Below are 56,708 nucleotides of genomic sequence, written 5' to 3'. Positions count from 1 at the left end.
GGCCGCGCCGGCCCCGGCCGCCGCGCCCGCCGCCGCCCCGAAGGCCGCCGCCGTCGAGGCGTCGCCGCTGCGCGGCCAGACGGTCAAGATGACCCGCATGCGCAAGGTCATCGGCGAGAACATGATGAAGGCCCTGCACGGCCAGGCGCAGCTGACCTCCGTGGTCGAGGTGGACATCACCAAGATCATGCGGATGCGCAACAAGGCCAAGGACGCCTTCGCGGCGCGTGAGGGCGTCAAGCTCTCCCCGATGCCGTTCTTCGTCAAGGCCGCCGTCCAGGCGCTGAAGGCCCACCCGGTCGTCAACGCCCGGATCAACGACGAAGAGGGCACCATCACCTACTTCGACTCCGAGAACGTCGGCATCGCCGTCGACTCGGAGAAGGGCCTGATGACCCCGGTCATCAAGGGTGCGGGTGACCTCAACATCGCGGGCATCTCCAAGAAGACCGCGGAGCTCGCGGGCAAGGTCCGCTCGGGCAAGATCAGCCCGGACGACCTGGCCGGCGCGACCTTCACGATCAGCAACACCGGCTCGCGCGGTGCGCTGTTCGACACGGTCATCGTGCCCCCGAACCAGGTCGGCATCCTGGGCATCGGTGCGACCGTCAAGCGCCCGGTGGTCATCAACCACCCGGAGCTGGGCGAGACCATCGCGGTCCGCGACATGACGTACCTGGCGCTCTCCTACGACCACCGTCTGGTGGACGGCGCCGACGCGGCCCGCTACCTGACCACGGTCAAGCAGCTGCTGGAGGCCGCCGAGTTCGAGGCCGAGCTCGGTCTCTGAGCCTCTCCCTCGTGAGGCGGCACGCCTTCAAGGGCGCGGCCCCGGTCCCGTATCCGTACGGGCCGGGGCCGCGCCCTTTGCCCGTCCCCGCCGCGCCCCGCCCACCGTCCGCCGCACCGGGACGACGACGTCCCGGGCGCGCCCGCTAAGGAGCATCCATCCCATGGCCACACCCGTCGTGCACTCGCTGCGTGAGCAGATCCGCGAGCACATCCTCGAAGGGATCGTGGGCGGGCGCTGGCAGCCGGGCGAGCGGATCGTGGAGCGGCGGATCGCCACGGAGCTGGCGGTGAGCCAGACGCCGGTGCGCGAGGCGCTGCGCGAGCTGGAGTCGCTGCGGCTGATCGAGTCCTCGCCCAACAAGGGCGTACGGGTCCGCGAGCTGACCGCCACGGACCTCAAGGAGAGCTACCCCGTACGGGCCGGCCTGGAGCAGGTGGCCGCCGAGCTGGCCGCGCCCGCCCTCGCCGAGGACGTCTCGGCGCTGGAGCCGGAGGTGACCGCGCTGTACGCGGCCGACCGGGCCGGCGACGGGGAGGCGCAGGCCCGGCACACGGTGGCCTTCCACCGCGAGATCGTCAAGGCGGCCGGCAACGCGGTGCTGCTGCACACCTGGGAGTCGCTGGGCATCGAGGTGTGGACGGCGCTGTCGATCCGCTGGCTGAGCCCGGAACCCCGCGCCTACGCGGAGGACCACGCGGAGATCGTGGCGGCCTTCGCACGGCGCGATCCGCACATCGGCGAGCTGCTGAGGACCCACGTGCTGAGCTGCGCGCCAAGAGTGTGAGCCGGAAGGATTGATCGATCATCGATCAAAGGCGTATCGTCGGTGCGGAGCCGCGTCCGCACCGCCCTGTCCTGCGACCGGAAGCGGCTCACGGATGACAACAGGAGTCCGTGCGTCTTCCATGCCCTGGCCGGCGCACGGGTCCTGTCGTCGTCGCACCCTGACGCGCCCGCGGTGGTGTCCGTGCCTTCGGCCATGATGGACCCATGCGCGCGGCCCGGCTGATCACCCTGATGCTGCTGCTCCAGTCCCGGACGTCGATGACCGGCGCCGAACTGGCCCGGCGGCTGGAGGTCTCGGAGCGCACGGTCGCCCGGGACGTCCTCGCCCTGTCCGAAGCGGGCGTCCCCGTCTACGCCGACCGTGGCCGCTCCGGCGGTTACCGCCTCGTCGGCGGCTATCGCACCCGTCTTACGGGCCTCGGCCGTACGGAAGCCGAAGCGCTCTTCCTCTCCGGCGTCCCCTCCGCCCTGCGCGAGATGGGCCTGGCCGACGCCGCATCCGCCGCCCGCCTCAAGGTCTCCGCGGCCCTGCTGCCCGAGCTGAGCGACGCCTCCGCGAGCGCGGCCCAGCGCTTCCACCTCGACGCGCCCGGCTGGTGGCAGCCCGCCGACCCGCCCGCACTGCTGCCCGCCGTCGCCGCCGCGGTGTGGGACGACCTCCGGATCACGGCCCGCTACCGACGCCGCGACGCGGAGGCCGAGCGCGAGCTGGAACCGTACGGGCTCGTCCTGAAGGGCGGCGTCTGGTATCTGGCGGCCCGCACCGGCGGGCGGTTCCGCGTCTACCGCGTGGACCGCTTCGCGGCCGTGACCGCCGGGGAGGACCGCTTCGAACGGGAGGAGGCGTTCGACCTGCCGGCCTTCTGGGAGGAGCGGGCGGCCGAATTCGCCCGTTCGATCCTCCGCGAACGGGCCGAGCTGCGCCTCACTCCGGACGGCGTGCGCCGGCTGCCGCACGTGACGGACCGCGCGGCCGCCGCCGAGGCCCTGGCGGCCGCGCCGGACCCCGACGAGGCCGGCCGCGTCACCGTCACGCTGAACGTGGAGTCCCTGGAGGTGGCGTACGAGCAGTTGCTCGCGCTCGGCCCCGAGGCGGAGGTGCTCGGGCCGCCCGGGCTGCGCGAGCGGTTCGCGCGGGCGGCGGCGCGGGGCGCGGCGCTCTACGCGTAGCCGTGCCGGCGCGCTAGGTGGATCTTCGGCCGCCGGCCGCCGACTTTGCCGCCTGCGGCGGCGGGCGCCCTGCGGGCGCGTCCTCAAACTCCCCCAGCTACCGCTGGGAGGTGCCCCCAACGGGCTTGAGGACACCGCCGCGCAGCGGTGGTGCGCACGACACGGCCCGCACCCGCACCCGCACCCGCACCCGCACCCGCTCACATGATCCGCCGAACACCGCCTACCGGTAGTCGTCCGCCGTCGCCCGCTTGTCCCCGAAGACGACGTCCCGGAAGTAGCCGAAGCAGTCCGGGCGGGAGCCGTCGGTGTCCTCGAAGTGGTAGACCTTGGCCAGCTCGCCGCTGGAGAGGGACGTCCCCGTGAAGCGCGCCTTGTCCGGGTCGGCGGCCAGGTGCGCGACGCCCTGGCCGATGAAGGCCGGCGACTCCGCGATCGCGAAGTGCGGGCTCTTCTCGATCGCGTCCCGCCAGGTGGCCTCGGTGACCCCGAAGTGGTCGAGCATCGCCTCCGAGCGCAGGAAGCCGGGGGTGACCGACACGGCCGTCCCGCCGTACTCCTTCAGCTCCTCCGAGAGACCGAGCGCCATCCGGATCGGAGCGTTCTTGGCGAGGTCGAAGAAGAGGTTGCCGCGGTAGGTCCGGTTGAACTCGGCCGTCCCGTCGGTCACCTCCACCACCAGCCCCCCGGGCCGCTCGATCAGCAGCGGCAGCGCGTAGTGGCTGGTGATCGCGTGGGCGTCGACGGACAGCCGCAGCATGCGCAGGCCCTTGTCGAGGTCCACCTCCCACACCTTGGTGTCGAACTCGATCAGGTGGTCCCCGCCCCAGACGTCGTTGACGAGCACGTCGAGCCGGCCCTGTTCCGCCCTGATCCGCTCGACGAGCGCCTTCACCTGCTCCCGCTCCAGATGGTCGGTCGGGACGGCGATGCCCGTGCCGCCCGCCGCCGTCACCAGCTCGGCGGTCTCCTCGATCGTCTCCCCGCGCCCGACCTCGCTCCGGTGCGCCCGGGTGCTGCGGCCCGTCGCGTAGACGGTCGCGCCAGCGGACCCCAGCGCCACGGCCATGGCCCGGCCCGCGCCACGCGTCGCGCCCGCGACCAACGCCACCTTCCCCGACAGCCGCCCCGCCAGTGCGCTCCGTGTGTCACCCACGTCGTCGTCCCCTTCGCTCGTACACCTGCGGATCCGTCTCGCCGGCGGATCCGGTACCGGTGACCCTGCCACCCAAACCCGACACCTCCTGTCCGGTTTTACGGGCGTCGTGCCCCTTCTTTCCCCCTTCCCCGGGGTACCCCCGATCCGCCGGGATCCCTTTCCGGCGACGCACCGGTAACGAGACGGCCGCATCCGGTCCGCTCCGCGTGCGGGGCCAGGTGCTTGGCCTGATGCTGGTGCCGTGATGGACGAGACGGAGTTCTGGGACCTCATCGACAGCACGCGTGACGCGGCCGAGGGCGACGCCGAGGAGCAGGCGGACCTGCTGGTCGAGGCGCTGATGCAGCTCGACCCCGACAGCGTGGTGGACTTCGCCCGGCACTTCGAGGCGCGCTACAACCGCGCGTACCTCTGGGATCTCTGGGGCGCCGCCGCCGTGCTGCTCAACGGCGCGGGCGACGACACCTTCGACTACTTCCGCTGCTGGCTCATCGGACAGGGCCGGGAGGTCTTCGAGGGCGCGATGCACGACCCGGACCACCTCGCCGACCTCCTGGAGGACTTCGACGACGCGGTGGACGGCGACGGGGAGGACCTGGGCTTCGCGGCGGACGAGGCGTACGAGCAGATGACCGGCGCCGAGACGCCCGACCTCGGCCTGCCGAACCCGCCGCGCGAGCCGCAGGGCACGGTGGTCGACCTGGAGGACGAGGAGGCGCTGGCGGAGCGGTTCCCGAGACTGTGGGAGCGGTTCGGCCGGTGACCGCCGGACCGCCGGAGCCCTTCGGCCGGTGACCGTCCGGCCCGATTCCGCGTCGGGTGCGGGCCCGCGGGGCAGGATGGGTGCCATGCGGATCGCGATCACCGGTTCGACCGGGCTCATCGGCACGGCGCTCGTCCACTCCCTGCGGGCCGACGGGCACGAGGTGTACCGCCTCGTCCGGCGCACGCCCCGGGGCCCGCGCGAGGTGTTCTGGGACCCCGAGCGGCAGCGCGTGGACGCGGCCGGGATCGCCGGGTGCGAGGGCGTGGTGCACCTGGCGGGCGCCGGCGTGGGCGACCACCGCTGGACCGACGCCTACAAGAAGCGCATCCGCGACAGCCGGGTGCTCGGCACCGCCGCGCTCGCCGAGGCCCTGGCCTCCCTCGACACCCCGCCGCGCGTGCTCGTCAGCGGGAGCGGCATCGGCCTCTACGGGGACACCGGCGGCCGGGAGGTCGACGAGGGCGCCCCGCCCGGGGACGGCTTCCTCGGGGACCTGTGCCAGGAGTGGGAGGAGGCGACGGCTCCCGCGGCCGAGGCGGGCGTACGGACCGTCCTCGCGCGCACCGGCCTGGTCGTGGCCCGCGGCGGGGACTGGGGCAAGCTGTTGCGGCTCTTCCGGCTCGGACTCGGCGGGCGGATCGGCGACGGACGGCAGTACTGGAGCTTCATCGCCCTCGGCGACCATGTCGCGGCCCTGCGGCACCTCCTGGAAACCGACGGACCGTCCGGCCCGGTGAACCTCACGGCGCCCCATCCGGCCACCAACCGCGAGGTGACCGCGGCCATGGGGCGCGTACTGCACCGGCCGACGCTCCTGACCGTCCCCGCGCCCGCGCTCCGCCTCGCCGTGGGCGAGGTGGCCACCGATCTGCTGCGCAGCCAGCGCGTGGTGCCCCGGCGGCTGTTGGACTCCGGCTTCTCCTTCGCCCATCCGCACATCGAGAGCGCCGTACGCGCGGCGCTGACGGACCCGTGGTGAACGCCGTCCGTGCACCGGTCCGCCGCCCGTGCGACCGCCGTGCGACCGTGCTCTGTCCGTGCGCGACTGTTATTGACCGATTTTCTCTCTACGGTCGAGTCAATTCGCGCATCGCCGCTGCCCGTTGAGGGCATCAGGCCCCAGAGCGAGCGGACCGATCCCGGGAGGGCACGTGCTCAGCAGCGCACGCGAGACCGCACACGAGACCGACGTCGTCATCGTGGGAGCCGGCCTCGCCGGCCTCTCGGCGGCACACCGGCTCACCGCCGCCGGGGTAACGGTCACCGTCCTGGAGGCCGCCCCTTACGTCGGGGGCCGGATGACCACCGACCGGATCGACGGCTTCCGGCTCGACCGCACGGCACAGCTGCTCAACACCGCCTTCCCCGAGCTCCTGCGCACCCCGGGGCTGGGCGGGCTCACCCTGCGGCCCTTCTCCCCCGGGGTACTGGTCCACGCCGACGGCCGCAACCAGCGCGTGGGGGAGCCGCGCGGCACCAAGCGCGCGTTCACCACGGCACGCGCCTTCGCGACCGCCGCCCGCGCCCCACGGCCCGGCGGCCTCGACCAGGCACGCCTGGGCACGGCACTGGCCCGCCTGGCCGCCCTGCCGGCCCACCGGGTGCTCGCCCGGCCCGACCGGCCCACCGCCGACACCCTCACCGGGCGCGGCCTGCCCGCCCGTACGGTCGAGGGCTTCCTGCGCCCCCTGCTGGCGTCACTGCTGTGCGACCCGGACCTCACCACCTCCAGCCGCTGCGCCGACCTCGTCCTGCGCGGCTACGCCCGCGGCCGCCTCTGCCTGCCGGCCGGCGGCGCCGATACGGTCCCGGAGCTGCTGGCGGCCCTGCTGCCGCCCGGCACGGTCCGTACGGGCGTGCACGTCAAGGCGGCCTGCACGACGTCCGTCAGCACCGCCGGGCACGGTGAGATCCGCTGCCGGTCGGTGGTCGTGGCCACCGGTGCCCGCGCCGCCGCCGAACTGATCCCCGGGCTGCGGCTGCCGGACTTCCACCCGGTGACCGTCCTGCACCACACGGCGCCCGAGCCGCCGCTGTGCGACGCCTCGCTGATCATCGCCGCCGGCCGCCGGGGGCCCGTGGCCCACACGATGGTCGCCAGCGAGGTGGACCCCTCCCGGACCCCGGGCGGCCGGGCGCTGATCACCTCGACAGTGCTGGGCGCGGCGGCGGGACTGCCCACCGCCCAGCTCGACCGCGCGGCGCGCGCCCAGCTCGCCCGCGTCTACGGCACGCCCACGACCGGCTGGGACCTGCTGTCCGCCCACCACGACCCGGACGCGGTCCCGGCCATGCCCGCCCCGCACGACGTCCGCCGCCCGGTCCGCCTGCTGTCCGGCCTCTACGTCTGCGGTGACCACCGGGACACGAGCACGGTCCAGGGCGCCCTCTTCTCGGGCCGCCGCGCGGCCCTGGCGGTCCTACGGGACCTGGGCGTCCGCACACCCCAGGAGTCGGAGGAACTGCGGGCGGCCTGACGAGCCCTCAAACGCCGGACGGCCACCGATCAGCCCGTCGGGGGGCACCTCCCAGCGGTAGCGGGGGGAGTTTGAGGACCGGGGTCCGGGGCAGCGCCCCGGACCATGAACCCGCACCCGGCTACAACATCGCCACCTTCTCCCGATAAGCCCGTACGGCCGCGGCATCGCGATACGGCTCCAGCCGCCGCTCGAAGTCCCGCACATACTCCAGCGCCCGCACCGACCGCATCTCCGCGGCCTGCGCCGCCGCCTCCGCCCCCAGGGTGCACGCCTGTTCCAGCTCGCCCAGCCCCAGCCGCGCGGTGGCCAGCACCACCCGGCAGAAGAGCCGGCTGCGGGCGTACGCCTGGCTGCGCAGCTGCAAGGAGCGCTCCGCGTGCTGCGCGGCGGCCCGGTACTGCTGGAGGTCGCGGTGGCAGTGCCCGAACTCGTCCGCCAGCTGGGCCTCGTCGAAGAACCTGGCCCAGTGCGGCACGTCGTCGCCCGGCCGCGAGGTCTCCAGCGCCCGTTCGGCCCGCGCGAGCGACGCCGAGCAGGCGCGCACCTCGCCGAGCACGCCGTGCCCGCGCGCCTCGACCGCGTGGAGCAGCGACTGCACCACCGACGGCGCACCGGAGCCCACGCCCTGCTGGGCCACCCTGGCCAGCTGCACCGCCTCCCGGCCGTGCCCGAGGTACACCGCCTGGCGGCTCATGGTGACCAGGACGTAGCTGCCGTAGGAGCGGTCCCCCGCGGCCTGGGCCAGCCGCAGCGCCTGGACGAAGTAGCGCTGGGCCAGGCCGTGCGCCGTGATGTCGTACGACGTCCAGCCGGCGAGCCGGGTGAGGTCGGCGACGGCCGCGAAGAGCCGGCGTCCGGTGGACTCGCCGTAGGTGCCGCGCAGCATCGGCTCGGCCTCGTGCTCCAGATAGCGCACCAGGGCCTGCCGGGCGTGCCCGCCCCCGTACGCGTGGTCGAGCGTCCGGAACAGCTCCCCCACCGACCGCAGGGCCGCGATGTCGCCCATCGAGACCCGGCCGCCCGGTCCGCGCTCGGCGTGCCGCTGCCGCGGCGGGTGACCCCGCCCCTGCGTGGGCACACGGGTGCCGCCCTCGGCCGGTGGCGGCGCGGCGCCGCGGGCGACGCGCTCGTCGGCCCGGCCGATCAGCCAGTCGCGGCTCGGCACCACCAGCCCGGCCGGGGTGAAGGCGATCTTCCGCAGCTCGGTGTGGCTGCCGGAGTCCTTGCGCCAGAGCCCGCTGACGATGTCAATGGCCTCCTCCGGCGACGCGGCGAATTCCAGCCCGGCGTACACCGGGGCGCACGCGTCGAGCCCGAGGTCCTGCGCGGACAGCCGCCGGCCGAGCCGCCGGGTGAAGACCTCGGCGATCAGCGCCGGTGTCGTGCCGCGCGGCTGCTGCCCGCGCAGCCATCGGGTGACGGAGGTCTTGTCGTAGCGCAGGTCGAGGCCGTGCTCCAGCCCTAACTGATCGACGCGCCGAGCCAGCCCTGCGTTGGAGAAGCCCGCCTCCGCGATGAGCGCGGCTAGCTGACGGTTGGGGATGCGCTGCGGGGGTCGTTCCGTCATCAGCCTGCCGGTCTCCCTGATCGCGTTCTGGAACGGCGTGAATTTAGCGCCGGCCAACGCCCTGATCGCTCCCTTCGCCCCGCATTCATCCGATCGTGTGAGGACAGATCAAATACGCATGGAAGGCCAGAGGAGTCGACCGGCCGCCTGCGGGAACGTCAGTGCGCCGCCGTACAGTGGCAGAGGCGCGGCTCCTGGGTCGGGAATCGCGCGAGAAGCACCGGAATGTGCACCACATGGTTCGAATAGGTTCGAAGAGGAGCTGCCGTGAGTGAGCTGCGCTTTGTCCACCTGGGCTTCGGGACGGACGCCGTCGAGTATCAGGAGGCATGGCAGGAGCAGCGGCGGGTCCACGCGGACCGGTTCGCGGACGGGATCCCGGACACCTGCCTGCTGCTGGAGCACCCGGCGGTTTACACCGCCGGGCGGCGCACGGAGGACAGCGAGCGCCCCCTGGACGGCACCCCGGTCGTCGACGTGGACCGCGGCGGGAAGATCACCTGGCACGGCCCGGGCCAGCTGGTCGGCTATCCGATCCTCAAGCTGCCGCGCCCGGTCGACGTGATCGCGCACGTACGGCGCCTGGAGGAGGCCCTGATCCTCGCCTGCGCCGACTTCGGCCTGGAGACCACCCGCGTCGAGGGCCGCAGCGGCGTGTGGGTGCTGGGCGACCCCGTCGCGGACCGCCCGGCGGTCGGCGGACTGAACCTGGACTTCGACCCGCGGCTGACGGACGAGGAGTTCGACCCCCGGCTCAACGGCCCGGAGTACGCCCCGTCCAACGCCGGCCAGCGCCGCGAGGACCGCAAGCTCGCCGCCATCGGCATCCGGATCGCCAAGGGCGTGACCATGCACGGCTTCGCGCTGAACTGTGATCCGGACAACACCTGGTTCGACCGGATCGTGCCGTGCGGCATCCGCGACGCGGGGGTGACCTCCCTCTCCAACGAACTGGGCCGGCGGGTTCCGGTGACCGAGGTCGTACCGGTGCTGGAGAAGCGCCTGCGGGAGGTCCTGGAGTCGGCCGAACCGCTGCCGAGAGCGGTGTAGCCCGGGAATGGGCCCCACCCGGCGCGGGTTGTCCAACCCGTAACCACCGAACGTAAACACGTACGAATTAACGGGCGTACCCTGGTGTTCGCCGAAGAATCGAAGTCGAGGGAGCCGGACGTGTCCGCTGTCGCACCCGACGGACGCAAGATGTTGCGCTTGGAGGTCCGGAACGCCCAGACCCCCATCGAGCGCAAGCCCGAGTGGATCAAGACCCGGGCGAAGATGGGCCCCGAGTACACCGAGCTCCAGGGTTTGGTGAAGCGCGAGGGCCTGCACACCGTCTGTCAGGAGGCGGGCTGTCCCAACATCTACGAATGCTGGGAAGACCGCGAGGCGACGTTCCTCATCGGCGGCGACCAGTGCACCCGGCGCTGCGACTTCTGCCAGATCGACACCGGCAAGCCGCAGGCGCTGGACCGCGACGAGCCGCGCCGCGTGGGCGAGTCCGTTGTCACGATGGACCTGAACTACGCCACCATCACCGGCGTCGCCCGTGACGACCTGGAGGACGGCGGTGCCTGGCTGTACGCCGAGACCGTGCGCCAGATCCACCTCCAGACCGCCGGGCGCGAGGCCGGCCGCACCAAGGTGGAGCTGCTCGCCCCCGACTTCAACGCGGTCCCCGCGCTGCTCGACGAGGTCTTCGCCTCCCGCCCGGAGGTCTTCGCGCACAACGTCGAGACGGTCCCGCGGATCTTCAAGCGGATCCGCCCCGGCTTCCGCTACGAGCGTTCGCTGGAGGTCATCACCAAGGCCCGCGAGGCCGGCCTGGTGACCAAGTCCAACCTGATCCTCGGCATGGGCGAGACCCGCGAGGAGATCAGTGAGGCCCTGCGCGACCTGCACGGCGCCGGCTGCGACCTGATCACCATCACCCAGTACCTGCGCCCGTCCGTGCGGCACCACCCGGTGGAGCGCTGGGTGAAGCCGCAGGAGTTCGTGGAGCTGAAGCAGGAGGCGGACGAGATCGGCTACGCCGGCGTCATGTCCGGCCCGCTGGTCCGCTCCTCGTACCGCGCCGGCCGGCTGCACCAGCAGGCGATCGAGCGCCGCGAGGCGGCGGCCTCGGCCCAGGCGATCTGAGGCCCGGTCCCGGATTCCTACGACGCGGCCCGTACCGGCCCGCCTTCACGGCGGGCACGGTACGGGCCGCGTCAACGTTTCATAGGTGTTTGACCAAGAGGTCATCCATTGGTAACACCGTTCAGTGACGATGGAAGCACGCACCGCAGCAGTACATCGGTCACACCGCACCGCCAGCCCCCCGCTGTCCTGTCACCACTTCCGCTCCCGAGGGGACCACGACATGCAGGCCGCGCCGGTTCGCGCCTCTTCCGCTCCGCCCTCCGCCCTGCCCACCACGCTCTCCGTACGGCCTCCGTCCGTCACGGGTGCCCTGCGGGCCCTGGAGGGGCTCATCATGCGCGGTGGCCAGCGCACCGCCCGCCGGAACGCCTGGACGGCGGTGCTGGAGGACCGGCGCCGGGCGAAGGACCGGCGCGAGGCGCAGCACGTGCTGGAGGCCGTGGCCGCCCCCGGTCCGCGGGCGACGTAAACTTCGCCCTATGGCGAGGAAGGAAACATCCGAGAACCCCGGGCGACTGAAGCAGATCGCCCTGACCTACAAGATGACCAAGAAGGTCGACTCGAAGGTCGGTCTTGTCGTCGCGACTGTGGGAATCGTCACCTTCGGTGTCCTCCTCGCGATCGGCTTCTGGATCGACCACCCGGTCTACCTGGGCATCCTGGGCTTCCTGCTGGCCTTCCTCGCGATGGCGATCGTGTTCGGCAAGCGCGCCGAGCGGGCCGCCTTCGGGCAGCTCGAAGGCCAGCCGGGAGCCGCCGCGGCGGTCCTTGACCAGGTCGGCCGCGGCTGGACGACGACACCGGCGGTGGCGATGAACCGCAGCCAGGACGTCGTGCACCGGGCTGTCGGCAAGGCCGGCATCGTGCTCGTCGGCGAGGGCAACCCCAACCGGGTCAAGGCCCTGCTCGCGGCCGAGAAGAAGCGCATGGCGCGCATCGTCGCGGACGTGCCGGTGCACGACATCGTCGTGGGCGACGGCGAGGGCCAGGTGCCGGTCAGGAAGCTGCGCACGACCCTGCTCAAGCTCCCGCGCGTGCTGCCGGGCGCCCAGGTGACGGCGGCCAACGACCGACTGCGGGCGCTGGGCGACCTGATGAGCAATATGCCCATCCCTAAGGGGCCAGTTCCCGGGCGTGGTCTTCGCGGTCAGAGGCCGCGAGGATGACACCCGGCCTCACCTCTCCCGTCATGTGCATGGGCGGGAGAGGGTGAAGCCGGGCCGCCGGAGTACCCCCACGACCCTCCAGAACACCCAACACGCGGTCCCAGCGCCCTGATGCACTCCAGCGCTTCCAGTGCCCGGTAAGGCCCGCAGAGCCGTACTCGGCATCCAACGCCGGCCACGCGGCTCCAGTACGGGCCTTCTTCAAGAAGGCTTCAAGCACAGTTCTGGGCGCCAGCCCTCCCTGCTGCCGGGGCACGACTCCCCCGCCGGGGAACTTCTCCACCTCCATCACGAGATCCCATGCGTGGTCGCAGAGCTCCGGGACCAGCCGCTCATTAGCGCGGAACCAGTTCCCGATCGGGCACGCCAGTCAACGGTGCATGGGGGGCGGTGGCCCGGTCAGCTCGATCTTGATGTTGAGAAGCCCAAGGAACTCTTCCCGCTGCTCAGCAGATAGATCTTCGAGCCGCTTGTGGGCCATCTGTGCCAGAGCCTGAAGGTCCTTGGCCCGCTGGTCCGCCCGCTCTACCTCTTGCTGCCATGCCTCAACTTCCGACCGGGCCTTCTCCAACTCGTCGAGCTCATCCTCTAGCGGCTTGATCGCCTTGGCGACGGCGGCCTCCGCGTCCTTCGGGGAGAGCCCTCGACGCGTTGCCTTCTTCGCAGCGACAGCCATCATGATGTCGACCGTGTCGTTCTGCTCGGCGATCTTCTGGTCGAGCTCGGCCAGCCGGGACGCGTAGTCCACCTTCTGCCCGCCCGCGTGGCCTACCCACTCGGCCGCCATGGCCTTGAGCTTCGCGGTGTCTCCCAAGAGGTCGCAGACGTTTTCCCAGGCCCATGCTTCGACGCCCTTGGCGTCGAGCTGCGAGCAGGAGCAGGTGGGTGCTCCCGCGTAGGCTTCTCTCTTGCCCGTACACACGTAGTGGGGTGCTTCCTTGGCCGGCCCGCTTCCGACGTAGTGCTTGCCGCAGAGGCTCTTGATGCGGCCAGACAGCGTGTAGATGCGTCCCGCTGAAGCAGGGCCACGGCCGGCCTTCACCGTGGCACGTCGTAGCTCTGCGACCTCTTCTACGGTGAAGATCGGGTCCAGCTTGATGATCGTGGATTCGCCCCAGACGGGGGTTCCGTCAGGCCGTAGCTGCGCGTTCTTGGGGTTGCGGAAGATGTACTGGGCGCTCAGCAGGTTCTCGTCCGTCAGGCGGGAACGGATGTTGGCCATGCTCCAGGGCCTGCCGGACCGGGTGACGAAGCTTTCAGCATTGAGGTGGAGGGCAACTTTGCGCCAGTTGCCCTTCACCCGGACGGCGATGTTTCGGGCCGCGCGAAGGACCGGCGCTTCGTGCATGGTGGTGCACGGGTCGGTGCGAGTGCAGGTCTCGCCGCCGTCGCAGTCGTCGATGACGAGGCGCTGCTCGCCCTTCTTCCCTCGGTTCTCAATGCGGTAGCCATAGCGGGCCTGCCCTCCGGGGAAGCCGCCCATCTCTGCCTTCTCCTGGATCCCGCCCTGGGTCCGCTTGCGGATGCGAGCAAGCTCCTTGAAGGCTTCATTGGCCTTCTCGCGCATCCGGGCTTCGCCGTCTTCGGTCGTGTTGTCGATGTCTTCATCAACGACGGCGACGAAGATCTTGAGGTCTTGCAGCTTCCAGACCCATTCCCAGAACACTCGGTTCTTGCGACCGATGGCTCGGGTCTCGTAGACCACGACGACGTCGAACGGGCGTGGGGTCTGTACGGCAAGGGCCATGATCTTGGTGGCGCCTTCGCGCTCCTGCCAGGGGAGCGTGCCGGATTCGCCCTCGTCCTTGAAGGTGTCGACGTGGGTCCAGCCCTTGCCGGTGATGTGCGCCGCAGTCCTCTTGCCGGTGTACGCGATGCCGTAGCCCTTGGTCTGATCCTCGGTGGATACCCGCAGGTAATCCACTGCCCTCAGCGTGAGGGTCAGGGTCAGAGCCCGAGCTGTGATGTCGATCGCGGATGTGACAGGCTTACTCATGTCAGTCCTCCAAGACTGGCCAGACCCCGGGGTGTTGGCGCACCGCCGGGGTCACCCATGCGATCATGCGACATTACGCCGTCGAGGCGGGGCGCAAACAGAATCTCCAGCATTCGACGGTGTGCGGCTAGGCGGCCCGGTAGCATTCCAAGTCACACGTGGTTGGGTGCCAACTTGGGCTGGCGCTTTCCCTGTTGGGTTCATGCCAGCAACCGACCGAGGTCCCATCGGCTTTCCGCCGTCCGGGTTCAATGCGTTGGGCTGCTTAGAGTCGGTCAGCACTTCGGTCTTCAGGCTCGGCATCGCCTTCCAAGGCGAACCCGCCCGGCCGCATTTCCTTCACCGCGAGTTCGCGAGGACGCGCGGGCACCCGGAGAAACACTCCACGAGGTACAGCCCCACAGTGGCTGACCTGAACGCGTCATCGGCGGGATGAATAGAACCAGTGTGCGGCTTTATGGGGCATCATCGCCCTGCGCCGCTTGCCTCCGGGTGCAGGTGCTTGAGCCCGGGATCACGGCGTTGATCGCAGGCTCCTTGATCACGGACCGAGAGGCAGTACAGCGCGCGAGGCTCCGCCCCGAAGGGTGAGGGCCTCGTTTTCTTCCACACTCACTCGGCCGCGCGGTGCTGCGTGTGCAGCCGCACGAGAGGGGTCGGCTCGGCCATACACATCCCAAGTTTTATGTTTCCGCAGGTCAGCGAACTGTAGGAGCAAGGGCCCGATACCCAAGGACATGCCGGTGCCGAAGGGGCGCTGAGGCGCGTACGACCACACGAGGGCGGGGCGGAACCGAGAGGTTCCGCCCCGCCCTCTTACGTGCTTACGTCGCGGGGCTCAGATCCGCACCTGAACGGCGCGGGCGAGCTTGTCGTGGAGCCCTCGGGTGTCGCGGTCCCAGATGACGGCGGGGATGACGACCACCAGGAGTACGCTGCGCAGTAGGACGCGCGGCAGCGTGAGCCGCCTGCCGCCCTCACCGACGACCCGCAGGCCGAGGAGGCGCTTCCCGGGCGTGCAGCCGACCGTACCGACGGTGATCACACTGAGTACGAAGAAGATCAGCAGGGCCCAGTTGCCCGCCTGCTGGGGCTTGCCGTCCGCCAGAAGGGCGTAGGCGATGAGCATGCACAGCGCCCAGTCGATGAAGACCGCACCGAAGCGCCGCCCGAGCGGCGCGACCGAGCCCGGCCCGCTCTCCGGCAGCCCGAGGCGCTCACCCCGGTACCCGAAGTCGACGCCCATCTCCTCGGCGGCCGCGCGCGGGCCGGAGAGCCATGAGCCGATTGCTTGCCTGTTGTCCACCCGTCCACGGTACTGCGACCGCATACGTTCCCTATGGCCCGGGTCGGGCCCACGGCGTTTCGGCCCGATGCGGGCCGCGCCCCGGTTAACCTCGGCGAAACAAATGGGTCATGCTTGGGAAATCCCGTCTCTCTAGGGTCGGCCCCAGCGCCCCACAGCGTATGGATCCCATATGGACCCGCATATGGCCCCGCACATGGACAGCGCCACCGAAGCAACCCCGACCGCTCACGGCCGGGCTAGGAGGAGTTGGATGTTCCAGAACGGCGACGACGCCAAGAAGTTCATCGCGGACGAGGACGTCAAGTTCGTCGATGTCCGCTTCTGCGACCTGCCTGGCGTGATGCAGCACTTCACGATTCCGGCGGCGGCGTTCGACCCGGCCGAGGAGCTCGCGTTCGACGGCTCGTCGATCCGCGGTTTCCAGGCCATCCACGAGTCCGACATGGCGCTGCGCGCGGACCTGTCGACGGCACGCGTCGACCCGTTCCGCAAGGACAAGACGCTCAACATCAACTTCTTTATCCACGACCCGATCACGGGCGAGCAGTACAGCCGCGACCCGCGCAACATCGCCAAGAAGGCCGAGGCGTACCTCGCCTCCACCGGCATCGCGGACACCGCGTACTTCGGCCCCGAGGCCGAGTTCTACGTCTTCGACAACGTGCGCTTCAACACCGCCGCGAACGAGTCCTTCTACCACATCGACTCCGAGGCCGGCGCCTGGAACACCGGTGCGGTCGAGAACAACCGCGGCTACAAGGTCCGCTACAAGGGCGGTTACTTCCCGGCCCCGCCGGTCGACCACTTCGCCGACCTGCGTGCCGAGATCTCCCTGGAGCTGGACGCCGCCGGTCTCCAGGTCGAGCGCCAGCACCACGAGGTCGGCACGGCCGGCCAGGCGGAGATCAACTACAAGTTCAACACGCTGCTGGCCGCGGCCGACGACCTGATGCTCTTCAAGTACATCGTGAAGAACGTCGCCTGGCGCAACGGCAAGACCGCGACCTTCATGCCGAAGCCGATCTTCGGCGACAACGGCTCGGGCATGCACGTCCACCAGTCCCTGTGGACCGGCGGCGAGCCCCTCTTCTACGACGAGCAGGGCTACGCGGGCCTCTCCGACACCGCCCGCTACTACATCGGCGGCATCCTCAAGCACGCCCCGTCGCTGCTGGCCTTCACCAACCCGACGGTGAACTCCTACCACCGCCTGGTCCCCGGCTTCGAGGCCCCGGTCAACCTGGTCTACTCCCAGCGCAACCGCTCCGCCGCGATGCGCATCCCGATCACGGGCTCCAACCCGAAGGCCAAGCGCGTCGAGTTCCGCGCCCCGGACCCGTCCTCGAACCCCTACCTCGCCTTCTCGGCCCTCCTCCTGGCCGGCCTCGACGGCGTCAAGAACAAGATCGAGCCGGCCGAGCCGATCGACAAGGACCTCTACGAGCTCGCCCCCGACGAGCACGCGGGCGTCCCCCAGGTCCCCACCTCCCTCCCGGCGGTCCTCGAAGCCCTTGAGGCCGACAACGAGTACCTCCAGGCGGGCGGCGTCTTCACGTCCGACCTGATCGAGACCTGGATCGACTACAAGCGCACCCAGGAAATCGCCCCGATCCAGCTGCGGCCGCACCCGCACGAGTTCGAGATGTACTTCGACATCTAAGAACATCGCAGGTCAGAGCGGGTTTCTGCTCGCTTGGGCCGTCTGTGGGCCGTCGGCCGTGTTCTTCCCTCGCGGAAGGCACGGCCGACGTTCCGTTTCTCGACCTTTGATCGCCACACGGCCGCGCTCGTCTGGGCTAGCAAGGCGTGCTGTGCAGGGGCCTATTGCCCAGGATTGACCTATGAGCAGCCCTGGAGAGGACGGACCAGAGCCTCCGCACGCAGAGAACCACCATGCGGAGGCCGTGCCGCTTGCTGAGTATCCAGCGCTCGACTTTGCTCTGGGCGAATTCCACCTGGACCGCAAGGTCCAACAGGAGCGAGCCGCACAGTTGGACACAAGAGGGGGGCTCTCATCGGCTTCTCTGGTGGGCTGGTCGGCCTCATCATTCGTAATGAGCAAGGTCATTCAAACCTACAGCTTGCGGCACTGGCCACAGCCTCAGCCGCTGCCCTAGCCGGAGCTCTGGGGGCTTTGTGGCCCCAGGCATCATCGACACTCGACCCCATGACTCTGCGGGGCTACATTACGTGGGACGTCGAAGACGCCACGCTTGAGATCATGGATACTCGCATCAAGGCGTATCAGGAAGATCAAGGCCGCGTGAGGGCAAGGTTTCAGCTGATCGGGGCCTCATCAGCCCTACTTATGACCTCTCTGGTGCTCCTGAGTCGGCCCACCGAACACCTCGTCGATCGCTGCTCCGCCGGCTAGCAAGCATCGGACTGCCTTGCTTCCTCCGCGGTCCAGCTGCCGCACGCCCGATCTTGTGCCCCCGAGGGAGAGCTGAGACCGGCTTTGTCTAATTGTGTGCTGCCGCTTCTCGTCTTGTTTGAGTTACGGTCGTGCTGCTTCACAGGCCCTACACGGTTCCAGCAAAGCAATGCTGCATCGAACAAGGGAGAAACGTGAGCACTCAAGCGCGAAGACTTCGCTCCTTATGGGGGGGGCACTGGCCGCGTGTGTCCTGCTGCTGGCGGTGGGAACACCGGCATCGGCCGGCTCCGGTCCTGAGGGTGGCCCAGGGACAGCCACTCTGGACATTGATCATCTGGTCACCTGCACAATCAATGCGGTTAAACCCAACTACAGCGGCAGCACGGTCACCGCAGTTGGATACATGAGCAGCTGTACACCGAGCACTCCGGAGGTCTGTCGTACAGAGACGGACTTACTGCGGTACTACCCCGGTCCTGGCACGTTTGAAGTCGTGGCATCGGGTTCGGTCAACTACTCGTGCCCACCAGGAAACCGAACCAGTACGGCCGTCCTCCGGGACTGCGAGTCGAACCCCGTCAACTGGTCCTACATGACCCGGACGTGGGGAACGATCTTTCACGACGGCAAGTCCATCGTCCGCCACGTGGACAGCTCCCTGCTGAACGTGAGCTGCGTCTGAGGTAGTCCGCCTCCCACTAGCGGGTAGAAACCTCAGGCCGAGGGTGTGCGGCGGCAGGCCAGCCGCATGCCCCTGGCGGGCGTCTCAGCCCACGGAAGGGAGTCAGGGTTGTGACTGCCGGACATCAGGAACCTGCTTGGCGGTTTTGCACAGAGGTGAGCCGCCGCATGCATGACGTGTGCATGCGAGACACAACATTTCACAGCGAAGTCAGCCGGATGTATCGAAAGTGGCAGGTCGATCCGGTGAGCACCGATGCGAAGGTTCGGTTACTGACATCGCTCGCGTTGTACTCGCTGATCCTGGACCGCCCATCCTCCGCCGAGCGCGACTGGGAGAAGCTCTCAACGGCTCTCGTCCTCGACACGGTGACAACCAAACCTGTTCACGAGCTCTTCGCGTCTCTTCCCGCTCTGGAGCAAGAAGACGCAGGGCACGTCCAGGCCTTGAGGCTTATGAGCTACCGCTTCGGTGCCGTCTCCGGTCCATCGGCTACAGCAAAATACTGGGCATACCTCACCGCCTTAGTCGGCCTCTTCCTGGAACAGATCGCCACGGCCACGACAGAGGAAACACCTACCTGCAAGTCCATCCTCGATGCTGGCCGATGAAACATCACATAACCACGAGCCACGTACGCGGATGCCCCCGGAAGACATCAATCCGCTCGCCGGCTTCTCCCGCGCGCGTGGGGATGATCTAGACGCCGTGCGCGACCGTGGCCCTGACGGCGGCGGGGCCCACCATGACGCGTGCCAGGCGGCGAGCCAGGACGGAGCCGATGCGGATCTGCGGCGCTAACGCTAATGCGCTGGCAGGAGACGGTTTGAGCTGCTAACGGCCCCGCTAACGTAAGCGGGGCCAGTCGCTAACACCGGGAGCTCCGCAGGGGCGATCCCGGGCCCGCCGGCGACTCGCAACAGTCAGGATGTGCGCCTCCGCTGGGCCGCCTGTGGGCCGTCCAAGGGGAACCGACGACGACCAACAACGACAGATGACGGCCACTCCCGCGCAGGTCAGCGAGCCTTGCTGACGCCGGCCCCCAGGATGAAGAGATAGCGCGTCAGTTCTTCGACATCCAAGAGCGCGCGGAGGCCCCGCGAGGGGCCTCCGGTCGGCGGGTCATGGAGCTTGCTCCTGAGCCCCGTCACCGCCCATCGGGCGGTGACGGGGCTCTTGGGTTTCGTTGGCGCAGCCGATGCGTCGCCCGTCTCGCCCAAGGGCAGTACTGCCTCATGGTCGCCATACCGCACGACATACGCGTCAGGATCGAAGCGCCCCACATCTGGTACGTCGCCACGGTGAACCCTGATGGATCGCCGCACGTGAGCCCCATGTGGGTGGGGCTCGACGGGGGGCTGGTGCTGTTCAACACCTCCATCGGGCGGGTGAAGGAACGCAATCTCCGCCGCGAACCGCGGGTGTGTCTGTCCCACGCGGATCCCGAGGACCCTTACGACCGCGTGCAGATCCGCGGCACGGCCGTCCGCTTCGTGGAGGGGGCGGAGGCGGACCGGAACATGGACCGGCTGGCGCGCACGTATCTGGGCGCCGAGCGGTTCGCATGGGGAGTTCCGGGCGAGCGGCGTGTCATCGTGCTGGTCGAGCCGTCCCGGATACGCCGGGTGTCCGGCGTCGAGCCCCTTCCGGCCGGGGCTCCGGGCAGGACATGAAGGCCGGCCGACGCCGCCGGTCACCCGGTGGGTGACCGAAGCGATTTATGCGATCGGCATACCCGGCTCATGTCGGCGGAGTAGCGTCCTCGGCCCCACCACACTCAGACCGTTCGAGCCGGAGCCCCATGTCTGCTTCCTTCCCGTCCCCTCCCTCTCATCCCTACGCGCCGGCGCCGCAGGTGCCCCGGCGCTGGTGGCAGCATCCGGCCCTGGTCATAGCCTTGTTGGTCCTCTTCCCTCCCGGCGGCATCCTGCTGGCGTGGCTGGGGCGCTGGACGACGGGCAAGAAGGTCATCGCGACGTTGCTCTCCGGCCTCTGGTTCCTGCTGATCCTTTTCTCCGACCCGCCCAAGGACACGAAGGACGACAGCAAACCGGTCGCGAAGCCCGCCGCCGCGGCGTCCCCGTCCCCCACGCCCTCCGCGACGCCCAAGAGGGATGCGCCGTCACCGACACCGACTCCGACCAGGGACCCGGTGATGCCCTCGGTGGTGAACACGTCGTACGCGGAGGCGTTGAAGGTCATCAAGAGGCTGTCCGGCGGCGATGCGCGGGCCCTCAGCGCGTATACGGATGTCGAACTTCCGAGGGTTCACGACGAGTGGACCGTCTGTTTTCAGGCCCCCGCGGCAGGCGGAAAGGTCGTACGGACGGGAACCTCCGCGGAGCTGCGCCTGGTGGAGCCGGGCACGGCGTGCCCTGAGGAGGAGAACACCGCGCTGCACCCGAAGCCCACGCGGGAGCCCGGCCCGGATCCGGACAACGGATCGACAGGCGGCGGCTCCACGGGCGGCTCCAGCACTTCGGGTGGTTCCGGCACTTCGGGCGGCAGCAGTTCCAGCGGCGGCGGGACCTCCGGTTCCGGCGGGAGCGGAGCGGGCGTCGTTCACCCCGGCTCGTACTGCTCACCCGCCGGGGCGACCGGCGTCACCAAGAAGGGCACGCCCATGGTCTGCGGCCCCGCGTCCGACGGCAGGAACCGCTGGCATTCCTGAACAACACGGCCGGCCGGAGTCGAGGGCAGAACGAAGGGCCGGAGCGGAATCGCTCCGGCCCTTCGCTTCGCCCCGCGCTCTACTCCGTGCGGTCCGTTACTTGACCGAGCCGCTCCACGTGGCTTCCTTGTAGTTCACGACGCCCGGTTCGACGCTGACCTCCATGCGGTCGCGCGCCTTGTTCTCCGGGACGAGGTAGACGTACGTGCCGGTCAGCGACTTGCCCGGATGGGGGCGGCCGGTGATGCCGTTGCCGAAGGTGATTCCCTTGCTGACGTCGTACGTGCGCTCCACGCCCGCGCCGTCGCCGTCCCGGGCGGAGACGCTGGTCAGGTCGAGGTTGACGTCCTTGTCGGTGCCGTTCTCGATGGTGACGGTCACCTTGTAGGCGACATAGCCTTCCTTGGTGCCGTACTTACTGAGTTCGGTTTCCTCGGGTTTGGCGACCGTGACCTTGAGGCCGTTCTTGTAGCGGGCCGTGTTGCCGAATTCGAGCGTGCGCTTCTCGGTCTGGACCCGGTCGTCGTCGGGCTCTTCGTCGGCCTCGTCGTCGGACTCGTCGCTCGCGTCCGGGGACGGCGTCGCCTCGGCGCTCGCCTCGGCCCTCGCCTTCTCCTTGTCGTTCTCCTTCTTCACCGCGTGGAAGAAGCCGATGGTCAGGAAGACGCCCAGGACGGCCAGTGCCATGGAGGCGGCGCCGAGCGCGGTGGCCGCGATCGACATGCCCTTGTGGGTCGCCATTCCCTTGCGCACCCGCGCCAGGCCGACCAGGCCGAGAATGAGGGCGACGATGCCCAGGGGCGCCGCGACCCAGAAGAGGAACGGCACGAGTCCGCATACCGCGCCGACGATTCCCAGCACCATTCCGGGAATGCCGAGGCCATTGCGGGGCGGCTCGGGCGGCAGCGGGAAATAGGGCGCCTGGGGCAGCGGTGCTCCCCACTGCGGCGGAGCCGACGGCACCATGGGCGGCACGGCGGGCGGCTCGGACGGCGGCGGGGGCGGGGGCGGCGGAGTCGTCATTCAGTGGTCCTTCTGGGGTGGTGCGAATTCCGGGGCCGGGCCCCATTCGGCTTCTTTGCCGACCTTTTTCGTCTTTTAGGCAAACTTGAGGAAGGGTATCCCGGCGGGCGTTCGCTGATACGACTGGGCCCTTGTCTCCTCTCGGAGACAAGGGCCCAGGGCCGGCTGGAGCGCGGTGTTCGTCCTCAGTGGCTGTCGTCGGGGATGAGCGAGCGCACCATCCGGCAGGTCGTGTTGGACGGCGGGCGAACGCCGATCCGCGCCGCGACCCTCCGTATCCGGCGGTTGTCGGCCTGCTTCGGGCGCTGGACGCCGGAGTGGAGCAGGGCGATGGCCAGACGCATGGCCTTCAGCCGGCGGTTGTGCGTCTCGTACCAGACACGTGGCCGGCCGGCGGGCAGCTTCTTCTTCGGCAGGGTGGGGAGAGTGGGCAGGTTCGGGAGAGGTGTTACGGCTGTGGCCATCGGCATCCTCCTGACGCGGTCGTGAGCCCTCGCTCAACTCCCCCTATTTTACTGCCGGGCACTGACAATCGACCCAGCTCAGGCGGCCTTTGACGGATCGCGCGATACGGTTGCGGGCATGGAGATCTGGATCAATCCCGCCTGTTCGAAGTGCCGCGGCGCCATCACCCTGCTGGACGCGGAGGGGGCCGGCTACACCGTCCGCCGCTACCTCGACGACGTACCGAGCGAGGCGGAGGTCCGCGCCGTCCTCGGCCGGCTCGGGCTCGAACCGTGGGACATCACGCGGACGCAGGAGGCGGAGGCGAAGGAGCTCGGCCTGAAGGGCTGGCCGCGCGACGCGGAGACGCGGGACCGCTGGATCGAGGCGCTCGCCCGGCACCCGAAGCTGCTCCAGCGGCCGATCATCACGGCCGACGACGGCACGGCGGTGGTGGCCCGTACGGACGAGGCCGTACGGGAGGCCCTGGCGCGGTCCGGGCGCTGACCGCGGCTCGCGGCACGGGGACCGGCTTCACAGGTGGAGCTCCGCCGGGAAGCCGGTCCAGCGCAGGTCGGCGGGAAGGTGCCGCATGTCGTTCTGGAAGAGGAGCGCGGCGGGGCGGTCCGGGGCGTAGCGGATCGCGGTGAGGGCGGCGTTGGCGTGGTCCAGGCCCAGCCAGCGCCAGTTCGGGGCGTCCATGGCGTGCCGTACGAGCCAGCCGATCAGGAAGTTGTGCGTGACGAGCACCTCGTGCCGGTCGGCGTCGCCCCGGACCGGGCCGGTGAAGCGCTCCACCGCCTCCCGGGCCAGCGCCGGTCCGCGCTCGCGGTCCTCCGGCGTGAACTGTTCCAGGAAGTCGAGGAAGCGGCCGGCGCCGTCCTTCGGCAGCTCGTACGCCTCCGGGAGGTACGGCACGTAGTCGCCGGCGGCCTCGCAGGCGTGCACGGGGACACCGGGGAGCTGCTCGCCTATGAGCCGGGCGGTCAGGGCCGCCCTTGGCAGGGGGCCGTGGTGGATCGCCGAGACGGGGAGGTGGCGGAGGCGCCGGCCGAGCAGGACGGCCTGCCGTTCGCCGGTGTCCGTCAACCCGCTCCCGTCCGGTGCCGCCTCGCCGTGCCGGACGAGATGGAGGTAGCGGGTGGCTGTTCCGGTCATCTCCGTGCTCCCTCGCGTCCCGGGGCGCTCTTCACGCCGCTCCACAGTGGACGTGGTGCCCACGACGGCGGTTCCGCGGGGCCGGAACGTCACGGGCTCCCGCGAGAACCCCGCGGCCGGCGTCGTCACCTGAGCGGAAGGCCGAGAAGCTCTTCCAGCCGGGTGACCGTGTCGGACGGGTCGGCGTCGAGGACGACGGCCATGCCGAGGTCGCGGGCGGGTGCGAGATTGCGCGCGCTGTCGTCCACGAAGACGCAGGCGTCGGCGGGGAGTCCCATGAGGCCGAGCGCCGTCGCGTAGATCGGCGGTTCGGGTTTACGGGTTCCGTGGTGCCCGGAGAGGACGACGGGGTCGTACCGGGTGTCGAGTTCGTAGCCCGCGTAGGGATCGTAGGGCGTGGAGCCGAGGCTGTTCGAGAGGATGCCGACCCGTACGCCCGCCCGGTGGGCGGCCTGGGCCGCGTCGATCAGCGTGGGTTCCGGGCGGAGGCCGGCCAGGACGCGGCCGAGCAGATCGGTGGCGTCGACGCTCAGCAGGGGCGCCGTGCGTGCGTTCCACTCGGCCTGGCTGATCAGCCCCCGCTCCAGGCTCGTGTACAGCTCGCGTCCCACCGGGTCCGTGGAGATGACGTTCAGAAAGGCGTCGGGGGCGAGTCCCTCGCGCAGGCAGAAGGCTTCGGTCGCGTCGGCGATCGGGGTCGTCAGGACTCCGCCGAAGTCGAGGAGCAGACCTCGGGGCCGGTCGCCGGTGTGGCTGGGCATGGGGGCTCCTCCTGCTGGTGCGGTGGGCCCCTTGTTCCTTCCGGCTCCTTCGGCCGGTCAAACGAAACGGTCGCTTCCGATGATCTGACCACACCCAGAGGACGATGACCGCGCGAAGTCGACCGCTTCCGTAGGGCAATTGATCACCTGAAGGCTATCCGGAGGTAACTCCCCCTGATTTGATGTGGGCGGCGCGTCGTCCCCCCAGCAACGGGGGTCACGCCCGTATCTGTGCCGTCACCGTCCCCGCCCCACAAGGGAGATGCAGTGCCGCTCGTCCAGCACGCCAGAACCACCGCCTCCGCGCTCGCCACCGCTCTCGCGGCCGTTGCCCTGACCGCGGCGCTGCCGCAGACGGCCGAGGCCGCTTCGGGCGGCGCCACCGCCGCTGCGGTGCCGGAGCTCAAGGTGCTCACGTACAACACCTTCCTCATGAGCACGAGCCTCTACCCGAATTGGGGGCAGGACCACCGGGCCAAGGCGATTCCCGCCGCCGGATTCTTCGGGGGAAATGACGTCGTCGTCCTGCAGGAGGCATTCGACAACGGCGCCTCGGACGCGCTGAAGGCCAATGCCGCCGGGCAGTACCCGTATCAGACGCCGGTCGTCGGGCGGAGCAAGGGCGGCTGGGACGCGACGAGCGGGAATTACTCCACCACGACGCCGGAGGACGGCGGTGTCGCGGTGCTCAGCAAGTGGCCCATCGTCCGCAAGGAGCAGGTGATATTCAAGGACGCGTGCGGGTCGGACTGGTGGTCCAACAAGGGCTTCGCCTACGTGGTGCTGAACGTGAACGGCACGAAGGTGCACCTCGTGGGAACGCACACGCAGTCGACCGACAGCGGCTGCAAGGCGGGCGAGGCCGCGGCGGACCGGGCCAAGCAGTTCCGGCAGATCGACGCGTTCCTCGACGCGAAGAACATTCCGGCGGGTGAACAGGTCATGCTCGCGGGCGACTTGAATGTCGATTCGCACAGCGCCGAATACGCGTCGATGCTCGCGGACGCCGACCTCGCGCCGGCGGATTCCCGCACCGGACACCCGTACTCCTTCGACACGAAGGAGAACTCGATCGCGGCCTACCGGTACCCGACGGACGGGCGCGAGGACCTCGACTACGTGCTGCACCGCAACGGCCACGCCCGGCCCGCGGCCTGGCGGAACGCGGTGGTCAAGGAGTCGTCCGCGCCGTGGACCGTCTCCAGCTGGGGCAAGGACTACACGTACACCGACCTGTCCGACCACTACCCGGTCGTGGCCGGCACGAGCTGAGCACCGGCGGACCGGTCACCGCCGAGTCGGTTGTCAGTGGCGGGTGGCAGGATCTTCCTACGCGGGCCGCTGAAGGCGGGCGGCTCACCGATCGAGGGGGATCCATGCTGCCCATCACCGTGAACACCGAGTCCGGCGAGGTCCGTTCGGAGGTCACCGCCGAGGAACTGGCCGAGCTGATCGGCCGTCTGGGCGGGGACGGGGACCGGTTCGCGGTGGTCGAGCGGCTGGGGAGCGGGGACGAGGGGGAAGAGGCGGACCGGGACGGCGACGGGGGCGACCACTACATCCAGACCTGGCACGAGGGCGACGGCCCGTACGAGGTGGAGTACCGCGAGGGTTCGGCGGAGCGGCACTTCGGGGTCCGGATGAACGACGCGGAGGAGGTCGCCGCCGTCTTCGTGGCATGGGCGCGGGGTACGGAGGGGTGGGCCGACGGCCACGCCTGGGAGCGGGTCGAGCTGCCGGCCGCCGACGAGGAGGCGGAGGAGCCCGAGGGGGAGCTCGACCCCGCGCTGCTGGAGGAGGCCGAGGATCATGCCCGGATGCTGGTCCACCGCGCGTTCGACACCGCCGAGGAGGTCGCCGAGGCCGTGTCCGACTACTTCTACGCCGACGGCGGTACGCCGGTGCCCGTGGCGGCCGCCCGGAGGATCGTCGGACGGCTGTGGCGCGAGCGCCTGGCGGAGCAGGAGACCTGGCCCGAGGTGACGGACTTCGACCGGCTGTCGGACGCCTTCGCGGCCCTGGAGAAGCGGGGCGTCACCGCCCGCATGCACTTCACCTGCTGCGGGAACTGCGGGCGCACGGAGATCGGGGCCGAGGCGGCCCCCGGCGATCACGGCTTCGTCTTCTTCCACCACCAGAGCACCGAGGCGGCCGCCGAGGGACACGGCCTGTCCCTGTCGTACGGCGGCCACTGGGCGGGTCCCGACGCGGACGCGGAGCAGGCGCGCGAGGTCACCGCGGCCGTCGGGCGCGAGGTGGTGGCGGCGCTCACCGGGGCGGGACTGCCGGCGGTGTGGGACGGCGACCCGGACCGGGTCATAGACGTCGAGCCGATGGGCTGGCGCAAGCGGCTCCCGGCGAGCTGAGGGCCCGGGACGGGCCGGTCGGGTCGTGTCGTGCGCACCACCGCTGCGCGGCGGTGTCCTCAATCTCCCCCAGCTACCGCTGGGAGGTGCCCCCAGACGGGCTTGTTTCGGCTGAGCCCGGCCACAATCAGCCCGTCCGGCGATTGAGGACGCGCCCGCAGGGCGCCCGCCGCCGCAGGCGGCAAAGACGACCCGCAGCCGAAGACCCGCCAGGCACGCCCCCAGGGCCGGCATTCCGGGCGCGCCAAGACCCCCGCCCGTAAGCCCACCCCACGGACGCCAAGGTTCCGTATCAACCGCCGGGAGGCCCCTGCTGCCCCGTCGCAGGTCATGCTTCAATAGGGGCATGGCCAGCTTCCAGAACACCGCGACGGGTCGCAGCGACCTGGAGCCTTTCTGGCCGTCCCGTCAGCACCACGACTTCGACCGAGTGTGTTGCCGCGCGACCTTCGCGCAGGCCCGCTCCTCCCGCTGACCCCACGTCGAAGTCAGCCGCCGGTCCCTCGTCCGGCCCATGCCCGCGCCTCGCACGTCCCTCGACGGTCACTTCGCGCGAAAGAGCTGAGCTCTCCATGACGAACCTCCGTACCCTGACCGTGCCCGCCACCGCCGCCCGCGCCGCCCACCCCCAGGCCGCACCCGCCACCGCCCCCGCCGCCCAGCCCGCACACCGCCACCGGCTGCGGGCCGTCGCCCCCGACGAGGTGGCACCGGTCGCCGAGCTGCTGCACTCCGGGGCCGCGACATGGCTGCCCGCGCCGCAGCACACCGTGCCCACGCTGCCGGGCCGGCCGCCGATGATCGGCTACCTGGTGCTCGTACCGGCCGAGCAGCCGGCCCCCGGGGCCGGGCCGGCCGCCGAGGGGGGCGACGCGCTCGTGCGCATCGACCCCGAGCAGCGGGCCGCCTACGTCTCGGGCCGGCTGCTGGACCTGACCTACCTGGAGTTCGAGCTGCTGGCCCACCTCGTCGCGCACCCCCACCGGGTGCACACGCGCGACCAGTTGGTGACCACGGTCTGGGGCTACGGACACGTGGGCGACGGGCGCACGGTGGACGTCCACGTGGCCCGGCTCCGCCGCAAGATGGGCGCCGAGCACCGCGCCTCGATCGTGACCGTCCGCCGGGTGGGCTACAAGTACGCGCCGCCGGCCTCCTACTGAGGGCGTCGCTCCGGGCGTCGTACGGCCGCGCCGTCGGCCGCCCGGGGCGGGGCACGGGACGAAGCAGTGAGGTGGGAGGGGGGGGTTAGGTACACCATGGTCAGGGCAGTACCCCCCGTGACCATGACAGGCGGGACCCGCAGACTGGTGCCGTGCCCGGGAAAAGGGCGCTGACGAGCACGGACCGTCGCGGGGAGACACACATGAAGGTCGGCACCGCTCTGCTCGCCGGAGCCCGCGGGCTATGGCTGGTGATCTACGGGCTGGTGACGTCCGCTCTGCTCTTCAGCCTCACCCTGGTCTCGCTCGTCCTCATCCCGCTGGGGATCGGCGTCTTCACCACCCCGGTCCTCATCGGTGCCACCCGCGCCTACGCCAACCAACGCCGCGCCCAGGCCCAGGACTGGGTCGGCGTAGGGATCGCGGCACCGTACCGGCCACTGCCCGCCCCGCGCCCGGGCGTCGTGGGACAGCTGGAGCGGTGCACCAGCCTGCTCAAGGACAAGGCGACCTGGCGCGACCTCCAGTGGCTGCTGACGGACATGACCGCCGGCACGGTGGTGGCCCTGCTGCCGGCGGCGCTGCTCCTCTACGCGCTCTGGGGCCCGGTGCTGGCCTGTGGCGTGTGGAAGCCGATCGTGCGGGCCGACGGCACCCAGTGGTTCGCGTTCGTCCCCATCACCAGCCAGTTCACCGCCAACCTGGCGGCCGGCACCGGGCTCGCGTTCGGCCTCCTCGGCATCTTCGTCAACCAGGCTTTGCTGCGCGGCCACTTCCTGATGTCGAAGCAGTTCCTCCAGCCCACCCGGGAGCAGGAGCTGGCGCTGCGCGTCGACCGGCTCACCGAGTCCCGCCATGACGCGGTCGACAGCTCCGCCGCGGAGCTGCGCCGCATCGAGCGCGATCTGCACGACGGCGCCCAGGCCCGGCTCGTGGCCATGGGCATGAGCCTGGGCACGATCGAGGCGCTGATCGAGAAGGACCCGGCACAGGCCAAGCAGCTGCTGGCCGCGGCCCGCGCCCACTCCGCCGAGGCGCTGACCGAGCTGCGGGACCTTGTGCGCGGCATCCACCCGCCCGTTCTCGCCGAGCGCGGCCTGGGCGATGCCCTGCGGGCGCTGGCGCTGCGGATGCCGCTGCCCGTCGAGGTGGACGTGGAGCTGACGGGCCGGGCCGAGGCGCCGGTCGAGTCGGCCGCGTACTTCGCGGTCAGCGAGGTCCTCACCAACGCCGCCAAGCACTCCGGCGCCCGCCGTGTCCGGCTCGACGTGCACCACACGGAAGGGTCGCTCCGCATCGCCGTCACCGACAACGGCCGCGGCGGCGCGCAGGCGCCGTCCTCCGGCGGCGCGGGCACCGGGCTCCTCGGCATAGAGCGCCGCCTCGGGGCGTTCGACGGCGTGCTGGCCGTCAGCAGCCCGGTCGGCGGCCCCACGATGGTCACGATGGAGATCCCCTGCGAGCTGCGGTGACGCCCGGCCCGCAGGGCCGGTGACAACCCGTCATCTTCCCCGCCGGTCCGGTACCCCGGCCCCGGATCGGCGACCATGGCGGGTGAAAGCGCCCCCGATCCGGGGGCCGCCGATCTCCCCGACCATGGAGTTGCCCGTGCGCGTTGTGCTCGCCGAAGACCTGTTCCTCCTGCGGGACGGCCTGGTCCGGCTGCTGGAGGCGTACGACTTCGAGATAGCCGCGGCCGTGGAGAGCGGCCCCGAGCTCAGCCGGGCGCTGGCGGAGCTGAAGCCGGACGTGGCGGTCGTGGACGTACGGCTGCCGCCGTCGTTCACGGACGAGGGCCTGCAGTGCGCGCTGGCGGCGCGCCGGGAGACGCCCGGGCTGCCCGTGCTGGTGCTCTCCCAGCACGTGGAGCAGTTGTACGCCACGGAGCTGCTGGCCGGCAGCAGCCGGGGCGTCGGGTATCTGCTGAAGGACCGGGTGGCCGAGGTGCGCGAGTTCGTGGACGCGGTGGTGCGCGTCGCGCGCGGGGGCACCGCGCTGGACCCCGAGGTCGTCGCACAGCTGCTGGGCCGCAGCCGCAAGCAGGACGTGCTGGCCAACCTGACACCGCGCGAGCGGGAGGTCCTCGGTCTGATGGCCGAGGGACGGACGAATTCCGCTATCGCCCGTCAGCTGGTGGTCAGCGACGGAGCCGTCGAGAAGCACGTCAGCAACATCTTCCTGAAGCTCGGGCTGTCGCCCAGTGACGGGGATCACCGCCGGGTGCTGGCGGTGCTCACCTACCTCCGGTCCTGACCGGCCGGCCGGCCCTCCCGCCTCGGGAGTGTCCAGGTGGGAGGGCCGGCCCGGCGAGGTCCTAGAACCAAAGACCTAGGGGACGGCGTCCTACCGAGCGGGGAGCCAGGGTCAACAAACCTTGCTTTACCAGGACAGAACGGCGCCACATCCTCGCCCTTGTCTTGTGATCCATCCCAGGTAGGTGACCCTTACCCACGTACGATGGCGGTGGGTAAGCCGGTCGGCACCACCACGTGCGGACCGCCGCCACGAGGGAGGTCCGAAGCAGTGACCAGCCAGGTCAGTAGCCCGGCCGAGCAGGCCGAACCAGCCGAGCAGCCGGGTGGGGCCGCCCCGCCCGCCGCGGAGCGGGAGCCGTCGCTCTCCGCCCCGGGCCGGCCCGCGGCCGACGGCGCCGAAGGCGCCAAGGAGGTCCGGAAGCTGGAGCGGGTGATCATCCGGTTCGCGGGGGACTCGGGTGATGGCATGCAGCTCACCGGTGACCGTTTCACGTCGGAGACGGCGTCGTTCGGCAACGACCTGTCCACGCTGCCGAACTTCCCCGCCGAGATCCGCGCCCCCGCCGGCACCCTGCCGGGCGTCTCCTCTTTCCAGCTGCACTTCGCCGACCACGACATCCTCACCCCGGGTGACGCCCCGGACGTGCTCGTCGCGATGAACCCGGCGGCACTGAAGGCCAACATCGCGGACGTACCGCGTGGCGCGGAGATCATCGTCAACACCGACGAGTTCACCAAGCGCCCCATGGCCAAGGTCGGCTACGCCACCTCCCCGCTGGAGGACGGCTCGCTGGACGGCTACCGCGTCCACCCCGTGCCGCTGACCACCATGACGATCGAGGCCCTGAAGGACTTCGGCCTGTCGCGGAAGGAGGCCGAGCGCAGCAAGAACATGTTCGCCCTCGGTCTGCTGTCGTGGATGTATCACCGGCCGACGCAGGGCACGGAGTCGTTCCTGCGCAAGAAGTTCGCGAAGAAGCCGGAGATCGCCGAAGCCAACGTCGCCGCGTTCCGGGCGGGGTGGAATTTCGGTGAGACGACGGAGGACTTCGCCGTCTCCTACGAGGTCGCCCCGGCGACGGCCGCGTTCCCGACGGGTACGTACCGCAACATCTCGGGGAACCTGGCCCTGTCGTACGGGCTGATCGCCGCCTCGAAGCAGGCGGACCTGCCCTTGTACCTGGGTTCGTACCCGATCACGCCGGCCTCCGACATCCTGCACGAGCTGTCGAAGCACAAGAACTTCGGCGTGCGGACGTTCCAGGCCGAGGACGAGATCGCCGGCATCGGCGCGGCCCTGGGCGCCGCCTTCGGCGGGTCGCTCGCGGTGACGACGACGTCGGGTCCGGGTGTGGCGCTGAAGTCGGAGACGATCGGGCTGGCGGTCTCCCTGGAGCTGCCGCTGCTGATCGTCGACATCCAGCGCGGCGGCCCCTCGACCGGGTTGCCGACGAAGACCGAGCAGGCGGACCTGCTCCAGGCGATGTACGGGCGCAATGGCGAGGCGCCGGTGCCGGTGGTCGCGCCGCGCACGCCGGCGGACTGTTTCGACGCGGCCCTGGACGCCGCACGCATCGCCCTGGCCTACCGCACCCCGGTGTTCCTGCTGTCCGACGGCTATCTCGCCAACGGCTCCGAGCCGTGGCGGGTCCCCGAGACGCACGAGCTGCCCGACCTGCGCGTGCAGTTCGCCACCGGCCCGAACCACACCCTGGCCGACGGCACCGAGGTGTTCTGGCCCTACAAGCGTGACCCCCACACCCTGGCCCGCCCGTGGGCCGTCCCGGGCACGCCGGGGCTTGAGCACCGCATCGGCGGAATCGAGAAGCAGGACGGCACGGGCAACATCTCCTACGACCCGGCCAACCACGACTTCATGGTCCGCACCCGCCAGGCCAAGATCGACGGCATCGAGGTCCCGGACCTGGACGTCGACGACCCGGACGGCGCACGGACCCTGGTCCTGGGCTGGGGATCGACCTACGGGCCGATCACGGCCGCCGTGCGCCGCCTGCGCGCGGAGGGTCTGCCCATCGCGCAGGCCCACCTGCGCCACCTCAACCCCTTCCCCCGCAACCTCGGCGAGGTCCTGAAGGGCTACGACAAGGTGATCGTCCCCGAGATGAACCTCGGCCAGCTCGCCACCCTCATCCGCGCGAAGTACCTGGTGGACGCCCACTCCTACAACCAGGTCAACGGCATGCCGTTCAAGGCCGAGCAGCTCGCCACGGCTCTCAAGGAGGCCATCAATGACTGAGGCGCTGAAGCTGGTGCCCAAGGCCGAGGCCAAGCAGTCCATGAAGGACTTCAAGTCCGATCAGGAAGTGCGCTGGTGCCCCGGCTGCGGTGACTACGCGATCCTGGCCGCCGTCCAGGGCTTCATGCCCGAACTCGGCCTCGCCAAAGAGAACATCGTCTTCGTCTCCGGCATCGGCTGCTCCTCCCGCTTCCCGTACTACATGAACACCTACGGGATGCACTCCATCCACGGCCGCGCCCCGGCCATCGCCACCGGCCTCGCCTCCTCCCGCCCCGACCTCTCCGTCTGGGTCGTCACCGGCGACGGGGACGCCCTCTCCATCGGCGGCAACCACCTCATCCACGCCCTCCGCCGCAACGTGAACCTGAAGATCCTGCTGTTCAACAACCGGATCTACGGGCTCACCAAGGGCCAGTACTCCCCGACCTCCGAGGTCGGCAAGATCACCAAGTCGACGCCCATGGGGTCGCTGGACGCGCCGTTCAATCCGGTGTCGCTGGCCATCGGCGCCGAGGCGTCCTTCGTGGCGCGCACGGTCGACTCCGACCGCAAGCACCTCACCGAGGTCCTGCGGCAGGCGGCCGACCACCCCGGCACGGCGCTGGTGGAGATCTACCAGAACTGCAACATCTTCAACGACGGCGCCTTCGAGGCGCTGAAGGACAAGCAGCAGGCCGAAGAGGCGGTCATCCGCCTCGAGCACGGGCAGCCCATCCGTTTCGGCGCCGACCGGAGCAAGGGCGTCGTGCGGGACACGGCGACCGGAGATCTGAAGGTCGTCACGGTCACCGCGGACAACGAAGCCGACATCGTGGTCCACGACGCCCACGCGGCGTCGCCCACCACCGCCTTCGCGCTCTCCCGCCTCGCCGATCCCGACACGCTCCACCACACCCCCATCGGCGTCTTCCGCAGCACCGAACGCCCCGTGTACGACACCCTCATGAACGACCAGCTGGAGACAGCGGTCGAGCAGAAGGGCAAGGGCGACCTCGCCGCGCTCCTCACCGGCGGCGACACCTGGACCGTCGTCGGCTGATTCCGGCGCGCATCCACCGGCCGGGCACCCATCGGGTGCCCGGCCGGTCGCTTGTCACGGGCTTGCCGGGCGCCTGTCATGACCGTTATGTGATACGGGCATGACACCGCCCGGGGTGCGGCGCTACCTTCGCAAAGTCGCCGTCGCCCCGCCCCCCTCGGAGGAATCCGTGAGCCCACCGCCCCCGCCCCGGAACGAGACCCGCACCGGCCTGCTGTGCGCTGTCGCCGCGTACACGATCTGGGGGCTCTTCCCTCTGTACTGGCCGCTGTTGGAGCCGACCGGGGCCGTCGAGATCCTGGCGCACCGCATGGTGTGGTCGCTCGCCGCCGTCCTGGTCGTGCTGACCGTCACCCGCCGCTGGAACTGGATACGCCCGCTGCTGCGGCAGCCGAAGCGGCTGGGGATGATCGCGCTGGGCGCGCTGTTCATCTCGGTGAACTGGGCCACGTACATCTGGGCCGTGAACGCCGGGCACGTCGTGGAGACGTCGATGGGGTACTTCATCAACCCCCTCGCCAGCATCGCCCTCGGCGTCCTCGTGCTGCGCGAGCGGCTGCGCGCGGTGCAGTGGACCGCGGTCGGCATCGGGGCGGCCGCCGTGGTCGTGCTGGCCGTCGGGTACGGCAAGCCGCCGTGGGTCGCGCTGACGCTGGCGGCGACGTTCAGTACGTACGGCCTGGTGAAGAAGAAGGTCGGGCTGGGCGGGCTGGAGTCGATGGCCGCCGAGACGGCCGTGCAGTTCCTGCCGGCGCTGGGTTTCCTGGTGTTCCTGGGGGCGCGCGGCGAGAGCACGTTCGCGGCCGCGGGCGCCGGGCACGCCGCGCTCCTGATGGGCACCGGCGCGATCACCGCACTGCCGCTCATCTGCTTCGGCATCGCGGCCGTGCGGCTGCCGCTGTCGGTGATGGGGATGCTCCAGTACCTCGCGCCCGTCTTCCAGTTCGGCCTGGGGCTGACCTACTTCCACGAGGCGATGCCGCCCGAGCGGTGGGCCGGCTTCGCACTGGTCTGGCTGGCGCTGGCGCTGCTGACCTGGGACGCGCTGCGTACGGCCCGGACCGCCCGGATGGAGCTGCGGGCGGCGCGGAGCAAGGCGGAGCAGGCAGAACAGGCGGAGCCGGCCGCGAATGTTCACACACAAAACACACTCGCCCCAGAGGCCCCAGAAGCAACAGCTCAGGGCCGGTAGGGCGCCGCCCGATATCCGGAAAGCGGTGTCCTGTGTCCGAAATCCGCCCTTGACGCTCTTTCGGGGCGGCCCCAACATCATGGCCACGTCAAATGGAGTTGGGAGCCCCCCATGCTTGAACTCACCGGACCAACCCTGCCCCGAAGAACCCGCGCCATGGCCCTCCTGGCCACCGGCGCGGCCCTCACCGCCACTCTGCTCGGTGTGGCCTCCGGCCCGGCCCTGGCGGCTCCCACCGCCGCCCAGGCCCCGGCCGGAGCCGCCGCCCCCGACATCTCCGTCGCCAACGTCAAGGCGCACCTCAACCAGCTCCAGTCGATAGCCACCGCCAACGGCGGCAACCGCGCGCACGGCCGCAGCGGCTACAAGGCGTCGCTCGACTATGTGAAGGGCAAGCTGGACGCCGCCGGATTCACCACCACCGTGCAGCAGTTCAGCTCCAGTGGTGCCACCGGCTACAACCTCATCGCCGACTGGCCCGGCGGCGACCTCAACCACGTGGTCTTCGCCGGCGCCCACCTCGACTCGGTGAGCGCGGGTCCGGGCATCAACGACAACGGCTCGGGCTCGGCCGGCATCCTGGAGACGGCCCTCACCGTGGCCCGCGAGGGCTACAAGCCCGGCAAGCACCTGCGGTTCGGCTGGTGGGGCGCGGAAGAGCTCGGCATGGTCGGCTCGAAGTACTACGTCAACAGCCTGCCGTCGACCGAGCGCGCCAAGATCGACGGCTACCTCAACTTCGACATGATCGGCTCGCCCAACCCGGGCTACTTCGTCTACGACGACGACAGCGCGATCGAGGGCGTCTTCAAGGGCTTCTTCGCCACCCGGAACATCGCCACCGAGATCGAGACCGAGGGCGACGGGCGCTCCGACCACGCGCCGTTCAAGAACGCGGGCATAGCCGTCGGCGGCCTCTTCAGCGGCGCGGACTACCGCAAGACCGCCGCGCAGGCGCAGAAGTGGGGCGGCACGGCGGGCCAGGCGTTCGACCGCTGCTACCACGCCTCCTGCGACACCTCGGCGAACATCGACGACAAGGCGCTCGACAACAACAGCGACGCCATCGCCCACTCGGTCTGGACGCTGAGCGGCGGCTCCACCACCCCGCCCGGCTCCTCCTTCGAGAACACCACCGACGTGCCGATCCCCGACGCCGGTGCGGCCGTCGAGTCACCGGTCAACGTCACCGGCGTCACCGGCAACGCGTCCTCCGCCCTGAAGGTCGCGGTCGACATCAAGCACACCTGGCGCGGTGACGTGGTCATCGACCTCGTCGGGCCGAGCGGGCGCGCGTACCGGCTGAAGGACTCCAGCGGCAACGACTCGGCGGACAACGTCATCGCCTCGTACACCGTCGACGCGTCGGGCGAGACGGCGAACGGGACGTGGAAGCTCCGCGTCCAGGACATCGCCGCGCAGGACACGGGCTACATCGACAGCTGGAAGCTGACCTTCTAGTCCGCCGGGCCCAACCGGCTGATCCGCCGGGGCTCAACCGGCTGGTTCCGCCCGGGCTGCCCGGACCCACCGGCCCGCCCGGACCGGCGGGCCACATGGACCACTCCGAGGGCACAACCCCGCAAGAGGGCTCGGGGGATCGACACGATCCCCCGAGCCCTCGATCCATGCCCGGCCCAGCGTGGCCCGCGGCCTGCTGTGCCCCGCTGCTCGCTGCTCGCTACGCCTTGATGTCCTTCGCCGTGAACCGCGCCCACGCCGCCGAGCCGAAGACGGCCGCGTAGAGCAGCTGGAGGCGGGCGTTGTCCAGGATCTGGTCCCAGTAGACCGGCTGTCGCAGCAGGTCCGCGAAGCTCAGCCAGTGGTGGGGGAAGAGATACGGCTGGACGGCGTGCAGCTGCGGGAACTGGTCGAGGATCTGGACCGTGATCAGCAGGCCCACCGTGGTGGCCATCGCCGCGATGCCGCTGGTGGTGAGCGTGGAGACGAACAGGCCCAGCGTCGCCACCCCCACCAGCGAGAGCGCCACCACGCCCGCGATCGCCAGCGCGCGCAGCAGCCCCTCGGCGAAGGACACGGTCGTCCCGCTGATCAGGGTGACCTCGCCGACCGGGAAGAGCAGCGCCCCGACGGCGAGCGCCGAGGCGGCGACGACGAGCGTGGCCACCAGGCAGAAGGCCAGCGTGGCGGTGTACTTGGCGAGCAGCAGCCGGGTGCGGCCGGCCGGGGCGACGAGGAGGTAGTGCAGGGTGCCCGCGCTCGCCTCGCCGGCTATCGCGTCGCCCGCGACGACGCCTATCGCCATCGGCAGGAAGAACGGCAGGGTCGCGGCCAGGGAGGTGAAGACCAGGAAGAGACCGTTGTTGGTGACCTGGCCGAGGAACGCCGGGCCGCCGCCGGATCCGCCCACGGTGCCGCCGCCGCTGGTCTCGATCTTCACGGCGATGCCGACGAGGACGGGGACGGCCGCGAGCACGCCGAGCAGCGCGATCGTGCGCCACCGGCGGAACACCGTGCCGATCTCGCTGCGGAAGAGCGAGAGCTGCCACAGCGGGTTCGGTGCCCTCGCCGCCGTGCCCGCCACCGGCTCAGCCCGCGACATCGAAGCCCTCCCCCGTGAGCGCCACGAACGCGTCCTCCAGCGAGGCCCGTTCCCTGCCGAAGGCCCGTACGCGCACGCCCGCCCCGACCAGCGCCGCGTTGAGGTCCGCGAGGTCGGGCGCGGTGGTGGCGGGCAGCTCGCCGGTGACGTGCTCGTCGACGACCACGAGATCGCTCACGCCGAGCTCCTTCAGGACGCGGACGGCGTCCGCGGTGTCGGGGGTGGTCACGGCCAGCCGGCCGCGGGTGGACGAGGCCAGTGAGGCGACCGTGCCCTGGGTGAGCAGCCGGCCCTGGGCCATGACGGCGGCGTGCGTGCACACCTGCTCGATCTCGTCCAGGAGGTGCGAGGAGAGGAAGACGGTGGCGCCGTCGGCCGCGAGCTCCCGGACGAGGGTGCGGATCTCGCGCATGCCCTGCGGGTCGAGGCCGTTGGTCGGCTCGTCCAGGACGAGCAGCTCCCGTGGCTGGAGCAGGGCCGCGGCCAGGCCCAGGCGCTGCTTCATGCCCAGGGAGTACGCGCGGGCCTTCTTGCCCGCGGCGGCGACCAGGCCCACCCGGTCCAGGGCCGCGTCGGCGCGGGCGGCCCTGGTGCGGGGGTCGGCCGTGGGGTCGGCGGCGTCGAAGCGGAGGAGGTTGTCGCGGCCGGTGAGGAAGCCGTAGAACGCGGGCCCTTCTATCAGCGCACCCACCTTGGGCAGGACGCGCCGCCCGGCGCGCGGCATCGGCTCGCCGAGCACCTCGGCAGTGCCCGAGGACGGCTCGATCAGCCCCATCAGCATCCGGATCGTCGTGGTCTTCCCCGAGCCGTTGGGCCCCAGGAAGCCGAAGACGCTGCCCCGCGGCACCACGAGGTCGAGCCCGTCCACGGCGAGCTGGCCACCGCGGTAGCGCTTGCTGAGCCCACGCGTGCGGATCGCGGCGGGCGGCTCCTCCACCGGTACCCCCTTCCGTTCATCCGGCCCGGCGCGGGCCCCGCCTCGCGGCGGGGGCGCGACGCCGGGCCGGGCCGGCTACTTCGCCGCCTTGATCAGCGCGTCCTTGGTGACCGCGCCGACGTATACCCTGCCGTCGTCCGTGATCAGGGCGTTGACCAGGCGGGTGGAGAAGAGGTGGCCCGAGCCGAAGGGGCCCGTCACCTTGCTGCCGAACTTCTCCATCAGGCCGCCCGCGGGGGCGCTCTTGCCCGCGCTGCCGCCCTTGCCGGCGGCCTCGGCGCCCTGCGGCGCCTTGAACTCGGCGATCGAGGTCCAGCTCTTGCCGATCACGTTCATCCCCGAGAGGCCGGACATGCCGGGCAGCTCGCCGGGCGTACCCGGGCGCGCGCCCTTGTGCTCCGCGCCGTCCTTGAAGAAGCCCTTGTCGTCCTCGGTGACCTTGGCGCCCTTCGGCGGCGTGAAGTCGAAGGTGCCCGCGCTCGGCCTGGAGAAGTCGACCTTGGTGAAGGCCGCGTCCACGATGGCCTTGCCGCCGGTCCGGGGAGCGAGGGTGAACTTCAGCGGCGTACCGGTCTTGGCGTCGACCGCGATGCGGACCGCGCCGATCGTCGACTCGGCCGCCTTCGGCTTGATGGCCAGCTGGTAGGCGTCGCGGCCGGCCACCTTGGCCGTGCCGTCGACCGTGACGGAGGTCGAGTCGTCCACGGCGGCGAGGGCCTTCTTCGCCAGCTCCTGCGGCGAGGCGCCGCGCAGCTCCTCGGGGGCCGCCCGGTGCCCGGGACCGGCCTTCTCCCGCGGGACGGTGGAGTGGTGGACGGTGTTGCTGCCGCTGTCGTACGCCCACGCCTGGTCGCCGTTGCGGATCAGGCTGTACTCCGCGGCGCGCTCGACGACCGACAGCCGCTGCTTGTCGGGGCCGTCGACGGCGAACCGCAGCGTGTGCGTACCCGAGGCGAGCTCGGTGAGCTTCTGCTGCGGGGAGACGTCCGAGCCGCCCTGCTTGCCGCCCTTGCCGCCCTCGGCCGCGCCACCGAGCGAGATGCCCGACGGCAGCGAGGGCAGCCCCAGGTCGGTGGATATCTTCACCGAGCCGGACATCTGCTGCACGTCCGACTTGGCGGCCTTGGCGATGAGCTCTTCCGCGCTGATCTTCGGCAGATCGGGGTCACCGCTGCTCGCGAGCGCCGAGGTGATGCCGATCGTGGCCGCCGCGATCCCGGCGACCGCGACGGGCACGGCATAGCGGACGGCTTTGCGGCGGCTTCGGGTGTCCGGTGCGTCCGGTGCGGGCCGGCCGCTCTCCGCGGTGCCCTGGGTCGGTTCATTCGGTGCCATGTGGTCTACCTCCGTCGTCGCGGCGGTCATCACGTGCCCTGCACTCGCCCACCCCCCGGGCCTCATTGTGGCCCGGCCGCTCGGCGGTGGAACGGGGAACCGGAGGTTTTCCCCGGTTCATGACGCTCTCGATTCCACCAAAAGGCACCCCGTCCGGTCATCAGCCGACGGGATCAAGTACGCGTACCTCTGGGGTATGACGTCCCCTAAGGGGCCGTCACCCACATGGGTGATCGCGAGGGGGGCCGGCTCAGCCGGCCCGGTGCACCACCGCGTCGCAGAGGTTCTCCAGCGCGGCCTTCGCGAAGCAGTCGGGCAGCGGGGCCAGGATCGCCCGCGCCTCCTGGGCGTAGCGGACGGTGTCGCGCCGCGCCTGCTCCAGGGCGGGGTGGGCGCGCAGCCGGCGCAGCACCTCGGCGTGCAGGGTGTCGTCGGTGAGGTCGCCGTCGAGCAGCTCGCACAGCTGGAGGTCGTCGGCGGAGCCGGTGGCCGCGGCCTGGGCGCGCAGGTGCAGGACGGGCAGGGTGGGGATGCCCTCGCGCAGGTCGGTGCCGGGCGTCTTGCCGGACTCGTGGGAGTCGCTGGCGATGTCCAGGACGTCGTCGGCGAGCTGGAAGGCGGTGCCGAGCCGCTCGCCGTAGTGGGTGAGGATGTCGATCGTGCGCTCGTCGGCGCCGGACATCATCGCGCCGTACCGCCCGGAGACGGCGATCAGCGAGCCGGTCTTGCCGGCGATCACGTCGAGGTAGTGCTCGATGGGGTCGCGGCCGTCGCGCGGGCCGGCCGTCTCCAGGATCTGGCCGGTCACCAGGCGCTCGAACGCCTCCGCCTGGATGCGGACGGCCTCCGGCCCGAGGTCGGCGAGGATGTGCGAGGCGCGGGAGAAGAGGAAGTCGCCGGTGAGGACCGCGACGGAGTTGCCCCAGCGGGCGTTGGCGCTGTCCACGCCGCGCCGGACCTCGGCCTCGTCCATGACGTCGTCGTGGTAGAGCGTGGCCAGGTGGGTCAGCTCGACCACGACGGCCGAGGGCACCACGCCCGGTGCGTACGGGTCGCCGAACTGCGCGGCGAGCATCACCAGCAGCGGGCGGAACCGCTTGCCGCCGGCCCGTACCAGGTGCTGGGCGGCCTCGGTGATGAAGGGCACATCGCTCTTGGTGGCCTCCAGGAGGCCCTCCTCGACAGCGGCCAAACCGGCCTGGACATCGGCTTCAAGAGCCTGGTCCCGCACGCTCAGCCCGAAAGGCCCGACGACGGTCACGAGGGGTACTCCTGTCTGCCTGCGAACACGGGGTTTGCCGATGTGTCGCTGTCTCCACCGAAAGTCAGCGTATCCGGTCGGCTGTCGATCACCGTGGGCGCCTGCCCTTTCGATGGCTCTTCGCCGTGGCCGCCCGGGGCTTGCCCCGGCTGGCCCCGGGTGCCCCGGGGAGCGGTTCCGACACGTTCGTCGGTGCGGGGTCGACTGCGTCGGGCGGCGGTGTGTGGTGTGCGCGGTGCGCACGCGCGGTCGCGGTGGGGGCGGTGCGACGACGGCGGGTTGGCCGCCGGGCGCCCTGACGGCCGGTTGGCCATCACCGGCCTCCGCGGGCTCGGCACCGCCGGACCGCCGTGCGGCGGGCAGGCGCCGTTGCGGCGGGACGGTGTCCCGGCACGCGGTCGACCACCGTGGGCCTCGGCCGCCGGACCACCACGCGGTGCGCACGCGGCGTCGCGGCGGGAACGATGGCCGACGGCCGGTTGGCCATCACCGGCCTCCGCGGGCTCGGCACCGCCGGACCACCACGCGGTGCGCACGCACCGTCGCAGCGGGAACCAGGGCCCAACGGCCGGTTGACCACCACCGGCCCCCGGCTCGGCACCGCCGAACCACCACGCGGTGCACAAGCGCCGTGGCGGCGGAACAGTGGCCCGGCAATCGGTCGACCATCGTGGGCCTCGGCCGCCGGACCACCACGCGGCGGACACGCGCCGTTGCGGCGGGACAGTGTCCCGGCAAATCGGTCGATCACCGTGGGCTCCCACCCGCCTCGGCATCACCGGGCCCCCAAGGGTGGTACGCGCCGTCGTGGCGGAGACGGCGCCCCGACGGCCGGTTGACCACCACCAGCTCCCGCCGACTCGGCACCGCCGGACCACCACGCGGCGGACACGCGCCGTTGCGGCGGGACAGTGTCCCGGCAAATCGGTCGACCACCGTGGACTCCCACCCGCCTCGGCATCGCCGGGCCCCCACGCGGTGGCACGCGCCGTCGTGGCGGAGACGGCGCCCCGACGGCCGGTTGACCACCACCGGCCCCGCCGGCTCGCCCCGCCGGACCACCACGCGGTTCGCACACGCCGTCGCGGCGGGACAGTGTCCCGGCAACCGATCGACCACCGTGCACTCGCGCCCGCCTCGCCATCGCCGGACCGCCCCACAGAGGCGTCCGCCCCCCGCAGGGGCCAGGGCAGAGGGTCCGCACACGCGGCCCCCCGCCCCGCGACAGCGGCCCCGCGGCCCAGCGGCCCCGCGGTCCCCCGGCCTACAGCGCCTCCACCGCCCGTGCCAGCCGCGGCGAGGCGTACTCCGTGCCGCAGACGAACCGCATCACCGGCCCGTAGCTGGCCACCGACGGCAGGCCCGTGAAGAAGAGGCCGTGCACCGACGAGCGGTATCCGGGGCCCAGCCGGGGGCCGCCCGCCGCGGCCGCCAGGCGGGTGCGCAGGCCGTGGCCGAGGAAGTCCATGGCCGCCAGGTCCACGCGGTAACCGGTCGCCGCGAGGACGTGGTCGGCGGCGAGCTCGCCCTCCGTGGTGCCGCTCGCGTCGGCGAGGGTGAGCACCGGACGGCCCTCGTCCACCCGCGCCCCCGCGATCCGCTTGCCCTCGGAGACCTGGACCCGGCCGATGAACCGCTCGCGCAGCCACCACGCGCCCAGCGGCCCCAGCACCCGCTGGACGAGGAACGCGCGCGTGGGCGCCGGAAGATGGCGGAAGGCGTCCGCGTAATAGGAGAAGGCGTACAGCGACCAGGCCCGCCCGAAGGGGGTGTCGGGCTTGAACGGCGACTGCCCGTCCGGCGCCGCCCCGAAGCGGACCGCACCGCGCCGCCGCGCGACCACCCGTACCGACGCGGCCCCGGCGTCCGCCAGCAGCACGGCGCTCTCCAGCGCCGACTGTCCCGCGCCGATGATGACGACGTCCTTGCCCGCGAACCGCGACAGGTCGCGGTGCTGCGAGCTGTGCGAGACGGGGCCGCTCACCGAGGGCCCGTCGGGAACGGCGGCGGCCAGTTCCGCGGGCAGCCGGGCGAGTCCGCTGAGCCCGGTGGCCACGATCACCGCGCGGGCGGTGAACTGTTCGCCGGAGTCCAGCTTCAGGTCGAAGCCCTTGGCGCGGCGGTCCACCGAGACCACCCGCACCTGTTCGAGCTCGGGCACCAGGCGCTCCTGGAACCACTGCCCGTACCGGGCGAAGGTCTCGACCGGGATGGTGTCCCAGTCCGATTCGTAGCGCCGCTCCCCGGTCTGCCGGCAGAAGTCGAGGAGGGTGTGGCCCGGCTGGGGGGCGTCGATGTTGGAGGCGACGGGTGTGGATTTCAGGAGCATTCCTGCGGGCATGTGCTCACGCCAGCTCACCATCGGCGAACCGAAGACGCGGGTGCTCACACCACGCGCCCGCAGGTGAGCTGCGGTCGACAGGCCGTACGGACCGGCCCCGATGATCACGACGGGAAGTGTCACGAGTCCCCTCCCAGGGCGTTACTCGGTACTCGTTACTCGACGACGGCAGCGGCGCGCCGGGAGCGCCACAGCTGCCAGAGGTGCCGCACGCCCGGCCGCACGAACCGGGCGAGCATGGTGAAGAAGGGTTTGAGGTCGTCCCGTGCGAACCAGGCCAGCTCCGTGCCACTTGCGCGCGCGGGCGCGTGGGGGGTCGTATAGCCGCTGCGGCGGTAGGCGGCGAGGGCGGGCAGGTCGATGTTCTCCACGACGAAGCGGCGTCCGCTCAGCTGCTCGCCCTCGGGCACCTCGCGCCCGGTGAGGTCCAGGTGCTGGGCCCGGACGACATCGACGCCCGCACCGCTCTCGAAGAGGCGGAACTGCGCGCCCATCCGGGGGTTGAAGTCCAGCAGTTTGTAGCGGCCGTCCCGCCGGTCGAAGCGCCAGTCGAGGTCGACGATGCCGCTGAAACCGATCTGTTTGATGAATTGGGCCGACATGTCCGCCAGTTCGGGGTTGTCGACGATGTAGGCATGGGCCGTCATGCCCGCGTGGGGCGGCCAGGAGCGGACCTTGACCCCGGTGAACAGCGCCAGCGGCGTGCTCTGGGCGTCGAAGTAGGCGTGCACGATCCAGTCCTCGGCGTGCTCGCGCGGCAGGTACTCCTGGAGGATCACACCGGGCTCCGGCCCCCAGCCGCGCGCCAGGGCGAGCAGTTCGCGGGGACCTCCTATGCGGGTCGTGCCGTGCACGGCGGGCTTGCGGCGCCGTTCGAACGCCTCCCGGTTCTTGGCGACCACGGGGAAGCGGGCCCGCGCCGCGTACTCCTCGATCTCGGCGTACGAACCGGGGAAGAGGGCGTGCGGGGAGGGCACCCCGTGCTCCACACACAGCTCGTGCAGCCCCTGCTTGCTCGCCAGCCTCCTGGGCAGCTCGCGCTCCACGGGCGGAAAGAGGAAGCTGCCGGTCAGCGCCTGCGCGTGCTCGGCGATCAGCACCGCCGCCTCTTCGTCGGTGGGCACCAGAACGGCGGGGCGGCCGATCCGCTCGCCGATCCGCAGCAGGCCCTCGACCAGCTCCTCGGCCCGCTCGGTGCCCGTGGTGCGCCAGACGAACCGGCCCCGCAGATAGCGGGAGACGGCGGCGGGGGTCCAGTGGTCCTCGGTGATGGCGTACATCGGGACGCCGAGTCTGCCGAGGCTGCGGATGGCACCGACGCCACCGTGGTGGAGGGGGTAGTCGCCGATCTTCACCATGAGCCCTGGAACGGAACGGTCCGCCGCAATGGGCGTGCTCCTGCTCGCCACCAGCATCCCCCTCGGCCACTCAGCCGCAGCGGCCCCCCCACTGTGCGTGACCCGACTAAGGACGCTACTTCGAAATCGCCGCCGCCAGCAAGGAGTTACCGGGCATTGCTAGCTCTTTAGTGAGCGGTCGGACAGCGGTTCGGAGAGGCTGCGCGCACCCGTTCGGAAAGGGTGCGCGGGCGGGCCACTGCGGACCGGCGCGCGCGGGCGGAGCCCCCGCCGAAGCCGCTCCCCTGCCACCCCTTGCCCGGCGGCCACCAGCACGTAATGTGGGCGCCGGACCCCTCCGGGGGTCAGCAGGCTTCCAGGAGAGAGCGAGGCGCGTTCCCCATGCCCCAGCAGAGCCCCCGCGAGCTGCCCGAAGGCGATCCCTTCGGCGCGGAGACCCTCCCGTACGGCGTCTTCACCACCCCCGACGCCCCGGCGCACCGCCGGATCGGCGTCCGCTACGGCGCGTACGTACTCGACGCGGCCGCCGCGGCCGCCGCGCACGGCTCCGCGCACGCCGAGCTGCTGGCCGCGCCGTCGCTCGACCCCCTGCTGGCCGCGGGCCGCGCCACGTGGCGGGCGGTACGCGCGGAGGTCCGCACCTGGCTGGCGGACGGGCGGTTCCACGCGCTGGAGGACGTGACGCTGCACCTGCCGTTCGAGGTCGCCGACTACGTCGACTTCTACGCCAGCGAGCACCACGCCACCAACGTCGGACGGATCTTCCGCCCGAACGGCGAGCCGCTCACCCCGAACTGGAAACACCTGCCCATCGGTTACCACGGCCGCGCCGGCACGGTCGTGGTCTCCGGCACCGACGTCGTGCGCCCCAACGGCCAGCGCAAGGCCCCCGCCGACGACGCCCCCACCTTCGGGCCCTCGCAGCGGCTGGACATCGAGGCCGAGGTCGGCTTCGTCGTGGGCACCCCTTCCGCCTCACCCGTCTCCCTGGGCGACTTCCGTGAGCACGTCTTCGGCGTCTGCCTCGTCAACGACTGGTCGGCGCGCGACATCCAGGCGTGGGAGTACGTGCCGCTCGGCCCCTTCCTCGGCAAGTCCTTCGCGACGTCCGTCTCCGCGTGGATCACTCCGCTCGACGCCTTCGACGAGGCCCGCACCACCCCGCCGGAGCGCACCCACCCCCTGCTGCCGTATCTGGACGACTCCGGGGCCGAGCCCGGCGCGATCGACCTGCGCATCGAGGTGTCCGTCAACGGCGAGACCATCTCCCGGCCTCCGTTCGCCGCCATGTACTGGACGGCCGCGCAGCAGCTCGCCCACATGACCGTCAACGGCGCCACGCTGCGCACCGGCGACCTCTTCGCCTCCGGTACGGTCAGCGGTCCCGAGCCCGACCAGCTCGGCTGCCTGCTGGAACTCACCGCCGGCAAGGGCCCCTACCTCGCGGACGGCGACGAGGTGACGCTCACCGCCTGGGCCCCCGGCCCCGGTGGCTCCCGCATCGGCCTGGGCGAGGTCACCGGCCGCATCCTGCCCGCGGTCGGCACCGCCGCGCCATGACCGTCGACGGCTCCGGCCTCACGCTCCCGGAGGAGCTGCTGCTGCTCTCCTTCGACCCCGCCTCCGGCCGGAAGCTGTGCACCCTCGGCGCCCTGGGGTACGGCGTGGCCGGGGCCGTCCTGGCCGAACTGCGGCTGATGGGGCGCATAGCCGAGCACTACGGGCGCCCGGTGGTGCTCGACCCCCGGCCCCCGGGGGATCCGCTGCTGGCCATGGCGACGGCGAGCCTGCCCGCGGCCGGGACGCGCGGCCCCAAGACGCACCGCTGGGTGCGCACCGCGGCCCGGCACGTGGACGAGCTCTGGCTGGTCCGGCTGGTGGAGCGGCGGGCGCTGCGCGCGGAGGCCCACCGGTTCCTGGGCGTATTCCCCCATCTCCGTTATCCCGTGGGCCCGCAGGACCGGACCACGGCCGCCCGGCAGCGCTTCGAGGCGGCACGGCTGGCCGGCTTCCCCGACCCGCGCTCCCGCGCCCTGGCCGCCCTGGTGTCCGCCACCGGCGTCGCCGGGAAGCTGTACCCGGGCTGGGACTGGCGGCACGAGCGCAAGGCCCTACGGCGCCTCGTGCGGCTGGACTGGGCCGCCCAGGCAGTGCGTCTCAACGTGCAGCGCGACCAGAGCGGTGGCGGCGACGGTGGCGGTGGCAGTGCCAGTGACGGCGGTGGTGACAGCGGGGGCGGTGGCGACGGCGGGGGCGGCGGCGGGGGCGATTGAGCCCCGCCGGGACGGTGGGTCGGGCTGCCAATTTGTCGTGTCCAGATCATCCACGGAGGAGCGAGCGCACGTGCGCAAGGCAGTACAGATCACGGGGGCGGCGCTCATCGCCGCTGTGCTGATGACCGGTTGCGGCAGCGAGAGCGGCGGCGACAAGAAGGACGAGGCCACGCCCGCGGCGGACGCCCCGAAGCAGACGCCGGGCGACGCCCCGGCCAAGGACCCCGCGAAGGGCCCGAACACCTCGGCCGCCGCCCTCGCGGGCGCCTGGTCGAAGGGCAAGCTCGCGGACAAGAGCATGCGCATCCTGTCCTTCTCCGGCAACGCCGCGGCGCTCAACGCCATGACGTACGCCTGCGCGGGCAAGGTCGTCGACAACGCCCAGCCGGTCACCCTCACGTTCAATTGCAAGAACGGCAACACCGAGTACGCCCAGGGCACCGTCAAGAGCGTGAACGCCAACTCCCTGACGATCGCCTGGGCGTCCGGCAAGGAGGACACCTTCAGCAAGTCCGTCGACGAGGCGGGCAAGCCGAACGGCCTCCCGGCCAAGCCGAGCCTCTGACCTACACGCGGGCGGCGCCCCCCGGCCCCACCGGCCCGTACCCGGGGCCGGGAACGCCGCCCGCCTCGGCCGCCTCAGCGGATGAACGTGCCCGCCTGCCCCGCCAGGTCCAGGAAGTACTGCGGGGCCACCCCGAGGACGAGGGTGACCGCGACCCCGACGGCGATGGTCGTGGAGGTGAGCACGCTGGGCACCGCCACGGTCGGCCCGTCGGCCTTCGGCTCGCTGAAGAACATCAGCACGATCACCCGGATGTAGAAGAACGCGGCGATCGCCGACGACAGTACGCCGACGATGACCAGCGGCGCCGCCCCGGCCTGCGCCGCCGCCTTGAAGACGGCGAACTTGCCCGCGAAGCCGCTCGTGAGCGGGATGCCCGCGAAGGCCAGCAGGAACACCGCGAAGACCGCGGCCACGAGCGGCGAACGCCGCCCGAGCCCCGCCCACTTCGACAGGTGCGTCGCCTCGCCGCCCGCGTCGCGCACCAGCGTCACCACCGCGAACGCGCCGAGTGTGACGAAGGAGTACGCCGCCAGGTAGAACAGCACCGAGGAGACACCGTCGGGGCTGACGGCGATGACGCCGGCGAGGATGAATCCGGCGTGGGCGATGGAGGAGTAGGCCAGGAGCCGCTTCACGTCGGTCTGGGTGACGGCCACGACCGCGCCCACCAGCATCGTGATGATCGCGACGCCCCACATCACCGGCCGCCAGTCCCAGCGCAGGCCGGGCAGGACCACATACAGCAGCCGGAGCAGGGCGCCGAAGCCGGCGACCTTCGTGGCGGCGGCCATGAAGCCGGTGACGGGTGTGGGCGCGCCCTGGTAGACGTCGGGCGTCCACATGTGGAAGGGCACCGCGCCGACCTTGAAGAGCAGGCCCATCAGCACCAGGGCGCCGCCGATGAGCAGCAGCGCGTCATTGCCGGTCGTGGAGGCGAGGGCGGGGTCGACGGTCCGGGTGGTGCCGTCGATCACCTCGGCGATGCCGGAGTACGTGACCGTGCCCGCGTAGCCGTACAGCAGCGCCACCCCGAAGAGCAGGAACGCCGAGGAGAAGGCGCCGAGCAGGAAGTACTTGACCGCCGACTCCTGCGACATCAGGCGCTGGCGACGGGCCAGGGCGCACAGTACGTACAGCGGGAGGGAGAACACCTCCAGGGCGACGAACAGCGTCAGCAGGTCGTTCGCGGCGGGGAAGACGAGCATGCCGCCGACCGCGAAGAGCACCAGCGGGAACACCTCGGTGGTGGTGAAGCCCGCCTTGACCGCCGCCTGCTCCGACTCACCGCCCGGCACGGCGGCGCCCTGCGCCGCGAAGGAGTCCACCGGCCTGCCGTGCGCCGCCGGGTCCAGGCGCCGCTCGGCGAAGGTGAACACGGCGATCAGCGAGGCGAGGAGAATGGTGCCCTGGAGGAAGAGGGCGGGCCCGTCGACGGCGACGGCGCCCATCGCGGCGACGCGCGCCTTGTCCGTGCCGTAGCCCCCTGCGGCCAGGGCGACGACGGCGGCGAAGGCGGCGATCAGGCCGACGGCGGTCACCAGCAGTTGTGCGGGGTAGCGGGTGCGCCGGGGGAGGAAGGCTTCCACCAGTATTCCCACGACCGCCGCGCCGAGCACGATCAGCGTCGGTGACAGCTGGGCGTACTCGATATGAGGCGCGGGGATCTTCTGCGGCGCGTCGGCCGACATCGTCCACAGGCTGTGGACGAATGCTGCGTGGCTCACTTCGCGGCCTCCACATCGTTCACGGGAACAGCGGGCTTGGGGTCGACCTTGTCCACCTGCGACATCGTGTGTCCGACCGCGGGATCGATGATCTCGGTGAGGGGCTTGGGATAGACGCCGAGGAAGAGCAGCAGGGCGATCAGCGGGGCGACGACGACCAGTTCGCGCGCCTTCAGGTCGGTCATGCCGCGCACGCCCTCCTTCACCGGGCCGGTCATGGTGCGCTGGTAGAGCACCAGGACGTACAGCGCGGCGAGCACGATCCCGGCCGTGGCGACGACGCCGGCCGCCGGATAGCGGCTGAACGCGCCGACCAGGACGAGGAATTCGGAGACGAACGGCGCGAGCCCCGGCAGCGAGAGGGTGGCCAGACCGCCGACCAGGAACGTCCCGGCGAGCACGGGGGCGACCTTCTGGACGCCCCCGTAGTCCGCGATGAGCCGCGAGCCCCGGCGCGAGATCAGGAAGCCGGCGACGAGCATCAGCGCCGCCGTGGAGATGCCGTGGTTGACCATGTAGAGCGTCGCGCCGCCCTGGCCCTGGGTGGTCATCACGAAGATGCCCAGGACGATGAAGCCGAAGTGCGAGATCGAGGCGTAGGCGACCAGGCGCTTGATGTCGCGCTGGCCGACCGCGAGCAGGGCGCCGTAGAGGATGCTGACGAGCGCGAGCACCACGATCACCGGGGTCGCCCACTTCGACGCCTCCGGGAAGAGCTGGAGGCAGAAGCGGAGCATCGCGAAGGTGCCGACCTTGTCGACCACCGCGGTGATCAGGACGGCGACGGGCGCGGTGGCCTCGCCCATGGCGTTGGGCAGCCAGGTGTGCAGCGGCCACAGCGGGGCCTTCACCGCGAAGGCGAAGAAGAAGCCGAGGAACAGGGCCCGTTCGGTGGTGGTGGCGAAGTCCAGCCTGCCGTCCGCGCGCGCCCGGACGATCTCCTGGAGCGAGAAGGTCCCGGAGCCGAGCTGGTCGGCGGTGACGGCGTACAGCCCGATGACCGCGGCCAGCATGATCAGGCCGCCGGCGAGGTTGTAGAGGAGGAACTTCACCGCGGCGTAGCTGCGCTGGGCCGCCGCCTCCTCCTCGGTCCGGTCTCCCGCGCGGTCGCCGAAGCCGCCGATGAGGAAGTACATCGGGATGAGCATGGCTTCGAAGAAGATGTAGAAGACGAAGACGTCGGTGGCCTCGAAGGAGAGCACCACCATCGCCTCGACCATGAGGATCAGCGCGAAGAAGCCCTGGGTGGGCCGCCAGCGGCGGTTGGCCCGGCCGTCGGGCCCGGTTTCCAGAGGATCGGCGTCATGCCAGCCGGCCAGGATGATGAAGGGGATCAGGAGCGCGGTCAGGGCGATCAGCACCACCGCGATGCCGTCCACGCCGAGTTCGTAGCGGACGCCGAAGTCCGCGATCCAGGCGTGGGACTCGGTGAGCTGGAACGACTTCTTGGCGTCCGGGTCGAACCGCACCAGCTGTGCGGCCGCCAGGACGAGGGTGACGAGCGAGAAGCCGAGCGCGAGCCACTTCGCCGCCGTGCGCCGCGCGGCCGGGACGGCGGCGGTGGCGATCGCGCCGGCCGCGGGGACCGCGGCCGTGACCGTCAGCAGGGGAAAAGACATGTTCAGACCGCCCTCATCAGCAGGGTCGCGGCGATGAGCACGGCCGCGCCGGCGAACATCGAGACCGCGTACGAGCGCGCGTAGCCGTTCTGGAGCTTGCGCATCCGGCCCGACAGGCCGCCGACGGAGGCGGCGGTGCCGTTGACGACCCCGTCGACCAGGGTGTGGTCGACGTAGACCAGGCTGCGGGTGAGGTGCTCCCCGCCGCGGACCAGCACGATGTGGTTGAAGTCGTCCTGGAGCAGGTCCCGCCGGGCGGCCCGGGTGAGCAGCGAGCCGCGTGGCGCCGTCACGGGGACGGGCCGGCGCCCGTACTGGAACCAGGCCAGCGTCACGCCGATGACGAGCACCACCATGGTGGCGGCGGTGACGGTCGCGGCGCTGACGGGCGAGTCGCCGTGCGCGTGGCCGGTGACGGGCTCCAGCCACTTCAGGAAGGTGTCGTTGACGCTGAAGAGACCACCGGCGAAGACGGAGCCGACGGCCAGGATCACCATGGGGATCGTCATCGTCCGCGGCGACTCGTGCGGGTGCGGCATCGCGCCCTCGCCGCGCGTCTCGGCGGCCGGCTCGGCGCTGGGCTCGTCCGGTGACGGCGCGGGCCGCCACCGCTCCTCGCCGAAGAAGGTCAGGATCATCACGCGCGTCATGTAGTACGCGGTGATGGCCGCGCCCAGCAGGGCCGTGCCGCCGAGGATCCAGCCCTCGGTGCCGCCCTTGGCGAAGGCGGCTTCGATGATCCTGTCCTTGGAGAAGAAGCCGGACAGACCCGGGAAGCCGATGATGGCGAGGTAGCCGAGGCCGAAGGTGACGAAGGTGACCGGCATGTACTTCCGCAGGCCGCCGTAGCGCCGCATGTCGACCTCGTCGTTCATGCCGTGCATGACGGAGCCGGCGCCGAGGAAGAGACCCGCCTTGAAGAAGCCGTGGGTCACCAGGTGCATGATCGCGAAGACATACCCGATGGGCCCCAGGCCCGCGGCGAGGATCATGTAGCCGATCTGGGACATCGTCGAGCCCGCCAGGGCCTTCTTGATGTCGTCCTTCGCGCAACCGACGATCGCACCGAAGAGCAGCGTGACCGCGCCCACCGTGACGACCGCGGTCTGCGCGTCGGGCGCGGCGTTGAAGATCGCCCCGGAGCGGGTGATCAGATAGACGCCGGCGGTCACCATCGTGGCCGCGTGGATCAGGGCCGAGACGGGGGTCGGGCCCTCCATGGCGTCGCCGAGCCAGGACTGGAGCGGCACCTGGGCGGACTTGCCGCAGGCGGCGAGCAGCAGCATCAGCCCGATCGCCGTCAGCTTGCCCTCGCCCGCCTCGGTGGCGCGGTCGAGGACGGGCCCGAAGGCGAAGGTGCCGAACGTGGTGAACATCAGCATGATCGCGATCGACAGGCCCACGTCGCCGACGCGGTTGACGATGAACGCCTTCTTCGCGGCGGTCGCCGCGCTCGGCTTGTGCTGCCAGAAGCCGATGAGCAGGTACGACGCCAGACCGACGCCCTCCCAGCCGACGTACAGCAGCAGGTAGTTGTCGGCGACGACGAGCAGCAGCATCGCGGCGAGGAAGAGGTTGAGGTAGCCGAAGAAGCGCCGCCGCCGCTCGTCGTGCTCCATATAGCCGACCGAGTAGAGGTGGATCAGCGTGCCGACGCCCGTGATCAGCAGGACGAAGGTCATCGACAGCTGGTCGAGCCGGAAGCCCACGTCCGCGCGGAAGCCGCCGACCGGGACCCAGCTGAAGACCGTGGTCCCCAGGGTCCGGTCCTCGGCGCCGCGGCCGAGCATGCCGGCGAAGAGCACGACGCCGACGGCGAAGGACGCGGCCGCCAGCAGCGTGCCGATCCAGTGGCCCGCGCGGTCCAGCCGCCGCCCGCCGCACAGCAGCACGGCGGCGCCCAGCAGCGGTGCCGCGACGAGCAATCCGATGAGGTTCTCCACGTCACCGTCCCCTTACAGCTTCAGCAGGTTCGCGTCGTCGACCGAGGCCGAGTGGCGGGAGCGGAAGATCGTCACGATGATGGCGAGCCCGATGACGACCTCGGCGGCGGCGACCACCATCGTGAAGAACGCGATGATCTGGCCGTCCAGATTGCCGTGCAGCCGGGAGAAGGTGACGAACGCCAGATTGCAGGCGTTCAGCATCAGCTCGACGCACATGAAGACGACGATGGCGTTCCGCCGGATGAGCACCCCGGCCGCGCCGATGACGAACAACAGCGAGGCGAGGTAGAGGTAGTTGACCGGGTTCACTTGGTGACCCCCTTGGAGTCCTCGCTGCGGCCGTGCTCCAGCCATTTCTGCGAGCGCTGTTCGAGCGCGGCCAGCTCGTCGAGCGCGTCGGCCGACACGTCGCGGATCTGACCGCGGGCGCGCAGCGTCGGATTGACGGTGAGCTCGGAGGCCGTGCCGTCGGGCAGCAGGCCGGGGACGTCGACGGCGTTGTGCCGGGCGTAGACGCCGGGCGCGGGCAGCGGCGGCACCTGCTTGCCGGCCCGTACGCGCGCCTCCGCGAGCTCGCGCTGGGTGGCGGCCCGCTCGGTGCGCTCCCGGTGGGTGAGGACCATGGCCCCGACGGCGGCGGTGATCAGCAGGGCGCCGGTGATCTCGAAGGCGAAGACGTACTTGGTGAAGATGAGGGCCGCGAGCCCTTCGACATTGCCGCCGGCGTTCGCCCGGCCCAGGCCGTTGAAGTCCTTCAGGGAGGCGTTGGCGATGCCGGTGATCAGCAGGATGCCGAAGCCCAGCACGCAGAGCGCGGCGAGCCAGCGCTGGCCCCGGATGGTCTCCTTGAGGGAGTCGGCGGCGGTGACGCCGACCAGCATGACGACGAAGAGGAAGAGCATCATGATCGCGCCGGTGTAGACGACGATCTGGACGACGCCGAGGAAGTACGCGCCGTTGGCGAGGTAGAAGACCGCCAGGACGATCATGGTGGCGGCGAGGGAGAGGGCGCTGTGGACGGCCTTCCTCATCAGGATCGTGGACAGTGCGCCGAGCACGGCGACGGTCCCCAGCAGCCAGAACTGCACCGCCTCACCGGTGGAGGTGGCCGAGGCGGCGGCGGCGACGTTCATGCGTCCGCCCCTTCCTCCGCCGCGGCCGGGGAACCCGCCGGGGGCGGTGATTCGCCCTTGGAGACGGCCACTTGCCGGACGGTCCCCGGCGCGGCCTCCGTCACCAGGCCCCGGTAGTAGTCCTTCTCGGTCATGCCGGGGAAGATGGCGTGCGGGGTGTCGACCATGCGCTCCTCCAGCCCCGCGAGCAGCTCTTCCTTGGTGTAGATGAGCGATTCGCGGCTGGTGTCGGCCAGTTCGTACTCATTGGTCATCGTCAGTGCCCGGGTCGGGCACGCCTCCACGCACAGGCCGCACAGGATGCAGCGGAGGTAGTTGATCTGATAGACGCGGCCGTAGCGCTCGCCCGGCGAATAGCGCTCCTCCGGGGTGTTGTCGGCGCCCTCGACATAGATGGCGTCCGCCGGGCAGGCCCAGGCGCACAGCTCGCAGCCGATGCACTTCTCCAGGCCGTCCGGATGCCGGTTGAGCTGGTGGCGGCCATGGAAGCGCGGCGCCGTGGGCTTCTTCTCCTCCGGGTACTGCTCGGTCAGCCGCTTCTTGAACATGGCCATGAAGGTCACGCCGAAGCCGGCCACGGGGTTCTGGAAGTCAGGCACCGTCAGCCCCCTCCTTTCCGTTTCGGGGACCGTCACTGACAGTATCCGCACCGCCACTGACAATGAGCTCGCGATCATGGTGGCGCGACCGGCGCCGCGGCACCGGTGGCAGCGTCTGGCCGGGCAGCGGCGGCACCGGGAAGCCGCCCGCCATCGGGTCGAACTCCCGCTCCGGGGCCGGGCCCTCCGGCTCCTCGCCGCGGCCGCGGAAGATGTCGGCCACGAAGGAGAGCAGCAGGACCGCCACCACGCCACCGCCCACGTACAGCACGATCTGCTGGAAGTCGTAATGCTCGTTCCGCAGCGCGCGCACGGTGGCCACGAGCATCAGCCAGACCATCGACACCGGGATGAGTACCTTCCACCCCAGCTTCATGAACTGGTCGTAGCGCAGCCGCGGCAGCGTGCCGCGCAGCCAGATGAAGAAGAACAGCAGCAGCTGGAGCTTGACGACGAACCACAGCAGCGGCCACCAGCCGTGGTTCGCGCCCTCCCAGAACGCCGACACCGGGTACGGGGCCCGCCAGCCGCCCAGGAACAGCGTCACCGCCACCGCCGAGACGGTGATCATGTTGACGTACTCGGCCAGCATGAACATCGCGAACTTGATCGAGGAGTACTCGGTGTTGAAGCCGCCGACCAGGTCGCCCTCGGACTCCGGCAGGTCGAACGGCGCCCGGTTGGTCTCCCCGACCATCGCGACGATGTAGATGATGAAGGAGACCGGCAGCAGCAGCACGTACCAGCGGTCGTGCTGCGCCTCGACGATCGCCGAGGTCGACATCGACCCGGAGTAGAGGAAGACGGCGGCGAAGGAGACGCCCATCGCGATCTCGTACGAGATCATCTGCGCGCACGAGCGCAGGCCGCCGAGCAGCGGATAGGTCGAGCCGGAGGACCAGCCCGCCAGGACGATGCCGTAGATGCCGATCGACGCCGTGGCCAGGATGTAGAGCACGCCGATCGGCAGGTCGGTGAGCTGCATCGTCGTGCGGTGGCCGAAGACGGAGATCTCGTTGCCGGCCGGGCCGAAGGGGATCACGGCGATCGCCATGAACGCCGGGATGGCCGCGACGACCGGGGCGAGCAGGTAGACCGCCTTGTCCGCCCGCTTGACGATCACGTCTTCCTTGAGCATCAGCTTGATGCCGTCCGCGAGGGACTGGAGCATGCCCCAGGGGCCGTGCCGGTTGGGGCCGATGCGCAGCTGCATCCACGCCACGACCTTGCGCTCCCAGACGATCGAGAACAGCACGGTCACCATGACGAACGCGAAGCAGAAGACGGCCTTGACGACGACCAGCCACCACGGGTCCCGCCCGAACACGGACAGGTCCGCTGCCAAGGGATAAGCGTTCACGACCGCGCCTCCGGTGTCTCGGTTCCGGTGCCCCGACCGGCGTCCGCGCCGATCCGTACGAGCTCGCCCGGCCGCGCCCCGGTGGCACCGGTGACGCCCTCGCCCACGGAGTTCAGCGGCAGCCACACCACCCGGTCCGGCATCGCGGTGATCCGCAGCGGCAGCCGTACGGTGCCGGCCGGGCCGGTCACGGCCAGCGGCTCGCCGTCGCGCACCCCCGCCTCCGCCGCGGTGGCCGCGGAGAGCCGGGCGACCGCGGCGTGCCGGGTGCCGGTCAGCGCCTCGTCGCCCTCCTGCAGCCGGCCCCGGTCGAGCAGCAGCCGGTGCCCCGCGAGCACGGCCTCACCCGCGGCGGGCGACGGCACCGCTTGTACGGTCTCGGCGGGACCGGCCGCGTGCGGGCCGCTCCAGGAGCCGAGCCGGGCCATCTCCGCCCGTACGGCGTCGGTGTCCGGCAGCGCGAGGGACACGTCCATCGCGTCGGCCAGCATGTGCAGCACCCGTGCGTCCGGGGGTACATGGCGGCGGGGCAGCTGGTCGGGTTTGACCGCGACGTCGAACGGCCGGGCTCGGCCCTCCCAGTTGAGGAAGGTGCCCGCCTTCTCGGCGACGGCCGCGACCGGCAGCACCACGTCCGCCCGGTCCGTCACCTCCCCGGGCCGCTGCTCCAGGCTGACCAGGAAGCCGACGGCGTCGAGCGCGGCACGCGCGCGTGCCGGGTCCGGCAGGTCCACGAGCTCCACGCCGCCCACCACCAGGGCGCCCAGCTCGCCGGTGGCCGCGGCCTCGACGATCTGGCCGGTGTCCCGGCCGGGGCTGCGCGGCAGTTCGGCGACGCCCCAGGCGGCCGCGGTCTCCTCCCGCGCGCGCGGGTCGGTGGCGGGCCGGCCGCCGGGCAGCAGCCCCGGCAGGGCACCCGCCTCGATCGCGCCCCGCTCGCCCGCCCGGCGCGGGATCCACACCAGGGCC

Annotated in this window: 51 protein-coding genes; 29 read left to right on the top strand and 22 right to left on the bottom strand. The window is 71.0% G+C overall.

The features are described from left to right. The 3 genes from J7E86_RS11475 to J7E86_RS11465 all read left to right on the top strand — a co-directional run. The coding region (locus J7E86_RS11475) for a 2-oxo acid dehydrogenase subunit E2 (protein ID WP_215081486.1) at positions 1-790 on the top strand (790 nt) is incomplete at its 5' end. Between the two features lie 163 nt (positions 791-953). Continuing rightward, complete coding sequence (locus J7E86_RS11470; RefSeq protein WP_215081485.1) at positions 954-1,577, top strand: GntR family transcriptional regulator; 624 nt, start codon at positions 954-956, stop codon at positions 1,575-1,577. A 206-nt stretch (positions 1,578-1,783) separates the two neighbouring features. Beyond that, entirely contained in the window at positions 1,784-2,749 is a 966-nt protein-coding gene (locus J7E86_RS11465; protein WP_215081484.1) for a YafY family protein, read from the top strand. Between the two features lie 223 nt (positions 2,750-2,972). Here J7E86_RS11465 and J7E86_RS11460 read toward each other — a convergent pair whose 3' ends face one another. Next, complete coding sequence (locus J7E86_RS11460) at positions 2,973-3,905, bottom strand: SDR family oxidoreductase (RefSeq protein ID WP_308312558.1); 933 nt, start codon at positions 3,903-3,905, stop codon at positions 2,973-2,975. A 247-nt stretch (positions 3,906-4,152) separates the two neighbouring features. Between J7E86_RS11460 and J7E86_RS11455 the strand changes: the two genes are divergently transcribed. The 3 genes from J7E86_RS11455 (at position 4,153) to J7E86_RS11445 (ending at position 7,151) form a co-directional block, all read left to right on the top strand. Next, positions 4,153-4,671, top strand: a complete 519-nt coding sequence (locus J7E86_RS11455) for a DUF4240 domain-containing protein (protein ID WP_215081488.1) — start codon at positions 4,153-4,155, stop codon at positions 4,669-4,671. Positions 4,672-4,747: 76 nt separating this feature from the next. Beyond that, positions 4,748-5,653, top strand: a complete 906-nt coding sequence (locus J7E86_RS11450) for a TIGR01777 family oxidoreductase (protein WP_215081482.1) — start codon at positions 4,748-4,750, stop codon at positions 5,651-5,653. 172 nt (positions 5,654-5,825) lie between these two features. Then, positions 5,826-7,151, top strand: a complete 1,326-nt coding sequence (locus tag J7E86_RS11445) for an NAD(P)/FAD-dependent oxidoreductase (RefSeq protein ID WP_215081481.1) — start codon at positions 5,826-5,828, stop codon at positions 7,149-7,151. Positions 7,152-7,272: 121 nt separating this feature from the next. Here the strand turns inward: J7E86_RS11445 and J7E86_RS11440 are convergent, their stop codons facing one another. Next, on the bottom strand, positions 7,273-8,721 hold the full coding sequence (locus J7E86_RS11440; protein ID WP_215081480.1) for a regulator: 1,449 nt from the start codon (positions 8,719-8,721) through the stop codon (positions 7,273-7,275). 267 nt (positions 8,722-8,988) lie between these two features. Between J7E86_RS11440 and lipB the strand changes: the two genes are divergently transcribed. The 4 genes from lipB to J7E86_RS11420 all read left to right on the top strand — a co-directional run bounded on the left by lipB (position 8,989) and on the right by J7E86_RS11420 (position 12,026). Further along, on the top strand, positions 8,989-9,771 hold the full coding sequence (gene lipB, locus J7E86_RS11435) for a lipoyl(octanoyl) transferase LipB (RefSeq protein WP_215081479.1): 783 nt from the start codon (positions 8,989-8,991) through the stop codon (positions 9,769-9,771). A 120-nt stretch (positions 9,772-9,891) separates the two neighbouring features. Beyond that, positions 9,892-10,857 carry a lipoyl synthase gene (gene lipA / locus J7E86_RS11430; RefSeq protein WP_215081478.1) on the top strand — a complete coding sequence of 322 codons (966 nt, stop codon included), beginning with the start codon at positions 9,892-9,894 and terminating at the stop codon, positions 10,855-10,857. Between the two features lie 223 nt (positions 10,858-11,080). After that, a complete protein-coding gene (locus J7E86_RS11425; RefSeq protein WP_215081477.1) occupies positions 11,081-11,329 on the top strand; it encodes a hypothetical protein in 249 nt (82 codons plus the stop codon). Positions 11,330-11,339: 10 nt separating this feature from the next. Beyond that, positions 11,340-12,026, top strand: a complete 687-nt coding sequence (locus J7E86_RS11420; RefSeq protein ID WP_215081476.1) for a DUF4191 domain-containing protein — start codon at positions 11,340-11,342, stop codon at positions 12,024-12,026. Positions 12,027-12,396: 370 nt separating this feature from the next. On the opposite strand, the gene J7E86_RS11415 is transcribed toward J7E86_RS11420, so the two are convergent. Further along, complete coding sequence (locus J7E86_RS11415; protein ID WP_215081475.1) at positions 12,397-14,022, bottom strand: recombinase family protein; 1,626 nt, start codon at positions 14,020-14,022, stop codon at positions 12,397-12,399. 838 nt (positions 14,023-14,860) lie between these two features. Next, a complete protein-coding gene (locus tag J7E86_RS11410; protein WP_215081474.1) occupies positions 14,861-15,328 on the bottom strand; it encodes an RDD family protein in 468 nt (155 codons plus the stop codon). A 253-nt stretch (positions 15,329-15,581) separates the two neighbouring features. On the opposite strand from J7E86_RS11410, the gene glnA reads away from it, so the two are divergent. The 5 genes from glnA (at position 15,582) to J7E86_RS11385 (ending at position 21,061) form a co-directional block, all read left to right on the top strand. Next, on the top strand, positions 15,582-16,991 hold the full coding sequence (glnA, locus tag J7E86_RS11405) for a type I glutamate--ammonia ligase (protein WP_215081473.1): 1,410 nt from the start codon (positions 15,582-15,584) through the stop codon (positions 16,989-16,991). 1,210 nt (positions 16,992-18,201) lie between these two features. After that, the gene (locus J7E86_RS11400; RefSeq protein ID WP_215081472.1) at positions 18,202-18,390 is read left to right on the top strand and encodes a hypothetical protein; all 189 of its coding nucleotides are present in this window, start codon (positions 18,202-18,204) and stop codon (positions 18,388-18,390) included. A 167-nt stretch (positions 18,391-18,557) separates the two neighbouring features. After that, positions 18,558-19,001 (top strand): hypothetical protein, encoded by a 444-nt coding sequence (locus J7E86_RS11395; protein WP_215081471.1) that lies wholly within the window; start codon positions 18,558-18,560, stop codon positions 18,999-19,001. Positions 19,002-19,625: 624 nt separating this feature from the next. Further along, positions 19,626-20,063: a PPOX class F420-dependent oxidoreductase gene (locus J7E86_RS11390; protein WP_215081470.1), complete on the top strand. Its 438-nt coding sequence runs from the start codon at positions 19,626-19,628 to the stop codon at positions 20,061-20,063. Positions 20,064-20,191: 128 nt separating this feature from the next. Beyond that, positions 20,192-21,061 carry a hypothetical protein gene (locus J7E86_RS11385; protein ID WP_215081469.1) on the top strand — a complete coding sequence of 290 codons (870 nt, stop codon included), beginning with the start codon at positions 20,192-20,194 and terminating at the stop codon, positions 21,059-21,061. A 96-nt stretch (positions 21,062-21,157) separates the two neighbouring features. Here J7E86_RS11385 and J7E86_RS31600 read toward each other — a convergent pair whose 3' ends face one another. After that, positions 21,158-22,084 (bottom strand): DUF4190 domain-containing protein, encoded by a 927-nt coding sequence (locus J7E86_RS31600; protein WP_215081468.1) that lies wholly within the window; start codon positions 22,082-22,084, stop codon positions 21,158-21,160. A gap of 185 nt (positions 22,085-22,269) precedes the next feature. After that, positions 22,270-22,548, bottom strand: coding sequence for a hypothetical protein (locus J7E86_RS11375; RefSeq protein ID WP_215081467.1), 279 nt, complete (start codon positions 22,546-22,548; stop codon positions 22,270-22,272). A gap of 118 nt (positions 22,549-22,666) precedes the next feature. On the opposite strand from J7E86_RS11375, the gene J7E86_RS11370 reads away from it, so the two are divergent. Next, complete coding sequence (locus J7E86_RS11370; RefSeq protein WP_215081466.1) at positions 22,667-23,035, top strand: arsenate reductase family protein; 369 nt, start codon at positions 22,667-22,669, stop codon at positions 23,033-23,035. A gap of 27 nt (positions 23,036-23,062) precedes the next feature. Here J7E86_RS11370 and J7E86_RS11365 read toward each other — a convergent pair whose 3' ends face one another. Further along, a complete protein-coding gene (locus tag J7E86_RS11365; RefSeq protein ID WP_215081465.1) occupies positions 23,063-23,686 on the bottom strand; it encodes a histidine phosphatase family protein in 624 nt (207 codons plus the stop codon). Between the two features lie 125 nt (positions 23,687-23,811). Beyond that, the gene (locus J7E86_RS11360; RefSeq protein ID WP_215081464.1) at positions 23,812-24,447 is read right to left on the bottom strand and encodes an HAD family phosphatase; all 636 of its coding nucleotides are present in this window, start codon (positions 24,445-24,447) and stop codon (positions 23,812-23,814) included. A 267-nt stretch (positions 24,448-24,714) separates the two neighbouring features. On the opposite strand from J7E86_RS11360, the gene sph reads away from it, so the two are divergent. From sph to J7E86_RS11315, 10 genes are all read left to right on the top strand, one after another. Further along, a complete protein-coding gene (sph, locus tag J7E86_RS11355; RefSeq protein WP_215081463.1) occupies positions 24,715-25,719 on the top strand; it encodes a sphingomyelin phosphodiesterase in 1,005 nt (334 codons plus the stop codon). Between the two features lie 104 nt (positions 25,720-25,823). Further along, positions 25,824-26,813: a hypothetical protein gene (locus J7E86_RS11350; RefSeq protein ID WP_215081462.1), complete on the top strand. Its 990-nt coding sequence runs from the start codon at positions 25,824-25,826 to the stop codon at positions 26,811-26,813. A gap of 346 nt (positions 26,814-27,159) precedes the next feature. Further along, complete coding sequence (locus J7E86_RS31595; RefSeq protein WP_285439680.1) at positions 27,160-27,288, top strand: hypothetical protein; 129 nt, start codon at positions 27,160-27,162, stop codon at positions 27,286-27,288. A gap of 97 nt (positions 27,289-27,385) precedes the next feature. Beyond that, on the top strand, positions 27,386-27,976 hold the full coding sequence (locus J7E86_RS11345) for a winged helix-turn-helix domain-containing protein (RefSeq protein ID WP_215081461.1): 591 nt from the start codon (positions 27,386-27,388) through the stop codon (positions 27,974-27,976). A gap of 203 nt (positions 27,977-28,179) precedes the next feature. After that, the gene (locus J7E86_RS11340; RefSeq protein WP_215081460.1) at positions 28,180-29,448 is read left to right on the top strand and encodes a sensor domain-containing protein; all 1,269 of its coding nucleotides are present in this window, start codon (positions 28,180-28,182) and stop codon (positions 29,446-29,448) included. A gap of 136 nt (positions 29,449-29,584) precedes the next feature. After that, positions 29,585-30,229: a LuxR C-terminal-related transcriptional regulator gene (locus tag J7E86_RS11335; RefSeq protein WP_374223789.1), complete on the top strand. Its 645-nt coding sequence runs from the start codon at positions 29,585-29,587 to the stop codon at positions 30,227-30,229. Positions 30,230-30,499: 270 nt separating this feature from the next. Beyond that, on the top strand, positions 30,500-32,488 hold the full coding sequence (locus J7E86_RS11330; RefSeq protein WP_215081458.1) for a 2-oxoacid:acceptor oxidoreductase subunit alpha: 1,989 nt from the start codon (positions 30,500-30,502) through the stop codon (positions 32,486-32,488). Continuing rightward, a complete protein-coding gene (locus J7E86_RS11325; protein WP_215081457.1) occupies positions 32,481-33,530 on the top strand; it encodes a 2-oxoacid:ferredoxin oxidoreductase subunit beta in 1,050 nt (349 codons plus the stop codon). The genes J7E86_RS11330 and J7E86_RS11325 overlap by 8 nt, the downstream gene beginning before the upstream one ends. Before the next feature lie 100 nt (positions 33,531-33,630). Continuing rightward, positions 33,631-34,722, top strand: coding sequence for an EamA family transporter RarD (rarD, locus tag J7E86_RS11320; protein ID WP_215081456.1), 1,092 nt, complete (start codon positions 33,631-33,633; stop codon positions 34,720-34,722). A gap of 156 nt (positions 34,723-34,878) precedes the next feature. After that, positions 34,879-36,183 carry a M28 family metallopeptidase gene (locus J7E86_RS11315; RefSeq protein ID WP_251018985.1) on the top strand — a complete coding sequence of 435 codons (1,305 nt, stop codon included), beginning with the start codon at positions 34,879-34,881 and terminating at the stop codon, positions 36,181-36,183. Between the two features lie 220 nt (positions 36,184-36,403). Here J7E86_RS11315 and J7E86_RS11310 read toward each other — a convergent pair whose 3' ends face one another. The 6 genes from J7E86_RS11310 to J7E86_RS11285 form a co-directional block, all read right to left on the bottom strand. Next, the gene (locus tag J7E86_RS11310; RefSeq protein WP_215081454.1) at positions 36,404-37,285 is read right to left on the bottom strand and encodes an ABC transporter permease; all 882 of its coding nucleotides are present in this window, start codon (positions 37,283-37,285) and stop codon (positions 36,404-36,406) included. Next, complete coding sequence (locus J7E86_RS11305) at positions 37,272-38,222, bottom strand: ABC transporter ATP-binding protein (protein ID WP_215081453.1); 951 nt, start codon at positions 38,220-38,222, stop codon at positions 37,272-37,274. Before J7E86_RS11305 ends, J7E86_RS11310 begins: the two co-directional genes overlap by 14 nt. Before the next feature lie 75 nt (positions 38,223-38,297). Further along, a complete protein-coding gene (locus J7E86_RS11300) occupies positions 38,298-39,557 on the bottom strand; it encodes a DUF2092 domain-containing protein (protein WP_215081452.1) in 1,260 nt (419 codons plus the stop codon). Between the two features lie 250 nt (positions 39,558-39,807). Beyond that, the gene (locus tag J7E86_RS11295; protein WP_215081451.1) at positions 39,808-40,818 is read right to left on the bottom strand and encodes a polyprenyl synthetase family protein; all 1,011 of its coding nucleotides are present in this window, start codon (positions 40,816-40,818) and stop codon (positions 39,808-39,810) included. A 1,264-nt stretch (positions 40,819-42,082) separates the two neighbouring features. After that, complete coding sequence (locus J7E86_RS11290; protein WP_215081450.1) at positions 42,083-43,282, bottom strand: FAD-dependent oxidoreductase; 1,200 nt, start codon at positions 43,280-43,282, stop codon at positions 42,083-42,085. Between the two features lie 32 nt (positions 43,283-43,314). Further along, complete coding sequence (locus tag J7E86_RS11285; RefSeq protein WP_251018977.1) at positions 43,315-44,517, bottom strand: ATP-grasp domain-containing protein; 1,203 nt, start codon at positions 44,515-44,517, stop codon at positions 43,315-43,317. 381 nt (positions 44,518-44,898) lie between these two features. Between J7E86_RS11285 and fahA the strand changes: the two genes are divergently transcribed. From fahA to J7E86_RS11270, 3 genes are all read left to right on the top strand, one after another. Then, entirely contained in the window at positions 44,899-46,077 is a 1,179-nt protein-coding gene (gene fahA / locus J7E86_RS11280; protein ID WP_215081448.1) for a fumarylacetoacetase, read from the top strand. After that, positions 46,074-46,790: a GPP34 family phosphoprotein gene (locus J7E86_RS11275; RefSeq protein ID WP_215081447.1), complete on the top strand. Its 717-nt coding sequence runs from the start codon at positions 46,074-46,076 to the stop codon at positions 46,788-46,790. The genes fahA and J7E86_RS11275 overlap by 4 nt, the downstream gene beginning before the upstream one ends. Positions 46,791-46,860: 70 nt before the next feature. Next, entirely contained in the window at positions 46,861-47,355 is a 495-nt protein-coding gene (locus J7E86_RS11270; RefSeq protein ID WP_215081446.1) for a hypothetical protein, read from the top strand. Positions 47,356-47,429: 74 nt separating this feature from the next. Here J7E86_RS11270 and nuoN read toward each other — a convergent pair whose 3' ends face one another. The 8 genes from nuoN to J7E86_RS11230 form a co-directional block, all read right to left on the bottom strand. After that, positions 47,430-49,082 carry an NADH-quinone oxidoreductase subunit NuoN gene (nuoN, locus tag J7E86_RS11265; protein ID WP_215081445.1) on the bottom strand — a complete coding sequence of 551 codons (1,653 nt, stop codon included), beginning with the start codon at positions 49,080-49,082 and terminating at the stop codon, positions 47,430-47,432. Beyond that, complete coding sequence (locus J7E86_RS11260; RefSeq protein WP_215081444.1) at positions 49,079-50,701, bottom strand: NADH-quinone oxidoreductase subunit M; 1,623 nt, start codon at positions 50,699-50,701, stop codon at positions 49,079-49,081. The genes nuoN and J7E86_RS11260 overlap by 4 nt, the downstream gene beginning before the upstream one ends. A gap of 2 nt (positions 50,702-50,703) precedes the next feature. After that, positions 50,704-52,644, bottom strand: coding sequence for an NADH-quinone oxidoreductase subunit L (gene nuoL, locus J7E86_RS11255; RefSeq protein WP_215081443.1), 1,941 nt, complete (start codon positions 52,642-52,644; stop codon positions 50,704-50,706). Positions 52,645-52,656: 12 nt separating this feature from the next. Further along, positions 52,657-52,956, bottom strand: coding sequence for an NADH-quinone oxidoreductase subunit NuoK (gene nuoK, locus J7E86_RS11250; protein ID WP_215081442.1), 300 nt, complete (start codon positions 52,954-52,956; stop codon positions 52,657-52,659). After that, entirely contained in the window at positions 52,953-53,780 is an 828-nt protein-coding gene (locus J7E86_RS11245) for an NADH-quinone oxidoreductase subunit J (protein ID WP_215081441.1), read from the bottom strand. Before J7E86_RS11245 ends, nuoK begins: the two co-directional genes overlap by 4 nt. Next, on the bottom strand, positions 53,777-54,379 hold the full coding sequence (gene nuoI / locus J7E86_RS11240) for an NADH-quinone oxidoreductase subunit NuoI (protein WP_308312556.1): 603 nt from the start codon (positions 54,377-54,379) through the stop codon (positions 53,777-53,779). Before nuoI ends, J7E86_RS11245 begins: the two co-directional genes overlap by 4 nt. Next, positions 54,372-55,739, bottom strand: a complete 1,368-nt coding sequence (gene nuoH, locus J7E86_RS11235; RefSeq protein ID WP_215081440.1) for an NADH-quinone oxidoreductase subunit NuoH — start codon at positions 55,737-55,739, stop codon at positions 54,372-54,374. The genes nuoI and nuoH overlap by 8 nt, the downstream gene beginning before the upstream one ends. Continuing rightward, on the bottom strand, positions 55,736-56,708 hold a 973-nt coding region (locus tag J7E86_RS11230; RefSeq protein ID WP_215081439.1), incomplete at its 5' end, for a molybdopterin-dependent oxidoreductase. The genes J7E86_RS11230 and nuoH, both read right to left, overlap by 4 nt.

It is taken from the genome of Streptomyces sp. ISL-11, from assembly GCF_018614525.1.
Classification (GTDB): Bacteria; Actinomycetota; Actinomycetes; order Streptomycetales; family Streptomycetaceae; genus Streptomyces.
This window is presented reverse-complemented; position numbering and strand designations above follow the sequence as displayed.

Bases quoted from the DNA above. Each gene is read 5' to 3' on its own strand.
- J7E86_RS11470 (WP_215081485.1), top strand. From the start codon at position 954: ATGGCCACACCCGTCGTGCACTCGCTGCGTGAGCAGATCCGCGAGCAC.
- J7E86_RS11465 (WP_215081484.1), top strand. From the start codon at position 1,784: ATGCGCGCGGCCCGGCTGATCACCCTGATGCTGCTGCTCCAGTCCCGG.
- J7E86_RS11455 (WP_215081488.1), top strand. From the start codon at position 4,153: ATGGACGAGACGGAGTTCTGGGACCTCATCGACAGCACGCGTGACGCG.
- J7E86_RS11450 (WP_215081482.1), top strand. From the start codon at position 4,748: ATGGGTGCCATGCGGATCGCGATCACCGGTTCGACCGGGCTCATCGGC.
- J7E86_RS11440 (WP_215081480.1), bottom strand. From the start codon at position 8,721: ATGACGGAACGACCCCCGCAGCGCATCCCCAACCGTCAGCTAGCCGCG.
- J7E86_RS11425 (WP_215081477.1), top strand. From the start codon at position 11,081: ATGCAGGCCGCGCCGGTTCGCGCCTCTTCCGCTCCGCCCTCCGCCCTG.
- J7E86_RS11420 (WP_215081476.1), top strand. From the start codon at position 11,340: ATGGCGAGGAAGGAAACATCCGAGAACCCCGGGCGACTGAAGCAGATC.
- J7E86_RS11415 (WP_215081475.1), bottom strand. From the start codon at position 14,022: ATGAGTAAGCCTGTCACATCCGCGATCGACATCACAGCTCGGGCTCTG.
- glnA (WP_215081473.1), top strand. From the start codon at position 15,582: ATGTTCCAGAACGGCGACGACGCCAAGAAGTTCATCGCGGACGAGGAC.
- J7E86_RS11395 (WP_215081471.1), top strand. From the start codon at position 18,558: ATGCATGACGTGTGCATGCGAGACACAACATTTCACAGCGAAGTCAGC.
- J7E86_RS11390 (WP_215081470.1), top strand. From the start codon at position 19,626: ATGGTCGCCATACCGCACGACATACGCGTCAGGATCGAAGCGCCCCAC.
- J7E86_RS11385 (WP_215081469.1), top strand. From the start codon at position 20,192: ATGTCTGCTTCCTTCCCGTCCCCTCCCTCTCATCCCTACGCGCCGGCG.
- J7E86_RS31600 (WP_215081468.1), bottom strand. From the start codon at position 22,084: ATGACGACTCCGCCGCCCCCGCCCCCGCCGCCGTCCGAGCCGCCCGCC.
- J7E86_RS11375 (WP_215081467.1), bottom strand. From the start codon at position 22,548: ATGGCCACAGCCGTAACACCTCTCCCGAACCTGCCCACTCTCCCCACC.
- J7E86_RS11370 (WP_215081466.1), top strand. From the start codon at position 22,667: ATGGAGATCTGGATCAATCCCGCCTGTTCGAAGTGCCGCGGCGCCATC.
- J7E86_RS11365 (WP_215081465.1), bottom strand. From the start codon at position 23,686: ATGACCGGAACAGCCACCCGCTACCTCCATCTCGTCCGGCACGGCGAG.
- J7E86_RS11360 (WP_215081464.1), bottom strand. From the start codon at position 24,447: ATGCCCAGCCACACCGGCGACCGGCCCCGAGGTCTGCTCCTCGACTTC.
- J7E86_RS11350 (WP_215081462.1), top strand. From the start codon at position 25,824: ATGCTGCCCATCACCGTGAACACCGAGTCCGGCGAGGTCCGTTCGGAG.
- J7E86_RS31595 (WP_285439680.1), top strand. From the start codon at position 27,160: ATGGCCAGCTTCCAGAACACCGCGACGGGTCGCAGCGACCTGGAGCCT.
- J7E86_RS11345 (WP_215081461.1), top strand. From the start codon at position 27,386: ATGACGAACCTCCGTACCCTGACCGTGCCCGCCACCGCCGCCCGCGCC.
- J7E86_RS11340 (WP_215081460.1), top strand. From the start codon at position 28,180: ATGAAGGTCGGCACCGCTCTGCTCGCCGGAGCCCGCGGGCTATGGCTG.
- J7E86_RS11325 (WP_215081457.1), top strand. From the start codon at position 32,481: ATGACTGAGGCGCTGAAGCTGGTGCCCAAGGCCGAGGCCAAGCAGTCC.
- rarD (WP_215081456.1), top strand. From the start codon at position 33,631: ATGACACCGCCCGGGGTGCGGCGCTACCTTCGCAAAGTCGCCGTCGCC.
- J7E86_RS11315 (WP_251018985.1), top strand. From the start codon at position 34,879: ATGGCCCTCCTGGCCACCGGCGCGGCCCTCACCGCCACTCTGCTCGGT.
- J7E86_RS11310 (WP_215081454.1), bottom strand. From the start codon at position 37,285: ATGTCGCGGGCTGAGCCGGTGGCGGGCACGGCGGCGAGGGCACCGAAC.
- J7E86_RS11300 (WP_215081452.1), bottom strand. From the start codon at position 39,557: ATGGCACCGAATGAACCGACCCAGGGCACCGCGGAGAGCGGCCGGCCC.
- J7E86_RS11285 (WP_251018977.1), bottom strand. From the start codon at position 44,517: ATGGTGAAGATCGGCGACTACCCCCTCCACCACGGTGGCGTCGGTGCC.
- fahA (WP_215081448.1), top strand. From the start codon at position 44,899: ATGCCCCAGCAGAGCCCCCGCGAGCTGCCCGAAGGCGATCCCTTCGGC.
- J7E86_RS11275 (WP_215081447.1), top strand. From the start codon at position 46,074: ATGACCGTCGACGGCTCCGGCCTCACGCTCCCGGAGGAGCTGCTGCTG.
- J7E86_RS11260 (WP_215081444.1), bottom strand. From the start codon at position 50,701: ATGTCTTTTCCCCTGCTGACGGTCACGGCCGCGGTCCCCGCGGCCGGC.
- J7E86_RS11245 (WP_215081441.1), bottom strand. From the start codon at position 53,780: ATGAACGTCGCCGCCGCCGCCTCGGCCACCTCCACCGGTGAGGCGGTG.